The organism is Flavobacterium amnicola (genome assembly GCF_004122165.1).
Classification (GTDB): Bacteria; Bacteroidota; Bacteroidia; order Flavobacteriales; family Flavobacteriaceae; genus Flavobacterium; species Flavobacterium amnicola.
The window spans coordinates 57,672-115,342 of sequence record NZ_SBKO01000006.1 but is presented as its reverse complement, the minus strand read 5'-3'; the positions used below and the strand labels follow the sequence as shown (position 1 = coordinate 115,342).

Annotated in this window: 59 protein-coding genes (2 of these 59 cut by a window edge); 23 read left to right on the top strand and 36 right to left on the bottom strand. The window is 33.3% G+C overall.

Features of this window, described 5'->3' with window-relative positions:
* The 3 genes from EQG63_RS11915 to EQG63_RS11905 all read left to right on the top strand — a co-directional run.
* A protein-coding gene (locus EQG63_RS11915) for an RMD1 family protein (protein WP_206733271.1) crosses the window boundary here: on the top strand, positions 1-366 show its end. It extends 417 nt beyond the left edge of the window; the window shows 366 of its 783 coding nt (coding positions 418-783); its start codon lies off the left edge, out of view; its stop codon occupies positions 364-366.
* A gap of 39 nt (positions 367-405) precedes the next feature.
* A complete protein-coding gene (locus EQG63_RS11910) occupies positions 406-822 on the top strand; it encodes an OsmC family protein (RefSeq protein ID WP_129436597.1) in 417 nt (138 codons plus the stop codon).
* 97 nt (positions 823-919) lie between these two features.
* Positions 920-1,477, top strand: a complete 558-nt coding sequence (locus EQG63_RS11905; protein WP_129436596.1) for a DUF6642 family protein — start codon at positions 920-922, stop codon at positions 1,475-1,477.
* A 324-nt stretch (positions 1,478-1,801) separates the two neighbouring features.
* On the opposite strand, the gene EQG63_RS11900 is transcribed toward EQG63_RS11905, so the two are convergent.
* The 14 genes from EQG63_RS11900 to EQG63_RS11835 all read right to left on the bottom strand — a co-directional run bounded on the left by EQG63_RS11900 (position 1,802) and on the right by EQG63_RS11835 (position 16,695).
* Complete coding sequence (locus EQG63_RS11900) at positions 1,802-2,281, bottom strand: TIR domain-containing protein (protein WP_129436595.1); 480 nt, start codon at positions 2,279-2,281, stop codon at positions 1,802-1,804.
* 2 nt (positions 2,282-2,283) lie between these two features.
* On the bottom strand, positions 2,284-3,741 hold the full coding sequence (locus EQG63_RS11895) for an SIR2 family protein (protein WP_129436594.1): 1,458 nt from the start codon (positions 3,739-3,741) through the stop codon (positions 2,284-2,286).
* 10 nt (positions 3,742-3,751) lie between these two features.
* The gene (locus tag EQG63_RS11890; protein ID WP_206733270.1) at positions 3,752-4,300 is read right to left on the bottom strand and encodes a toll/interleukin-1 receptor domain-containing protein; all 549 of its coding nucleotides are present in this window, start codon (positions 4,298-4,300) and stop codon (positions 3,752-3,754) included.
* Positions 4,301-4,630: 330 nt separating this feature from the next.
* Positions 4,631-5,581: a hypothetical protein gene (locus EQG63_RS11885; protein WP_129436593.1), complete on the bottom strand. Its 951-nt coding sequence runs from the start codon at positions 5,579-5,581 to the stop codon at positions 4,631-4,633.
* 466 nt (positions 5,582-6,047) lie between these two features.
* Positions 6,048-6,968 (bottom strand): hypothetical protein, encoded by a 921-nt coding sequence (locus EQG63_RS11880; RefSeq protein WP_129436592.1) that lies wholly within the window; start codon positions 6,966-6,968, stop codon positions 6,048-6,050.
* Between the two features lie 11 nt (positions 6,969-6,979).
* Complete coding sequence (locus tag EQG63_RS11875; RefSeq protein WP_129436591.1) at positions 6,980-7,321, bottom strand: helix-turn-helix domain-containing protein; 342 nt, start codon at positions 7,319-7,321, stop codon at positions 6,980-6,982.
* Between the two features lie 63 nt (positions 7,322-7,384).
* Complete coding sequence (locus tag EQG63_RS11870) at positions 7,385-8,044, bottom strand: hypothetical protein (protein ID WP_129436590.1); 660 nt, start codon at positions 8,042-8,044, stop codon at positions 7,385-7,387.
* Positions 8,045-8,086: 42 nt separating this feature from the next.
* Positions 8,087-9,235 (bottom strand): site-specific integrase, encoded by a 1,149-nt coding sequence (locus tag EQG63_RS11865; RefSeq protein ID WP_164974510.1) that lies wholly within the window; start codon positions 9,233-9,235, stop codon positions 8,087-8,089.
* 5 nt (positions 9,236-9,240) lie between these two features.
* Entirely contained in the window at positions 9,241-9,801 is a 561-nt protein-coding gene (locus tag EQG63_RS11860) for a helix-turn-helix domain-containing protein (protein WP_129436589.1), read from the bottom strand.
* A 4-nt stretch (positions 9,802-9,805) separates the two neighbouring features.
* Positions 9,806-11,548: a hypothetical protein gene (locus tag EQG63_RS11855; protein ID WP_129436588.1), complete on the bottom strand. Its 1,743-nt coding sequence runs from the start codon at positions 11,546-11,548 to the stop codon at positions 9,806-9,808.
* The gene (locus EQG63_RS11850) at positions 11,548-13,434 is read right to left on the bottom strand and encodes a hypothetical protein (protein ID WP_129436587.1); all 1,887 of its coding nucleotides are present in this window, start codon (positions 13,432-13,434) and stop codon (positions 11,548-11,550) included. The genes EQG63_RS11855 and EQG63_RS11850 overlap by 1 nt, the downstream gene beginning before the upstream one ends.
* A gap of 239 nt (positions 13,435-13,673) precedes the next feature.
* Positions 13,674-15,107: a tRNA uridine-5-carboxymethylaminomethyl(34) synthesis GTPase MnmE gene (mnmE, locus tag EQG63_RS11845; RefSeq protein ID WP_129436586.1), complete on the bottom strand. Its 1,434-nt coding sequence runs from the start codon at positions 15,105-15,107 to the stop codon at positions 13,674-13,676.
* 110 nt (positions 15,108-15,217) lie between these two features.
* The gene (locus EQG63_RS11840) at positions 15,218-15,982 is read right to left on the bottom strand and encodes a TIGR02757 family protein (protein WP_129436585.1); all 765 of its coding nucleotides are present in this window, start codon (positions 15,980-15,982) and stop codon (positions 15,218-15,220) included.
* On the bottom strand, positions 15,979-16,695 hold the full coding sequence (locus EQG63_RS11835) for an ABC transporter ATP-binding protein (RefSeq protein WP_129436584.1): 717 nt from the start codon (positions 16,693-16,695) through the stop codon (positions 15,979-15,981). Before EQG63_RS11835 ends, EQG63_RS11840 begins: the two co-directional genes overlap by 4 nt.
* A 184-nt stretch (positions 16,696-16,879) precedes the next feature.
* Between EQG63_RS11835 and msrA the strand changes: the two genes are divergently transcribed.
* Both msrA and EQG63_RS11825 read left to right on the top strand, forming a co-directional pair.
* The gene (gene msrA / locus EQG63_RS11830) at positions 16,880-17,443 is read left to right on the top strand and encodes a peptide-methionine (S)-S-oxide reductase MsrA (protein ID WP_394343571.1); all 564 of its coding nucleotides are present in this window, start codon (positions 16,880-16,882) and stop codon (positions 17,441-17,443) included.
* 52 nt (positions 17,444-17,495) lie between these two features.
* Positions 17,496-17,813 (top strand): hypothetical protein, encoded by a 318-nt coding sequence (locus EQG63_RS11825; protein ID WP_129436582.1) that lies wholly within the window; start codon positions 17,496-17,498, stop codon positions 17,811-17,813.
* Between the two features lie 29 nt (positions 17,814-17,842).
* Here EQG63_RS11825 and EQG63_RS11820 read toward each other — a convergent pair whose 3' ends face one another.
* From EQG63_RS11820 to EQG63_RS11795, 6 genes are all read right to left on the bottom strand, one after another.
* Positions 17,843-18,148: a DUF6787 family protein gene (locus EQG63_RS11820; RefSeq protein ID WP_129436581.1), complete on the bottom strand. Its 306-nt coding sequence runs from the start codon at positions 18,146-18,148 to the stop codon at positions 17,843-17,845.
* Positions 18,149-18,174: 26 nt separating this feature from the next.
* Entirely contained in the window at positions 18,175-18,612 is a 438-nt protein-coding gene (locus EQG63_RS11815) for a DUF6146 family protein (RefSeq protein WP_129436580.1), read from the bottom strand.
* A gap of 44 nt (positions 18,613-18,656) precedes the next feature.
* The gene (locus EQG63_RS11810; protein WP_129436579.1) at positions 18,657-19,298 is read right to left on the bottom strand and encodes a DUF937 domain-containing protein; all 642 of its coding nucleotides are present in this window, start codon (positions 19,296-19,298) and stop codon (positions 18,657-18,659) included.
* Positions 19,299-19,348: 50 nt separating this feature from the next.
* A complete protein-coding gene (locus EQG63_RS11805) occupies positions 19,349-20,308 on the bottom strand; it encodes a D-2-hydroxyacid dehydrogenase (RefSeq protein WP_129436578.1) in 960 nt (319 codons plus the stop codon).
* Between the two features lie 50 nt (positions 20,309-20,358).
* Positions 20,359-21,429 carry a 3-phosphoserine/phosphohydroxythreonine transaminase gene (gene serC / locus EQG63_RS11800; RefSeq protein WP_129436624.1) on the bottom strand — a complete coding sequence of 357 codons (1,071 nt, stop codon included), beginning with the start codon at positions 21,427-21,429 and terminating at the stop codon, positions 20,359-20,361.
* A gap of 134 nt (positions 21,430-21,563) precedes the next feature.
* Positions 21,564-22,625: an acyl-CoA reductase gene (locus EQG63_RS11795; RefSeq protein WP_129436577.1), complete on the bottom strand. Its 1,062-nt coding sequence runs from the start codon at positions 22,623-22,625 to the stop codon at positions 21,564-21,566.
* A 137-nt stretch (positions 22,626-22,762) separates the two neighbouring features.
* Here EQG63_RS11795 and EQG63_RS11790 point away from each other — a divergent pair, with 137 nt between their 5' ends.
* The 5 genes from EQG63_RS11790 (at position 22,763) to EQG63_RS11770 (ending at position 27,005) form a co-directional block, all read left to right on the top strand.
* Positions 22,763-23,113, top strand: a complete 351-nt coding sequence (locus EQG63_RS11790) for a 4Fe-4S dicluster domain-containing protein (RefSeq protein WP_129436623.1) — start codon at positions 22,763-22,765, stop codon at positions 23,111-23,113.
* Positions 23,114-23,222: 109 nt separating this feature from the next.
* Positions 23,223-24,392, top strand: coding sequence for a hypothetical protein (locus EQG63_RS11785; RefSeq protein WP_164974509.1), 1,170 nt, complete (start codon positions 23,223-23,225; stop codon positions 24,390-24,392).
* 134 nt (positions 24,393-24,526) lie between these two features.
* The gene (gene ychF / locus EQG63_RS11780) at positions 24,527-25,621 is read left to right on the top strand and encodes a redox-regulated ATPase YchF (protein ID WP_129436576.1); all 1,095 of its coding nucleotides are present in this window, start codon (positions 24,527-24,529) and stop codon (positions 25,619-25,621) included.
* A gap of 92 nt (positions 25,622-25,713) precedes the next feature.
* On the top strand, positions 25,714-26,397 hold the full coding sequence (locus EQG63_RS11775; RefSeq protein WP_206733269.1) for a TIGR02117 family protein: 684 nt from the start codon (positions 25,714-25,716) through the stop codon (positions 26,395-26,397).
* A gap of 77 nt (positions 26,398-26,474) precedes the next feature.
* A complete protein-coding gene (locus EQG63_RS11770; RefSeq protein WP_129436575.1) occupies positions 26,475-27,005 on the top strand; it encodes an NADPH-dependent FMN reductase in 531 nt (176 codons plus the stop codon).
* A 51-nt stretch (positions 27,006-27,056) separates the two neighbouring features.
* Here EQG63_RS11770 and EQG63_RS11765 read toward each other — a convergent pair whose 3' ends face one another.
* Complete coding sequence (locus EQG63_RS11765) at positions 27,057-29,450, bottom strand: TonB-dependent receptor plug domain-containing protein (protein ID WP_129436574.1); 2,394 nt, start codon at positions 29,448-29,450, stop codon at positions 27,057-27,059.
* A gap of 188 nt (positions 29,451-29,638) precedes the next feature.
* Between EQG63_RS11765 and EQG63_RS11760 the strand changes: the two genes are divergently transcribed.
* Positions 29,639-31,501 (top strand): DNA topoisomerase IV subunit B, encoded by a 1,863-nt coding sequence (locus EQG63_RS11760; RefSeq protein ID WP_129436573.1) that lies wholly within the window; start codon positions 29,639-29,641, stop codon positions 31,499-31,501.
* 56 nt (positions 31,502-31,557) lie between these two features.
* On the top strand, positions 31,558-34,296 hold the full coding sequence (locus EQG63_RS11755; RefSeq protein ID WP_129436572.1) for a DNA gyrase/topoisomerase IV subunit A: 2,739 nt from the start codon (positions 31,558-31,560) through the stop codon (positions 34,294-34,296).
* A 35-nt stretch (positions 34,297-34,331) separates the two neighbouring features.
* On the opposite strand, the gene EQG63_RS11750 is transcribed toward EQG63_RS11755, so the two are convergent.
* From EQG63_RS11750 to EQG63_RS11715, 8 genes are all read right to left on the bottom strand, one after another.
* Positions 34,332-35,192, bottom strand: coding sequence for a TerC family protein (locus EQG63_RS11750; protein WP_129436571.1), 861 nt, complete (start codon positions 35,190-35,192; stop codon positions 34,332-34,334).
* Between the two features lie 29 nt (positions 35,193-35,221).
* Positions 35,222-35,590, bottom strand: a complete 369-nt coding sequence (locus EQG63_RS11745) for a DNA topoisomerase IV (protein ID WP_129436570.1) — start codon at positions 35,588-35,590, stop codon at positions 35,222-35,224.
* A complete protein-coding gene (locus EQG63_RS11740; RefSeq protein ID WP_164974508.1) occupies positions 35,583-37,622 on the bottom strand; it encodes an ATP-binding protein in 2,040 nt (679 codons plus the stop codon). Before EQG63_RS11740 ends, EQG63_RS11745 begins: the two co-directional genes overlap by 8 nt.
* Before the next feature lie 161 nt (positions 37,623-37,783).
* Positions 37,784-38,359 (bottom strand): DUF1572 family protein, encoded by a 576-nt coding sequence (locus EQG63_RS11735; RefSeq protein WP_129436568.1) that lies wholly within the window; start codon positions 38,357-38,359, stop codon positions 37,784-37,786.
* A complete protein-coding gene (locus EQG63_RS11730; RefSeq protein ID WP_129436567.1) occupies positions 38,349-38,573 on the bottom strand; it encodes a DUF6095 family protein in 225 nt (74 codons plus the stop codon). The genes EQG63_RS11735 and EQG63_RS11730 overlap by 11 nt, the downstream gene beginning before the upstream one ends.
* 27 nt (positions 38,574-38,600) lie before the next feature.
* Complete coding sequence (murQ, locus tag EQG63_RS11725) at positions 38,601-39,413, bottom strand: N-acetylmuramic acid 6-phosphate etherase (RefSeq protein WP_129436566.1); 813 nt, start codon at positions 39,411-39,413, stop codon at positions 38,601-38,603.
* 171 nt (positions 39,414-39,584) lie between these two features.
* A complete protein-coding gene (locus EQG63_RS11720; protein ID WP_129436565.1) occupies positions 39,585-40,277 on the bottom strand; it encodes a ZIP family metal transporter in 693 nt (230 codons plus the stop codon).
* 78 nt (positions 40,278-40,355) lie between these two features.
* Positions 40,356-41,099 (bottom strand): SAM-dependent methyltransferase, encoded by a 744-nt coding sequence (locus tag EQG63_RS11715; RefSeq protein WP_129436564.1) that lies wholly within the window; start codon positions 41,097-41,099, stop codon positions 40,356-40,358.
* Between the two features lie 100 nt (positions 41,100-41,199).
* On the opposite strand from EQG63_RS11715, the gene EQG63_RS11710 reads away from it, so the two are divergent.
* Genes EQG63_RS11710 through EQG63_RS11700 form a run of 3 tightly spaced genes read left to right on the top strand, consistent with a single transcriptional unit; the run spans position 41,200 to position 43,110 of the window.
* Positions 41,200-42,366 (top strand): THUMP domain-containing class I SAM-dependent RNA methyltransferase, encoded by a 1,167-nt coding sequence (locus EQG63_RS11710; protein ID WP_129436563.1) that lies wholly within the window; start codon positions 41,200-41,202, stop codon positions 42,364-42,366.
* A gap of 3 nt (positions 42,367-42,369) precedes the next feature.
* Complete coding sequence (locus EQG63_RS11705) at positions 42,370-42,873, top strand: GNAT family N-acetyltransferase (RefSeq protein WP_129436562.1); 504 nt, start codon at positions 42,370-42,372, stop codon at positions 42,871-42,873.
* Positions 42,874-42,876: 3 nt separating this feature from the next.
* On the top strand, positions 42,877-43,110 hold the full coding sequence (locus EQG63_RS11700) for a hypothetical protein (RefSeq protein ID WP_129436561.1): 234 nt from the start codon (positions 42,877-42,879) through the stop codon (positions 43,108-43,110).
* 43 nt (positions 43,111-43,153) lie between these two features.
* On the opposite strand, the gene EQG63_RS11695 is transcribed toward EQG63_RS11700, so the two are convergent.
* The 3 genes from EQG63_RS11695 to rlmD are packed head-to-tail and all read right to left on the bottom strand — an operon-like array spanning position 43,154 to position 45,792.
* Positions 43,154-43,846 (bottom strand): DUF6048 family protein, encoded by a 693-nt coding sequence (locus EQG63_RS11695; protein ID WP_394343570.1) that lies wholly within the window; start codon positions 43,844-43,846, stop codon positions 43,154-43,156.
* Entirely contained in the window at positions 43,827-44,333 is a 507-nt protein-coding gene (locus tag EQG63_RS11690) for a DUF6452 family protein (protein WP_129436559.1), read from the bottom strand. Before EQG63_RS11690 ends, EQG63_RS11695 begins: the two co-directional genes overlap by 20 nt.
* A gap of 46 nt (positions 44,334-44,379) precedes the next feature.
* The gene (gene rlmD, locus EQG63_RS11685) at positions 44,380-45,792 is read right to left on the bottom strand and encodes a 23S rRNA (uracil(1939)-C(5))-methyltransferase RlmD (RefSeq protein ID WP_129436558.1); all 1,413 of its coding nucleotides are present in this window, start codon (positions 45,790-45,792) and stop codon (positions 44,380-44,382) included.
* Positions 45,793-45,943: 151 nt separating this feature from the next.
* Here rlmD and EQG63_RS11680 point away from each other — a divergent pair, with 151 nt between their 5' ends.
* A complete protein-coding gene (locus EQG63_RS11680) occupies positions 45,944-46,666 on the top strand; it encodes a hypothetical protein (RefSeq protein WP_129436557.1) in 723 nt (240 codons plus the stop codon).
* 110 nt (positions 46,667-46,776) lie between these two features.
* Here EQG63_RS11680 and EQG63_RS11675 read toward each other — a convergent pair whose 3' ends face one another.
* Positions 46,777-49,566, bottom strand: coding sequence for a CUB domain-containing protein (locus EQG63_RS11675; RefSeq protein WP_129436556.1), 2,790 nt, complete (start codon positions 49,564-49,566; stop codon positions 46,777-46,779).
* A 132-nt stretch (positions 49,567-49,698) separates the two neighbouring features.
* Between EQG63_RS11675 and EQG63_RS11670 the strand changes: the two genes are divergently transcribed.
* From EQG63_RS11670 to rocD, 3 genes are all read left to right on the top strand, one after another.
* Positions 49,699-50,241 (top strand): DUF1697 domain-containing protein, encoded by a 543-nt coding sequence (locus EQG63_RS11670; protein WP_129436555.1) that lies wholly within the window; start codon positions 49,699-49,701, stop codon positions 50,239-50,241.
* A 49-nt stretch (positions 50,242-50,290) separates the two neighbouring features.
* Positions 50,291-50,977, top strand: coding sequence for a DUF1003 domain-containing protein (locus EQG63_RS11665; RefSeq protein WP_129436554.1), 687 nt, complete (start codon positions 50,291-50,293; stop codon positions 50,975-50,977).
* Between the two features lie 94 nt (positions 50,978-51,071).
* A complete protein-coding gene (gene rocD, locus EQG63_RS11660; RefSeq protein ID WP_129436553.1) occupies positions 51,072-52,316 on the top strand; it encodes an ornithine--oxo-acid transaminase in 1,245 nt (414 codons plus the stop codon).
* A gap of 54 nt (positions 52,317-52,370) precedes the next feature.
* On the opposite strand, the gene EQG63_RS11655 is transcribed toward rocD, so the two are convergent.
* Together EQG63_RS11655 and EQG63_RS11650 are read right to left on the bottom strand one after the other, a co-directional pair.
* Positions 52,371-52,727 carry a CCC motif membrane protein gene (locus EQG63_RS11655; protein ID WP_235827834.1) on the bottom strand — a complete coding sequence of 119 codons (357 nt, stop codon included), beginning with the start codon at positions 52,725-52,727 and terminating at the stop codon, positions 52,371-52,373.
* Between the two features lie 11 nt (positions 52,728-52,738).
* Positions 52,739-53,014 (bottom strand): DUF2752 domain-containing protein, encoded by a 276-nt coding sequence (locus tag EQG63_RS11650; protein ID WP_129436552.1) that lies wholly within the window; start codon positions 53,012-53,014, stop codon positions 52,739-52,741.
* 96 nt (positions 53,015-53,110) lie between these two features.
* On the opposite strand from EQG63_RS11650, the gene EQG63_RS11645 reads away from it, so the two are divergent.
* Positions 53,111-53,665 carry a Smr/MutS family protein gene (locus EQG63_RS11645; protein ID WP_129436551.1) on the top strand — a complete coding sequence of 185 codons (555 nt, stop codon included), beginning with the start codon at positions 53,111-53,113 and terminating at the stop codon, positions 53,663-53,665.
* Between the two features lie 3 nt (positions 53,666-53,668).
* Here the strand turns inward: EQG63_RS11645 and EQG63_RS11640 are convergent, their stop codons facing one another.
* Positions 53,669-54,592 carry a hypothetical protein gene (locus tag EQG63_RS11640; protein WP_235827833.1) on the bottom strand — a complete coding sequence of 308 codons (924 nt, stop codon included), beginning with the start codon at positions 54,590-54,592 and terminating at the stop codon, positions 53,669-53,671.
* Positions 54,593-54,672: 80 nt separating this feature from the next.
* Here EQG63_RS11640 and gluP point away from each other — a divergent pair, with 80 nt between their 5' ends.
* The 3 genes from gluP to EQG63_RS11625 form a co-directional block, all read left to right on the top strand.
* Positions 54,673-55,962 carry a glucose/galactose MFS transporter gene (gene gluP / locus EQG63_RS11635; RefSeq protein WP_129436550.1) on the top strand — a complete coding sequence of 430 codons (1,290 nt, stop codon included), beginning with the start codon at positions 54,673-54,675 and terminating at the stop codon, positions 55,960-55,962.
* A gap of 82 nt (positions 55,963-56,044) precedes the next feature.
* Entirely contained in the window at positions 56,045-57,295 is a 1,251-nt protein-coding gene (locus tag EQG63_RS11630; protein WP_129436549.1) for a TPR end-of-group domain-containing protein, read from the top strand.
* Positions 57,295-57,671: the 5' portion of an EamA family transporter gene (locus tag EQG63_RS11625; protein WP_129436548.1), read on the top strand. 514 nt of this gene lie beyond the right edge of the window; the window shows 377 of its 891 coding nt (coding positions 1-377); it begins with the start codon at positions 57,295-57,297; its stop codon lies off the right edge, out of view. The genes EQG63_RS11630 and EQG63_RS11625 overlap by 1 nt, the downstream gene beginning before the upstream one ends.

Genomic DNA, 57,671 nt, shown 5'->3' with positions numbered 1-57,671 from the left:
ACTTCTTCCAGGCAATATATAGTTGAGTTAGAAACCAAAGGAAGACTGAGTATCTCCAAGGTAAACTTACTCAAATATATCGGTAAAGTATTAAATGTAAAGAACAGTATAATCGATAACTTATACATACTCGACGACCCCAATCAGGTTTGGGATAACGAGGAATTGCATTTATTGAATAGAAGATTAAAACTGAATTTTGATATCAACCCCCGTTTTAAAGATTTGGATTACCGACTTGAAATTGTGAAAGACAACTTAACGCTTTTTACTGATGTATTGAATGTTAGGGAAAGCAATCGTTTGGAATGGATTATTATTATCTTGATAGTCATGGAAATCCTAATTGCTTTGTTTTTTCATTAATTTTAAATTAAAACATTTATCAACTAAAATACGAATACTATGAAATTTACTAGAAAAGCCAATGCCAATTGGAAAGGAACCGGTATGGAAGGAAAAGGGACCATCACTACACAAAGTACGACTTTAAATCAGGCACAATTGTCGTTTAAAACGCGTTTTGCAGAAGGAGTTGGAACGAATCCGGAAGAACTAATTGCTGCAGCACATTCGGGTTGTTTTACTATGCAATTGAGTTTTTTACTCAGTGAATTAGGATTTGTTCCTGACGATTTAAATACCGAAGCTCAAGTGACTTTTGAAGACGGAAACATCACTCAAATTCATTTGGATTTAAAGGCCAAAGTGGATGGAATTTCAGATTCAGTGTTTCAAGAAACTGCTGCCAAAGCCAAAGCCATTTGTCCGATTTCTAAATTACTAAAGGCTGATATTACGCTATCTGCTATTTTGTTGTAAGAAATATTTTAAAAAATAATGTCATTTCATGAATGTTAAGGAAATTCATACTATTATTACTTTTGTTTTTTCGTTAGATCGATTAATAGTAAAGTAAATGACTCACTCACACTATATCTACTGTTTGGAAGCTGTTCAGGATGTTTCGGCGCCTTCTAAAAGCATAATTTTGCCAGCCTTGCAACAGTTAGCACTTCACTATGGCGTAACTAATGTGTACAAAACCTGTGATAGCATCGAAGGTTTTGAAGAAAGTATAAGTACTCTTGTGTGTGAAGACAAGGATTTTGAGGACTATGCTTTTATCTATTTAATTTTTGAAGGCAGAGATAATGAGTTAAAAATTGATAATTACTTTTACAGCCTAGAAGAAATTGCAGAATTTTTTGAAGGGAAACTCAAAGGCAAAGTGATTCATTTTGCCAATACATTTAGGCTAGATTTGGAAGAAGAAACATTTCAATACTTTCTCGATGTTACAGGTGCTCGGGCGATTTCCGGTTATGCCAATCAGGTGCCTGTTTTGAGTACGGTCTTGGATAATTTGTATTTTTCTTTGAGTGAGGAATATGATGATTTGGTCGAACTAGTAGAGGTGTTGCATGAGAAACAATATGCGTTATGTAGTGCGCTAGGGTTTAGGATGTACTACTAACTTAACACCTTTATTTTCCAATACAAAAAATAACTTTTCTTTGTTTATAAGGTTTTTTTTTATCGAGGTACAATGTGGGTACAAATTATACAAAAGTATTGACTATAAGTTTTCACTTTTAGCAATTTATATTCTCTAAATGTTTGAAAAACTTTTCAGCACTTGTTAGGTAAATTTTTAACCTTATCACTTTTTTTTCCAAATTGAGCATCTACAAAAGTACCTTCGGTATTATTGATTAACCAACTTTGTCTGATAACATTAACTTTGAAGTTTTTGACATCTGCATATGAAAAACAAAAAAAATATTGAGCCATAAATAACTTATCTGTTTTTTATTGCATCTTCAATCCAATTTTCAAGATTAGTTGCAATATCATTATAAGCATCGTTAGAATCTGGATTATAACATTTAACAACGCTTGAAAGTTTTGTTCCATTTTTCATTTGAAATTTGTCAAAAGGATTAGTTCCTTGTTTACTTTTGCCTGTATTAGGACATTTTAAATTGTGTATGTAGATGCCTAAAATGGCTCTACCATCATTCCAAGCTTTCGAAATTTCATAATTAACCCATTTTCTATCAGAGGTTTCTGAACCTACTAAAACAACCACGCAACTTTTATAATTTAAATTTTCATCAATCCATTTTTTGATTGATGTTTCACCACCTTTTTTTACTGTTTCCCAATCATTTGCTGAAACAGGTTTATTATCCTCTAATGCCCCAATATTTCTAATTTGTTGCACTCTAAATACATCATTATCATAATGGAAACTGTAAAAAACTTGTCTTTTCGCCATATCTATGCTTTTTGTAAAATATTAATTGCTTTTATTATGTTGGTTATTATTTCATCAATTGAAATTCCATCTCTTCCTAATTCTTTTATGGCATCGTGTAAATCAGAGTTGCTTGGATAAAAGTCAGATATTTTTTTTATCACAGTATTCCAGAGTTCTTCTGATATATTTCCCGTAGCTCCAACTGGGATAGGTACGACATTATGTTTTATACAAATTTCAAATTCTTCTAACATACCATTTGAATTGACAATTGTTCCATCGACTAATTTCTTATTTCCAAAAACAAAAATTGCAATTCCTGCCTTTGAAATCATATCTTCTCTGTATTCAGTCCATATTTCAGGAATAGTTTTTTTTCCTGATTGTATTTGAGGAAAGGGTCTGAGAATAAGTAAATCATCTAAATTATGATAGTTAGAATTCAGTTTGTAATCTAAAGCACCATTAATGACAATACTCCCAATGCCTAAACCATATCCTGAAACAATTTTATATTCTTTTTCAGCTAATTTATAACTCAAGACATGAATGAAATTTTTTGCTTCATCTTCTGTATATGGAGCGTAATCATGAGCAGCACCAGATATAAAAATATTTTTACGTTTTATTCTCTTTTCAATTTCTAAAAGAATTTCAGTTATTTCAGAATATTCGTTAACCATTATTGCATTAATCCCATATCTTCTTAAGTCTGCAATTTTTAGTTTTTGTTTTATTTCATCATAAAGAAAGTCTTCATGATTTTGATCGGGTGTTTTGCCAGTATAATCAGATTCTTTGATTTCTTTAAAAAAGCAGTAATGATTAGGAGTATGTTCTTCAAGTAAAATTTTAATTCTACTTAAAATAAAATCCAAATTTGGGTCATCAAAACTAAACCCAATAAACAAAAATTTCCTTGATAGTAAATCCCCTCGTAATGCTGTTGAAAATAGCTCTCGTTTGGTATTATAATAATCATAATCATCTTTTGTTAAAACTGCTTCGTGTGGTGAATCTTTATCGCCATGCATTTTATAAACAACTGCATTTTTCTTTTTAATATATCTTGCGAAGTGTTCCTTAACAATTTTTATGTCTACAATCTTTCCGTTTTCACGTAAAGTGCTTTCAATAAGCTGATCATAATTAGTTGTCCAAAATGTATCAATATCAAGTCTTGATAAAACTTGGTGGTTAATATTTCCTTTTTTATCTGTTGTAAATTCGTTTATTATTTTATCATTTATTTTAGCTCTGTTGTAGGTGTTACAATAATATTGAGCTACAGTAATTAAATCACTCTCTCTATCTACATCAAGTCCAATTTCTTCTGCTAAGTCTCTTAATAGACCTTTCCAATTTACAAAACCAGATGCGGCAGAAAGACCTGCTCCAGCAAAAATTGCAGCATCACCATTATTAATTTCATTTATAAATTCATTTATGAATTTTTTTTGTTCTTTAGTAAACTCCATAATAAAACTTTTATCTTCTTAACCAAGTTGTTAGTCCTTCTTGAGTACCATCAGGATATTTAACATAGTAGGTGTCACTAAAGATTGCACTTTTTTCAATTCTTGGATAAATTTGGAGGTATTCATTTCCATTCCAAGTACCACTATTATCTGCTAATGGTAATATGGCAATTTTTTTTGGAGTTAATTTGAATGGGTCAGCAATACCAATTTCCCAATTACACCATTTTGAGGCAATTGCGTTATTTGTGGCTAAAAGAACAAATTTGTCATTCGCATTGATGATTTGATTTTTTATTTTAGTTGCTGTTGTTCCGTTTGTTCTCTCAGGCATAGTCGCATCAGCCCAATCAACATATATGCTAATTCCAATATTTTCAAAAAAAATTTTGGCTTGCTCTACGATAGCTTTATCAAGGTGTGAGTGAGAAATGAATATGCTTGTTATTGCAGATGATTTTGAAAAGGTTCTACTTTCGTTTATGACTCCACGAAGTCCTCTAACTCCAGATTTACTTCTGGCTAATGCTTCAAATTCAGTTTTTGTAAATATTGACATACTGTGTTTTATTCTAAATATAAAATTGTTTTGTAGGGGCAATGTATCTTAAAAAGTGTTTAAAAACAATACCATGTTTTAGTGATTTTTATATAACTAATTTTAATGATTCTCATATCACTAATTTTAATGATATGAAAAAAAATTATGATTGTGAGCAAATAAAAAGGCTCATAAATGAGCCTTAATTTAAAATGGTTGGTTTAAAGAAACTTTTCGTTGAAAAGGTTATAGTAGTAAATTAAAACTTAAAGTGCTTTTAAAGCTTTCATATGTCGTCTTGTAGATCAACTTAAATGTGTTTTCAGAACAGTTATAAATAAGAAGGTTTTAATTTTTATAATTTATGACTCTCATACAGATTAATGCTAAAATATCATTTCTCGTAGTTATTTCTTTTATCCACATTCTTCTATTATCATAAAAATATTTTTTTGCCTCTGTACTGCGTTCTTTTCCATTCGAATAATCTATCCTTTTTTCTGAAATCATCAAATTATTATCATATTCATAGATTATTTTATATGACAATCCTGTCTGATCTGATTTACCAATTTGTTCTATAATTTTTCCGTTTAAATTATATTTGAAAGTAGTAGTAAACCCTTTTCCGTAATTGTTGGTTGTATATTTTGAAATAATTCTTCCTTGTTCATCATATTTACAAGTTGTCGTAGCTTTTACACCATATTGAATACTGAAAATTTCATTTCCTTTATCGTCATATTTAAAAGAATGTTCTCGGAGAACCCCACCGCTACCATTAAATTCTTTTTCATTAAGTGTTTGTCCTTTTCTATTAAGTTTATAGACAATAATTCTGTCAATATTTACACCATCATAATCATAAATATATTGTTTCACCTCGTTTTTTTCTTTATCATAGTTAAAAGTTTCTTTATGTTCAATCACTTCATTTTCTATTAAACCAACAATTTCCCCAATTTCATTATAAGTGAACTTATATGATATGGAAAAAAGTCCATTAGAAGCATACTCTTCGACTTTTCCAAAGTCGTTATAAGTAACTGTTTGTGTTTCTTCCAATAATTGCAATTTTGAATCTTCGTCTAAATCTTCAAATATAGGAGAGCCTTTATATTCCCTAAATTCTATATTTGAAATATTCTTGTACAATTCAAGATTATCATTTTTAAAGATTCCGCAATTACCACAGTAATTTACCTGACTGTAGGCAAAATGAATTTGAAATAAAACAACTATTATTAGTGCTTTTTTGTCGTTTTTGATTAATCCTAAAAAATTAAGTTGATTTTTCATTTTCATTTATTTGTTTTATACTCGTTCCAAAGTAAAAATTAGACAAATAAAAAAGCGTGGAACTATAATCTATCTGCTTTGGCGGTACTGGTATACCTGTATACAAAATAGAAAAAGCCCACGCCAGAACGTGAGCATTAATTCTATATTCTTGTATACTTCTTAAAATTACCAGTTTTCCTAAGCAAGAATAAAGACTAACGCTTTATTATATTTTAAAAATTAATTTTTTATCTCATTTAATAAATAACTTAATAAAGCAAATATAAGCCGTTTTCTTGGAAATTAAATGTTGTCTGTAAGTTTGGCTTTGAATGTTCTTTAAAAGAAATATTTGGCTTTAATAGTAAGGGATTTTTTTAAAAAAAGTTTATTTGCTATTATTTTCTTTACGTACGGGTTGCATAATGCGCGTACAGGTTAAATAATATGTGCAAATTCCATACTTATATACGATGAAAATTGCTCAAGCCTCTCGCGATTGATTGGGTGCCGCTTGTTTTAAGTATTCTAATTTTTCAGAAATTAATTTTGTCATTTTATTTTTAAGGTTGTTTTCAACCTTATTTATTAAAGTATAATACCTTTTTTTGTTATTGTTGAAGCTGTTTCTATGATTTTTTTTATTGATTTTATACCATTTGTGGGGATTATTATATTCTTTAATTTTCTCCTGTTCTAATCTTGTTAATTCACTTAGATCTATATCATAATCTAAAATCAAAACCTCTTTAAATTCGTTAATTAATAGATTAGATAAATGAGAGTAGATATTGATATTTAAGAGGTCTTCTGCAGTTCTGATGCCAAGAGTCTTGATAAACTTTGCTTCTTTACTTTTTATTTCGAAGCGAAATGTATTAATGTCACAATATTCAGGAAACTGTTTTCCTTTTGCATATGCTTTGATAATCTTGTATTTATTTGAAATTCCTTTTTTTGTAGGTTTAGAACTGATTTTAGAAAAAGGTAAATTTGATTTAAATTCATTTTTCCCGTGATATGTAATGCTATTTATTAAATCCTCAATATCAATTGGTGAAATAATATTTATTCCGAATTCTAAATTTACGACCTTAAGCTCTCTAAGGTCAATCCCGATTTTTTTTTGAAACTCTTTAATAATATTAATACATTCAATTATTTTAATATCATTAGCATTATGCAAATTATTGTTAAAATAATAATGTGGTCTGAATATAATGTCTAATCTGTTTTTATAGAAATTAAAAATAATTCCATTATACTGCCGAACTTTTTTTGTTGTAATTACCTCTTTGTCAAATGGATTTAATTTGTCGTTGTCAGATTCCCAGTCTAATAACTTATGCGAAAAGAGGTAATTTATCAAAGCTTGATTATTGGTTTGAAATTTGAGAAAATCCATAAATCAAGTGATTACTTTCGTGCTCTATTCAAATAAACATCAGCATCTAATTCAATTTCTGAATTTGTTTTGTTTCGTCCTTTTTTCAGATAGTCCATTAATTCAAAACTGGAGAAATAAAGACGCTTTGAACGCTTCATAAAAGGTAGTTCCCCTTTACTAACTTTACTATAAACTGTTGGAACTGATAAATTTAAAAATGAGGCTGCTTCTTGTATTGTAAGAAGTTGTTCAGATAGTTCAGTTATTTGCTCTTCTTTTTTTAAAAGCAATAATCTCTCAATATTTTCTACCTTTTTTGATAATTCGCTTATCGCATTTGGTAGGTTGTCAAAGGTTAAATTGTTTTCCATTACAAAATATTTACATGTTTATTTTGCAATAGTATTGGGGCGTTTTTGGGCGAATAGTCCCTTTTAGAGTCTCTTTAATTCATTCTTTATATTTTCTTCGTGAAAATGGCTTGTGTATTGTAAACTGTCTTCTGTACTTCGAGGGTTAAGAACATTGATATTTCCTTTAATCCTTCTTGCACTTACATCAAAAATTTTAGCTAAAACATTAATTCCTTTAGTTTTAGTCTCACAAAATTTTTTAAAGAAATATTCTAAAAATTTTAATTCATGGAGTAGTGCAATTGTGTATGGCATTAAGTCCTTTCCCGAATGATTATTTATTAATTGATAAATCTTATCTCCATCATACCCTTTTTCGGCTAAAAATGATAACAAGTTGTACTCATTAAGATTGCTGATGATTTTGATGGTTCTTTCTTCAAGATTATGGCTGTTAGATACGCTATTGAGTGCTTTAATTCTTTCTTTGTTCCAGATGTAATTTTTAATTCTGTTTATCCTATACTTATCTTTCAGATACTCTCTATTTTGCTGTTCGGTTAAAAACGTTTTTTGCATTGAGGTTTGAGCATTTTTTATTTCACTATTGATGTATTCTCGGAATTGCTCTATGGTAAGTATTTCCTTTTGTTGTTTGGCTTGATAAATGATTTGACTTTCAATGCCATCTTTAATTATATCAGTCAGAGGACAATTTTTGCATAGCTCTGAGATGTCCATCTTAAATGAGGTTGTGGTACAAGTGTTATATCTTTCCATAAATTATAAATCAAGGTCTATTTTGTGTGCTGCTTCAAGTTTTGCATTGTCAATGAGATTTGTATAAACTTGTGTTGCTTTTAATCCACGGTGACCGAGCATGCCAGAAACCGTGTAGATATTTGTGTTTTTGGATAGTTGTAGAGTAGCATAGGTATGTCTAAAACAATGGAAAGTAATGTGCTTTGATATTCCAGCACTTTTAATCCAATTTGGCAGAGTTCTGTCAATATCCCATTTTTTTAAGCCATCAAAAATTTTGACATCGTCATTTTTTCGTTCACCTAATAAATGAAATGTTGATTCTATGATTGGAATTGTCTCTTGGTTTTTTGTCTTTTTTTGTTTGAAACGAATAATATAATGATTGTTTTTTATCTTTTCTATTTCTGACCATTGTAGTTTTTCAATGTCTGAATATCTTAATCCTGTGAGTATTGAAAATAAACTCGCTCTTTTTACTAAATCATTGTTACAGTCTGTTTTTGCAAGTTTTTTTGCCTCTTCAAGGGTTAAGAAATCTCGTCTTGTTTCTTGTTCTTTTATGCTGCCGACAGCAGAATTTATATCAGTTCTTAATTTTCCCTCTTTATAGGCATTCTTTAAAGTTGCTTTAATTTTATTGAAATAAGAAAGTGCAGTATTCGTTGAAATTTGATCAATGCTTTTTCGCTTACTTTTTGCTTTAAGTAAATAATGTTTATAATCGTTAATTAAAGAAATTGTGACCTCAGAAAATTTTAAATTTTCTCGTTGTAAAAAATCTGTAAAATGTTCAATTGCAATGTTCCAAATGTCATAATTTTTACCTGTCCTTTTTTCAGCTTCTTTTTTGAAATAACCTACAAAGCTTTGTTCTCCGATTTCGTTAATTTTTAATAACTGTTTTTCAAATTCTGAATAAATGTTTTCCTTGCTTAATTCATTTTGACGTTTATTTTTTATGCTTTCAGCAATTGATATAATTTCATCATTTTGCTGTTTTTCAATTGGATTACGAGTTTTAGTTAAAATATACATTTTTAAAAATTCTCGTCTTGTTTCATTGCCAGTTTGAGGATTAATAATAGGAGGGTAGAAGTCTAAATATAAAGACTGTCTGCCATTTGAGATGGCTTTTTTTCGTAATGTTACCTTTATTTTTTTTATCATTTTACTTAAAATATGATGTCAATATCTCTTTTCGCTATGTAGGTGTATTTCCCTTTTGAAAACTTGTTAATGTTTTTGCGTTTAATCAAGTTATACAAAGCACCATTTGAAATGTTAAATTTTTCTACTATTTCAGATATTGTATAACAATCTATTATTTCAGGATTTTTTATTGGCTCTAAGAGATTTGTTTTTGATTGTTGAGGTTTTGGTTGTTCAAACAATAAATCAATGTCAGACCGCTTTACAATTGTTTTTCTTTCAGTAAACTTATGTGCATTTAATTTATTTTCATTAATCATTCTGTAAAGCGTGCGAGTTGAGAATCCTAATAGTAATGAAACTTCTTTTACAGTTAAAAATTCTTTTTCTTTTAAATCAACGATTGTCTTGTTTTTAATTTTAAATGTTTCTGCATTACTCTCTTCAATCTTTAGAACTTTTAATCGTTGCTTATATGCTCTACTTGCACATTTATGTGAGCAGTGCTTTGTTGTAGTTTTTTTTGCTATAAACTCATTATTGCAGTATTGGCAAATACGTAGTACCTCAATATTAGAACTCATAATGTTAATCTGTTTTAATCATTACTCTCCACTTATCTGGAAAATAAGGAGTCATATAATAATAATGTGCTAAACTTTTGAGAAATGGATAACCTGCATTGTCAGTTCTATAAGAATAACTAAACTCTTCTTTTCTTTTTTTTATTTTTTCCTTGAATTTGTTAAAGTCCAAGACTGTATCTGAAATTAAATCCTCTTTTAAGCTCAAATCAGATTGATATCCATCATAAATTGATTTTGAAAATAATTGTTCTTCTAAGTCATTTTCTAAATCAGAAATTAATTCTTTTGAAGTTGAATTAATTCCATGATGTGGTACAAAAACACCTAAATCAATATTCTTTTTTAGAATAAATTCACTTATTTCATAGTAAGCGTTTTCTAAATCTAAAATTGCTATATATTCTAATAAAACTGATAAAAGGGGAGATGTTGAATCAGAATAATAAACTGGTTTTGTGCCATTTATAGTAAATCTTATAACATTCTCAATGCTGTTGTTTGCATCAGGTAAAATATCATAATTTTCTTTTCGTAACTTTAAATACCCAAGAATGTTTAATAGATACTGTTTTGCACTTTCAGTTTTGTCAAAATCAATTAATATATTTAAAATATTGATAATAGTTATTGAGTGGATGTCGATTAGAGGTCTTGCAGAAACACTATTAGCATTAATAAATTTTAGCAACCATTCAATATAAAGTTTTGAGTCAAATTCTGGATTGTATTTTTCAGTATTTATTACAAAACAGAAATAATACAAATATTCAAATGTCCTTGTGGTGTAACCAATTTGTTCATATCTACCAGCCTTTTCTGAATGTAAGCCATCTTTAATTTCTGCAATTAACATGGTGCGACTAAAATAATTCCCCAATACTTCATAAAAATAGAAGAAGAATATTTCATTGAAATATTTTGTAACATTATTATCATTTTCTAATTTATTTTTTAAAATCCAATGCCAAAATTTAATTACTAAATGAGTTGTATACCGTTTTGCTATTTCTAAGTTATTGTATTCCTTTGACTCTGTATAGATTATAAATGCTATTAATTTTAAAGATTCAAAAATTAGTCTCCATGCTCGAGGCATTTCATTTTTATAATGTTTCCATTCTTCTTTGCTAAGTAAGATATTAAGTAAATCAATATAGTCTTTAGAGACTCCATCCGAGACATTGAGATTAACCAAAACTCGATTAAAAAGTTTTGTAGATGTTTGATCAGTTAATAAGTATGCTCCAAATAGGTGTTCTGAGAATAATTTGGTTAATTCAGAAATACCCCATCTTTCAAATTTTAAGTTATCATTTTTTGGAAATAGTTTTGTAATGAAATTATCAAAAGTTTCTTTTACATTAGCTTTAATCTCACCATTGTGTACCAAAACTATTTTTAATGGTAAGTTCTCAAACCCTTCATAAGTAGAACTAAATTCTCTGTCTTTAGCTTCAATAATTGATTCCCTAATGCCGTCATCTTTTTTATAGGTTTGAGTGGTTATGTGTCTATCTGCACCACCCTTTATTTCGAAATAGAATCGTCTTTTAACTCCATCTTCAAAGTCAGTACCCACTGCAACAATATCTTTGCCATATTGTGGGAAGCCCTTATATTCTTTCGGTTTACTAAGTATTATGAATCCTTTCGATTCAAGTAGAATCGGAAAAATTGAATCTAATTCTTCATTTTCTGTTAATGATTCTAAGTAATCCCTAATAACAATTGGTTTTATATCCATTAGAATAAGCTTTTAGGATTGTTTAAGTTGTGTTCAAATTGGTCAGGATTTTTATAAGCTCTGCCGTCTAATACTGTTGAATGTTCAATTTTTGCCAATTGTCTAATGTCATCATCTCCATCAGTTTTCCATGAATTGCCCCGGACTATTATATGTGATTTTCCAAAAAACTCTAAAAAAGTGCCCTTACCTTCTTTTATTTTATTCATCATAATTGCATGATTTTCGTGTTCTAATCTATAATACAAATCCATGTGTTGTCTTTCGTTTTCCCATGGATTAAGGTCGTTTATTGAACTTTTTAGTTCTTTTATTTTTTGATAATGTTCTAAAGTTTGTTTAATGGGTTTAATAAAATCAATATCTTTTTGTGTTACGCCAATGTTTTTTTCTATTAGATTAAAAAGATATTCGTGATATGCATCATAAATCAAGGTTGATAATTTATTTTGTAAATACTGAACTACTTTAGAAGATTTTGACTTTCTAAGAGGTAAAATTATACTGATGAGATTGTCGATTGAATGTGGAAAATCTGTTAAAGCTTCCAAAGCTCTTAATTGTTGTTCTGATTTCTTAATTTTCAATAAGTTAACATGACATGTAAAGCGAGAATTTAGTATAAGCTTAATTGCTCCAGTTCTTAAAAGTTTATTTTGATTAGTTAGGCATTCTAAAATGTGATTTTCAGTTGACTCTTTGAAATCATTCCAAAAATGTATGAAATCATCTTCAAATAGTTCAATATTTGTTCTTATTCCTAAATTTTTATAAGCATATGAGAATAAATCAAAAAAATATTTAGGATCCTTATAAGTGTGAAAATATCGCTTAATGTAGTTGGGATTTTTTCCAGTATCTAATGCAAAAAGTAAAAAGTTATAACGTTCAATTTCATAGTTTTTGATAGAGTGAGAAAAGGTGTGGATAATTCTCCAACGCAGATTATCATTGTCAATAGTAAATAACTCATTAAATTTTTTAAAGCAATATTTAGTGATTTCCTCGGTTATCAATTCATTTTCTAATAGGTTTTCATAAAAACATTCTAATTCAAAAATTGATTGCTCATTTGTTTTGTCAATTTTTTCAATAATACTAATTGCATCATTTATTTCTTGGATAGTTTTAAGTTGCGCTCTACCGAAAAAGAAAATAGATAACATTTCATTATCTATAAAAAGATTTTTAGCTTTTTCATATGCAGTATTGTCGCCATTGTTATGTAGGCCAACCAATAAATTAGCTGTTAAAACACCAATTTGATTCAGACCGTTTGCTTTGCCAAATTCAAAAAGTTCATGTGCCAAAGCTGGATTAGTAAATCCTAAATTTCTGCAAAAATTATTAATTAGAGGCTCATAATTTTTTTTAGGATACTTTTTCTTAATGATATCAAATATTGTCTCGATGTTAATTTTTAGATAAGGGAGTGCCTTAAAGAACAAATCTTCAAACGAATACAACTCCTTAACTCTTTTAGATTCTTTATTTTTTAAGTTATCAAGGAAAACTACTAAATCTACATTATGCTCATTATGGAGGTTGGCTAATAAATGAACTTTAAGAGAGTTTTTTAATTGAATTAAACCAGCCCATGTAATATTGGTTTCAGGTCTTTTGACATCTTCTTCAAAATCATCGATAAATTTTAAAGTACTAATAATATCATTAGGTAATTCTCTTTTTAGGCGTTCTTGTGCAATTTCAGTTAAAATAGAATTTACAATAGGATTTGTGAAATTTATGTTATAAGTATCCAGGCTGTCATTCCAAATTATAGTTTTTGAATTTATTAGTTCTTGACTTGGAGATAAATTACTCCCTAATTCAATATTCTTACTGTTTATACATTGCTTTAGTATTTTTAATAATTCTTTTTTCATACTATTTAAGAGTAATTAATGTATTTAGATATACTTAAGTGTAATTAAGCGCCATTATTTAACCAAAAAAATATTTTGAGGTACAAAATATTCATCGAGGTACAAGCAAGGTACAAAAATATACAAAATAAATAAATAATATTGCAAACTTTATTTGTGTTTAATTAAAAATAAAACCCTAATAAATAGGGCTTTAATGTGTGTTTTTATATGTTTTGTACTTTGGTGTTTTGAATGTGCTATTTACCGATACAGAAATTCGCAAAAATATTGCCTAATAGCTCATCATTACTTACTTGACCAGTAATTTCTCCAAAATAATACAAGGCTTGTTTGATATCGATAGCCATTAAGTCGGACGGCAAGTTGGTTTGCATACCATATTTTACTTTTTGGATTTCTTCCAAGGCTTTTAATAGCGAATCGTAATGTCTAGTATTTGTAACAATGGTTTCGTTATTGCGTAAAGCTCCAGTATTCACAAACGAAAGTAATTGGTTTTTTAAATCATCAATACCTTCCTTGTTTTTTGCTGAAATAAAATTAGTAAACAGTTTACTGTTAACAGTTGACAGTTCTGCTTGAAATATGTCTATTCGATTATTTATTATTGTTAAAGCATCTGTTGAGATTAAATCTTTTTTGTTAACTACAATAATTAATGCTTTTTGAGGATATTGGTTTTGTATTTTTCCAATTTCGTTGATAAAAGTATCCAGTTGAGTGTTAGAGGTTAACTGTAAACCGTTAACTAAATACAAAACCACCTGCGCTTGCTCAATTTTTTCAAAGGTCTTCTGAATACCAATGCTTTCCACCAGATCTTTCGTTTCGCGAATTCCGGCAGTATCTATAAATCGGAAGCCAATACCATCAATCACCAATTCGTCTTCAATAGTATCTCGAGTCGTTCCAGCAATATCAGAAACAATGGCGCGTTCTTCATTCAGTAATGCATTCAATAATGTCGATTTTCCAACGTTGGGTTCGCCCACAATCGCTACTGGAATTCCATTTTTGATAACATTACCCACCGCAAATGAATCGATTAATCGTTTTAAGACGAATTCAATTCGGTTCAATAAATCGTTAAACTGACTTCTATCGGCAAATTCAACATCTTCTTCTGCAAAATCCAATTCCAATTCTATCAGCGAAGCAAAGTTTAAAAGCTCTTCACGTAGCTTGGCAATTTCATTGCTAAAACCACCTCGCATTTGATTCATGGCAATTTGGTGTGCCGCTTCGTTATCCGATGAAATTAAATCGGCTACAGCTTCCGCTTGCGATAAATCCATTTTTCCATTCAAGAAGGAACGTAGGGTAAACTCTCCAGCTTGTGCCATTCGACAACCTTTTCGAAGCAATAATTGAATGATTTGTTGTTGGATAAAAGTCGAACCGTGGCATGAAATTTCGATGGTGTTTTCTCCAGTATAGGAATTACTTCCTTTAAAAATGGAAAGTAATACTTGGTCTAAAATCTTATTTCCATCTACAATATGTCCCAAATGTAGCGTGTGCGATTTCTGCTTGGTAATGTCTTTCTGATGGATCGATTGAAATACTTCCGATGCAATGGAAATGGCTTCTTGTCCTGAAATTCTAATTACGGCAATGGCTCCTGCTCCTGAAGGAGTAGCTAACGCAACAATGGTATCGTGATGGTTCATTTATTTAGTGACAGAGTTACTGAGTCGCAAAGTTACAAAGTTTTTTAATCTTAGAACTGAATATCAAAAAGTCTAACGGTCTAAGAATCTAATTTTCTAAGTAGTCTAAACTAAAATTTCTCAAAAACCCCTAATCCAAACAATGCAAAATCATATTTTACAGGATCATTCGGGTCTAGTTTTCTCAAATTAAAGTCTAATTCCGCTAGTGCTTTGGCATCATTTTGTTTTCGACTGAGTAGTTCGAGTTTGCGTGCTACATTGCCCGAATGCACGTCAAGCGGACAAGATAGCGCGGAAGGCGGAATGCTTTTCCAAATCCCCAAATCAACTCCTTTGTTGTCCTGTCTGCAAAACCAACGAAGCATCATGTGCAGTCGCTTAGCAGCAGAACCATTCATAGGATCGGAAATGTGTTTCTGGGTTCTATTTTGGTGTGGAATTTCAAAAAAAACATGCTTAAATTCAGAAATGGCTTTTTGGGTTGAATTGTTTTCCACGGCGTTGGAAAAAACGGTTTCCATACCATTATGATGGCTGTAAATGTTTTGCAATCCTTTGATGAAAGTGGTAAAATCCTGACTGTTGAAGGTACGGTGTATAAACGAATCAAATCGTTCTAAATCGGTTTCCGTATGCGACATCACAAAATCATAGGGAGTATTACCCATGAGTTGCATCATCTTCTGGGCATTATTGATAATCATCTTACGATTACCCCAGGCTATGGTAGCTGCCAAAAAACCTGCTATTTCAATATCTTCTTTAATAGAAAATTGATGTGGAATTTGAATAGGATCGCTCTCAATAAAATTTGGCGTGTTATATAATTCGACTTTCTCGTCTAGAAATTCTTTTAACTCTGAAAAAATCATTCTACAGGTTCAGCAATCACCATTATATTATTAATGTCCTTGATGTTTCCATCTACAATTGTAATTTTTCTATCGGCCATGTTGGCTAATTCTTCGTTATGGGTTACGATTACAAAGGTTTGATTGAGCTCGTCTCGAAGTTGAAAAAACAACTGGTGTAGGTTTTCTGCTGATAGTGTATCTAAATTTCCTGAAGGTTCATCGGCAAAAATTACTTTAGGTTTGTTAATCATGGCTCTTGCCACGGCTACACGCTGCTGCTCTCCACCAGAAAGTTCCCCTGGCTTGTGATGTAATCGGTGGTCTAAACCAAGATAGGTCAGTAATCGAATGGCTTCGGTTTCTACTTCTTTTTTTGGTCTGTTGGCTATAAAACCTGGAATGCAGACGTTTTCTAATGCTGTAAATTCAGGTAAAAGTTGATGAAATTGAAAAATGAAACCTAAATTCAAGTTTCTGAATCTTGACAATTCCTTATCATTCATTTTTAATACATCTTGTCCATTTATTTCAAGAGATGAGGTTAAATCGACTCCTTTTCTATTCTTAAAACTGGGTTTGTCTAAGGTTCCTAAAATTTGCAGTAGCGTTGTTTTTCCAGCGCCAGAAGCGCCCACAATTGAAACAATTTCGCCTTCTTTTATTTCTAAATTGACACGTTTTAAAACTTTTAGCTGACCAAAATATTTATGAATATTTACTGCATTTATCATTTGAGAAGTATTTACACAAATAAACAAAGAATTTCATTCAACATCAAATAAAGTTTTGTTAAGAACCAATTTGTTTCAGGGCTATTTATTTAAATTTGAGAAAAAAGAAATGAAAAAAGGAATCGTATTATTGCTGTCATTGTTGTCGATAAGTTGCGAATCGAAATCAAAAAATATGGAAAAAATGGAGCCGACTGCTATGAATGTTACCAAAGGAAAAGAAACTGCCATTTTTGCGGGAGGTTGTTTTTGGTGTACCGAAGCAGTATTTTTAGAATTAAGAGGTGTAGAAAACGTTTTGCCTGGTTATATTGGAGGAAAAACCCAAAATCCTACCTATGAGGAAGTGTGTTCAGGATATTCAGGTCACGCCGAAGCGATTAAGATTGTTTTTGACCCTTCAAAGATTAGTTATGGGGAACTTTTAGAAGTGTTTTTTGCGACTCACGACCCTACTACAATTAATAGACAAGGCGCCGATGTAGGTTCGCAATACCGAAGTGAAATTTTTACGACCAACGATACTCAAAAAGAAATTGCAACCGCTTATATCGAATTGTTGAACAAAGAAAATACGTTTGGAAAAAAGATAGTGACAAAAATATCACCCGCCCCCACTTTTTATGTAGCGGAAGATTATCATAAAAACTATTACAATCAAAATAAAGACAAGTCGTATTGTTCGTATGTGATTACACCCAAAATCGATAAAGTTCGTAAAATATTTAAGGATAAATTAAAGCACTAGATTTTGGCATTAGTTTTGTATAGTAGTTATCAATAATTTTAATGTAACAAAAATGACAAAAGACATTCAAGTTGAAGTACAACCGCAGACTAAAAAACAAGCGACGACTTCAAAGTTGATTTTAGGGTTATTGTTTGATTTTATTGGGATACTATCGTACATTATCCCAGGAATTGCTGAAACTGTTGATGTAATTTGGGCGCCAATTTCTGGAGTGTTATTAGTTGCAATGTACAAAGGAACAATTGGTAAAGTGGCCGGGGTAATTGGAACCTTAGAAGAATTAATACCGTTTACAGACTTTATTCCAACTTTTACTTTAACATGGCTGTATGAATATTTTCAAGACAAGAAAAATAACGCAGTATAATTCTTAAATCCCGAGTATTCGGGATTTTTTTATGATTTAAATATAAATCCTAAACCTATAGATTTTAGCATTCGCTTTCCAAAATTGAAAAAAAACTGCGATTGTCCAAACAAATATCCAAATGCCATCAGCATAAAAGGATATAATGGAAGCACTAAAACTAAGAGGATGGTATAATAAAAAAACCAATGAAGGTTTTCTTTCGAAAGTCCCAATAAACCCATTAAATACGCTGATATTTTAGCAGAAAGCGAACCGTTTATTGCAAATACAATAAAAATAACGGCAAGCTGAAAATTGGAAGTAATTCCCCAGCGTTCTTTTAGTTTATTCATTCTAGGACATTTTTTTACAAATATAACTAACGAGGTGGAACTCTACCAAATAATTGTTGGTTATACGTGTTCTGAAAGTAAATCATATAATTGTAAATCAAATAATTTACTTCGTATCCATAGCGAATACCAGCTTCATAATTAATTTGCATTTCATATAAGTTACGATCGTATCGTTGTGGTTGTAATACTCTATTGTTCCATTCTTGCACATATCGAATGTTTCTGGTTTCAAGATAATTCAAAGAGTAAAAATTTCGCGGAAAAGCTCTACTATTCAGCCAAGAAGCAAACCCAGCATCAATAATAGTGACGTCATATTCGATGTCTTTATTCGCAATTTTTATGGTATCGCCTTTTACAACTTTGGAATTGGCTATTTTATTTGCTGAGTCGTCAAATGATTTGGTTGTACAAGATGTAATACCTGCCAATAGGAATATAAACAAAAATAGCGTTCTCATTTTGAATGGTATTAAAAAACCCCGCGATAGCGGGATTTGTATTTTTATTTTCCAAAAAGTTTTCCAAGTAATCCGCCTAAACCTCCTTTTTTAGTGGCTGCACTAACAGCATCACCCAAACCAAGTTGCCCGTCTCCATCCTGATCTAAAACAGACGTTAAAATAGAACCACCCATCGTAGGCGTTTCTTGCTGTTGTGTTTGACCACCACCAAGTAATCCTCCTAATAGGCCACCTAAGTCAGTTCCGTTTTGAACGTTGTTTGATTTGGCTTGATTGGCTAAATAGGCCATCAAAATTGGGGCTGCCAATTTTAAAATCATCCCGATTTTATCGGAACTTACTCCTGTGTTTTGACTTAATCCTGCTTCAATATTGGCTTGGTTTCCACCCAGAACGTGGCCTAAAATTTTACCACCATCTTCCGTATCAATGCCACCACCACTTAATAATCCACCAAGATTGTCTAACAATCCACCGTCGTGTTTTCCACCAAGTAGCGCTCCTAGTAATCCACCCGCTCCTTGTTCCGATTGTGTATTATTTTGCATTGCGTTGATTAATGTGGGTAATGCCGAAGCTAATACTGAAGAAGTTTCGCCTTCTGAAGTGCCAGCTTGGTTGCCAATTCCGCTAATGATTTGTTTTCCTAAATCACTGTTTATTAAATCTAAGATACCTGCCATTTTTTAGTTTTTTTTATTGATTAATCGAATTTTAAATGTACGAAATTATTCTAAATTTCATGCTTTAATAAGGTGATAATCTGTTCTGCAAGTTCTGTGCCAATTCTGTCTTGAGCTTCCACAGTAGCCGCTCCAATATGGGGCGTCATACTAATATTAGAATGCATAAGCAATTGAACCGCAGGTGTAGGCTCGTCCATAAATACATCCAAACCAGCAAAGGCTACTTTTTTAGAATCTAAGGCTTCCACTAAATCCACTTCATTAATAATTCCTCCACGCGAGCAGTTGATAATTCCAACCCCATCTTTCATACTGTCAAATTCAGCTTTTGCTATCAAATAACCTTTCTGCGAAGGAACATGAAGTGTTATAAAATCGGAATGTTTCATTAATTCGGCAATAGGTTCGGTGGCAATTTCTAAATCTATGAATTGATCGTTATAAAATTCGACACGAATCAAGGCTTTTCCCACAAAACTATCGGAAGCAATAACTTTCATTCCCAATCCCAACGCCATTTTAGCTACGGCTTGTCCAATACGTCCAAAACCAATAATACCGATGGTTTTCCCACGAAGTTCGATTCCGTTAGCATACGCTTTCTTTAAACCATCAAAATTGGTGTCGCCTTCCAACGGCATGTTTCTATTAGAATCGTATAAAAAACGGACTCCCGAAAACAAGTGGGCAAATACCAATTCTGCCACCGAATTTGAGGAGGAAGCAGGTGTGTTTATGACTTGAATATCTTTAGAAATGGCATAGTCAACATCGATATTGTCCATTCCAACGCCACCGCGTCCAATGATTTTAAGTGTCGGGCAGGCATCAATAATGTCTTTTCGGACTTTAGTGGCACTTCTGACTAATAATACGGCTACTTTATGAGTATTAATATAATTGGCTACTTGTTCTTGAGCTACTTTGGTAGTAATTACTTCAAATCCGGCATTTTCTAAAAGCGCAATTCCACTTTTTGAAATCCCGTCGTTTGCTAAAATTTTCATTGTTATGTCATTACGAGGAACGAAGTAATCTCATCCTCTTTATTTATAGTTTATATTTTATTTTCTAAGTCTTTCATTACGTCTACTAAAACCTGAACGCTCTCAAGCGGTAAAGCGTTATACATCGAGGCGCGGTATCCGCCAACCGATCGATGACCGGTTAATCCAGAAATTCCTGCTGCTTTCCATAGTTTGTCGAAGGTTTCAGTATGCGATTCGTTATTTAAAACGAAAGTAGCATTCATATTGCTTCTGTCTTCTTTAGCAGCTGTCCCACTAAATAATGGATTGCGATCAATTTCGGTGTACAGTAAATTGGCTTTGGCCTCGTTTATTTTTTCGATAGCAGGGATACCTCCTAATTTTTTTAACCACTGTAAGGTTAATAGTGAAGCATATATTGGAAAAACGGGAGGAGTATTGTACATACTTTCTTTGTCAATGTGTTGTTGGTAATCTAACATTGATGGGATATAACGATTGGTTTTTCCTAAGATTTCTTCTTTTACTACTACAAGTGTAGTACCAGCAGGTCCCATGTTTTTTTGAGCGCCGGCGTAAATCAAATCGAATTTTGAAAAGTCTAAACTTCTTGAAAAAATATCCGAACTCATATCACAGACAACTGGGATATTAGTTTGTGGAAATGATTTCATTTGGGTGCCGAAAATGGTATTATTACTCGTGCAATGAAAATAATTCGCATCGGCAGGAATGGTGTAGTTTTTCGGAATGTGATTGTAGTTTTCTGGTTTTGAAGAAGCGACAATGATGGTTTCACCAAAATGTTTGGCTTCTTTAATAGCGCCACTCGCCCAAGTACCTGTGTCGAGATAAGCGGCTTTTCCGTTTGCTGCCATTAAGTTGTAGGGAACCATTAGGAATTCTAAACTGGCGCCACCATGTAGAAATAACGCTTGATAACCTTTTCCTTCTAATCCTAACAGTTCTAAAACTAAAGCACGTGCTTCTTCCATTACGGCAACGAATTCTTTGCTTCGGTGTGAAATTTCGAGTAGGGATAAATCTATTCCGTCGAAATTTAAAATAGCTTGTGCAGATTTCTCGAATACTTCTTGTGGAAGTATACAAGGACCGGCACTGTAATTGTGTTTTTTCATTGTATAGTTGTGTGTGTGTTTTATTCTTCCTGAATTAACTTGTGCTTCCAAGTTAAAATGAGGTTGATGAATGTGCTCCGATTTTTCTTTTTGCTGATGAATTAGCTGTGAAATTTTTGAAGTATTCATGGTGTTTATTTTAAATCAATTAGAAATTGAAGGGTATCGACATTGTCGGCATAATCCCAAAGTTTTGGTTTCTGCGTTTGTCCGAATGGGATGCTGTTTGGAATTAGATTATTAGAAACAACACACTGAATCATCTCAGCGTCGTCATTTAATCGGTTTTCAATTGCTTTTATATCTTCATACGGTTCATAAAATACGGAAGAAATAGGAGAGGCGTAGCTCGAATCTTCTTTTAATGTTAGAAATTCATTGTCTAACAATTTGAACAAACTCATTAGAAAAACGGCTTTGTTGTAATCATAATTATTAGCGTATTTTTCATAATGAATGATATCACCATATTTGTAAATCGCTTCAAAGAAATTTTTAAAATCATATCCTTTCGGTACAAACAATTTAGAAACATTGCGACAACCCAGTCCAAAATATCTAAAAATATCTTCCCCTAAGTTTTCCAAATCTTCTTTGGTTTCTTTTCCGTTTAAAACCGCTACCGAATTTCGGCTTTTGCGAATAATACTCGGTTTGTCTTTGAAGTAAAATTCAAAATAACGAGCGGTATTGTTACTTCCGGTTGCGATTACCGCATCGAAATTTTCCAATTTACCTTCGGTAAAAGTGATGAAATTTTCCAATTCTGGTTCAATCGCCATCAGATATTCCGCTAGAAAGGGGAGTAATTTTTGATCATTTGATGAGGTTTTTACCACGGCATGATGTCCGGAAATCAAAACAGAAAGAAAATCATGAAAACCTACCAACGGAATATTTCCCGCTAAAATTAATCCGATTCTTTTCGGTTCATTGGTCGTAAACGAATAGGCGGACAACCAGTTTTTTAAGTTGTCATCCGTTAATGCTTCTGCCCAAGATTGTATTGAAAAATAAACTTGTTCGGGTGTAAACCAACCATTGTGTGATTGTGATAATTCAATCAGTGAAACAAAGCGGTCAAAAAAAGTATCATTGTGTTTTACGCTAGGGTTTTTTAGGTTTTCGGATAAAGAAAACTGATTTAAAAACTTCCCAAGTTCAATAAAAGCATTAATTTTACTTAATTGTGACATTTGTGATTTGCTTATATGTGGTTTACAATGTAATTTTGCACAAAGATAGAAATAAGTGTAATAGGCAAAAGGTAAAAGTAAACGGAATTTTAAGTAACTTTTAAACTTTTATGCTTTTAAACTCCAAACTTAGAAGAATGGCAATTATAATAACAGACGAATGTATCAACTGCGGGGCTTGTGAACCGGAGTGTCCAAATACAGCAATATATGAAGGAGCCGATGACTGGCGCTGGAAAGATGGAACAAAATTATCAGGAAAATTAATTTTACCTGATGGAACTGAAGTAGATGCCGATGCGGCACAGACTCCTATTTCGGATGATCTTTATTATATTGTTCCAGGAAAATGTACCGAATGTAAAGGTTTTCATGAAGAACCACAATGTGCGGCTGTATGTCCAGTAGATTGTTGTGTGCCTGATGATAATCACGTAGAAAGTGAAGAAACACTTTTAAATAGACAGTCGTTTTTACATAATGAATAAGTGATTAAAATATATTTTGAAAAGGCTTCTAGCAGTGTAGAAGCCTTTTTTATGTCAAATAGTAAAGCTTTTTGCTAAAGTTTTTTTAAATTTGAGGAAAAAGTAGGACATGATTAAAAAAATTTCATTGTTTTTTTTATTAATTACCAATTTTCTATTTGCTCAAAATATAGAATTTAATGTGATTGTTAAAGATGTTTTGACTGGTTTGCCAATTGAAGAAGTTACCATAAAAGCATTAAATACCAATCAAGGGTTTTTAACGAATAAAGCCGGTGAAGCGGTTATTCATTTGACTCAAGAATCGCCACTTAAATTTGAACATTTTGCCTATAAATCCTACATTGTTAAGTTTTCTGAATTGGACAAAAAAGTAAACGAAGTCTATTTGGAAAGTAACGTGAAACAATTAGCAGAAGTAATTGTAACCAAAGACCATCCACAAGAAATACTGCAAAAATTAGTCGATAATTCACTTCAAAAAATCACTATTCCTATCAATCTTAAAGTGTATTTACGTGAGTTTTATAAGAAGAATGATCAAATTGTTTTTTTTAACGATGGGTTAATCAATTTTCAAGTTTTTGGAAATTCCAAAAATATTAAAAACGATATTCTAGTTGAACAAAATAGAAGTGTTGGGATTTTAGATGAAGACATCACAGAAGAACTTTTGGGTTACGATTTGAATAATATCATCGAAAATTATTACCAGTTTAAGTATTTGGGTGAAATTCTGACTTCCAAGGCGAAGAAAAATTATGATTTTCAGGTGGTTACCTATCCCAATAATGAAAATTATTACATGATAAAAGTAAGTCCGTTGTTGGAAGCCAATGGGATTTTATCCGATTTTGCGATTGTTTATGATAATACCAAAATGATTATCATGGAAATCAATTCAATGGTCGCAGCAAATCGATTGGAAGAATTAAGGCAATCCTTTTTGAGTAGCAATAAAATTTTTAAATTAGAATTCAGAAATACGTTTCAATTGGATAATGATGTCTATTATTTAGCCAACACGAAAGAAGTGATTGGTTTTGAGAAAAAACACAAAAAGAAAAGTCGTCGAATTGAAGTTAAAAACCATATGGTAATCACCAATTTTGATAAAAAAATATTCGATTACACCGATAAGAATGTGTTTAAAGGAAAATCGTTAATCAATAAAAAAACACAATTTTTCAATAATTATTGGGATATGGAATCTGGGTTTTTATCCACCAAAGAAGAAAAAGAAATCATAGACCAGCTTTCTTCTATCGAAAATCCATAATTTAATTCCATCGAATTCTTACATTTTATTACTTCCTGTTTTATCGTTTGAAACTTAATAAGTTTTGAAGTATATTTGCACACTTTTAAAATAAACTTGAGCAAGCTTCTCGCTAGCTCACAATGACAATAAAAATGAAAGCAGGAATTGTAGGATTACCAAACGTAGGAAAATCGACATTATTTAATTGTTTATCAAACGCAAAAGCGCAAAGTGCCAACTTTCCTTTTTGTACTATCGAACCTAATATTGGTGTGGTAAATGTACCGGATCCTAGAATTAACCGTTTGGAAGAATTGGTAAAACCAGAGCGTGTTCAAATGGCTACTGTAGATATTGTGGATATTGCAGGATTGGTTAAAGGAGCGAGTAAAGGCGAAGGTTTAGGAAATCAATTCCTTGGAAATATTAGAGAATGTAATGCTATTATTCACGTGTTGCGTTGTTTTGATAACGATAATATTGTACACGTGGATGGTAATGTAAATCCAATTCGTGATAAAGAAACGATCGATATTGAATTGCAATTAAAAGATTTAGAAACGGTTGACAAACGTCTTGAAAAAGTGAATCGTGCTGCTAAAACAGGAAATAAAGAAGCGCAAATTGAAAAAGCATTGTTAGACCGCATTCGCGAAGCTTTAATGCAAGCAAAATCTGCTCGTACAGTTGTGCCTCAAAATAATGATGAAGAAGAATTAATGGAAGATTTTCAATTAATTACGACTAAGCCTGTATTGTATGTTTGTAATGTAGACGAAGCTTCGGCTGTTAATGGAAACAAATATGTAGATCAAGTTCGTGAAATGGTAAAAGACGAGCAAGCAGAAGTAATTATTCTTTCGGTTGGTGCTGAGGCTGATATTACCGAATTGGAAAGCTATGAAGAGCGTCAAGTGTTTTTGGAAGACATGGGATTAACTGAACCAGGATCGGCGGTGTTAATTCGTGCGGCATATAAATTATTAAAATTACAGACGTATTTCACCGCTGGTGTGAAAGAAGTGCGTGCTTGGACTATTAATATTGGAGATACAGCGCCAAAAGCAGCAGGTGTAATTCATACTGATTTCGAAAAAGGATTTATTCGTGCAGAAGTAATTGCTTTTGATGATTATTCAACTTTAGGATCGGAAGCTAAAGCCAAAGAAGCTGGAAAATTAAGAGTAGAAGGAAAAGAATACATCGTAAAAGATGGAGATGTAATGCATTTTAGATTTAATGTGTAATTAATCTTTTGAAACATATAAAGTTGAGCGAAATCCTTGGGTTTCGCTTTTTTTTGGCTCGTTTTTTGATTTTGTTTTTATAAATTATTCTTATGGAAATCAAAAAAATGTTACGCTTCTTTTTAAAATTAATTTTAGGATTTGTAAGCTTCTTGTTGGTGTACATTTTAGGTGCCTTTTTATTGCCTAAAATTCCGGTTAACGCCGATGTAAAACAAGAGGGTAAAACCATTCCTATTTATATACTTTCCAACGGAGTACATACAGACATTGTACTTCCTGTGAAAAATCATCTCTTTGATTGGACGAAAAATATAAAGTATGAAAATACCATTGCCAAAGATTCTACAGCACAATTAATTGCCTTTGGTTGGGGAGACAAAGGGTTTTATTTGGAAACACCAACTTGGGCTGACTTGAAATTCTCTACTGCCTTAAAAGCCGCTACAGGACTTAGTGCATCAGCTATTCATGCTACATTTTATAAAAGCTTGAAAGAAAATGATCGTTGTAAAAAGATATTTGTTTCTGAATCGGAATACCAAAAGTTAGTGAGTTTTATCAATAATTCCTTTCAATTGGATTCAGATAATTTTATGAAAATAGAAACCAATGCTGTGTATGGAAAACATGATGCTTTCTATGAGGCTAAAGGGAAGTATAGTGTATTTCACACTTGTAATACTTGGACTAATAATTCCTTAAAAGCTGCAAATCAGAGAGCAGCTTTCTGGACTCCAACCGATACGGGTATCTTTTATCATTATAAAAAATAAATCAGAAGAGGGTTGTTTTTAATGAAATAAATTGTTTCACTTTTTTTATTACTTTTAAAAAAACTAAAATTATACCTATGAAAATCATCGCCTTTGCCGGAAGTAATAGTAAAAACTCTATCAATAAGAAATTAGCGACTCATGTTGCTCATTTATTTGAAAACGCTACTGTAGAAGTATTGGATTTAAACGATTTTGCCTTGCCAGTTTTTGGGGTCGATTTGGAAGCGGAAATGGGACCACCGCAATTAGCGAAGGATTTTCTAGACAAACTTGCCTCGGCCGACATTATTGTGATGTCATTGGCAGAAAACAACGGAAGTTATTCGACCGCTTTTAAAAATATTTTCGATTGGTCTTCCCGTCAATATAAAGATGTTTTTCAGCAAAAACCAATGTTGTTAATGGCCACTTCACCAGGAGGTAGAGGTGGAGCGAGTGTATTGGAATTAGCGAATGGAAATTTACCTCGATTCGGAGCCAATATTAAAGCTATTTTTTCCTTGCCAAGCTTTAATGAAAACTTTGATGTTGCTCAAGGAAAAATTTCCAATCCCGAGTTAGCACATCAGATTCAAGAATTGGTACGAAATTTTAGCTGGTCTTAATCCATAAAAAAAAACCGCTCAAAAGAGCGGTTTTTTTATAAATAGGTTTTTTTAGAATTTTACACCTAAGCGTGCAAATCCAAACATACCATTTGATCCCATTTGAACCGAATCAAAATTTCCTCCCGTTTCTGTTTCAGTATCTTGAATGTCAGGATACACATTTAGGAAGTTGTTGGCTCCAATAGTCAAGTTAAAGTTCTTTGTAAATTGATAGTTGAAAGCGATGTCTGATACAATTTTAGCACCATAATGATCGACAGTGTCTAACCAGTCAATTAATTCTACTTCTCCGAATCTTGTGAAACGTAAATTAGTATTGAATTTTTTATTGTAGTTGTAGTTTATAGAAGCTCCAAATTTACTCTCTGGTGCAGAAGCCAATAAGAAATACATTTCTCGTTTTCCAAACAGCGTTTCTGAGTCTAAGTTGCCTGCATTAACTTTTCCAATTGTCATTTTGTTGATGTTTCCGATAAATGATAAACCAACAGCATGATTGTTTATTTTTTTATCATAGGCCAATACAAAATCAGTACCTACAGTTTGTGTATTTAATGCATTTATAAAAAATTGTACTTTATCTACATTCATACCAGAAATACCGCTTCCATCAAATTGTCCTGATAATACAATTCTGTCTTGAATATCTACAAAATAACCATCTATAGTGGCTGTAAATCCGCCTTTTTTCAAGGTATATCCTAAACTTGCATTAAAAGCTGTTTCTTCTTTTAATTTATTAATACCAAAAGCTTTAGCAATCTCACTATCGTTGGCCGCTAATAATGTTTCAGTACCCACACCGCCCACAAAATCAGTAAATTTCAAATTGTAAAAACTTTGAACTAACGAAGGAGCTCTAAAGCCAGTACTCATTGAGTAACGTATTGACGAAGCAGGAGATACTTTAATTCTTTGAGCAATTTTTGCATTAAAAGTACTTCCAAAATCATTGTAATTTTCGTAACGTGCCGCAAATGCTAAATTGATATTGTCATCATAATCTAATTCGGTATCTACATAAGCAGCGAAATTAGAACGGTTTTTATTTACAACATTGTCTGGGCTATAGCCTGGGAAACCTTGTGAACCTCCAGGTCTTGGGTCTCCTGAAATTGGATCAAAAACATAATCTGCAGGATTAGTTGCTTCAGTTACTACATTTCCATTCACGTCATACAATGCATAAGAACCAACTTCTCCAGCAAAAATTTTGAAATTTTCAACTCTGTATTCCGCTCCAAAAGCAACGTTTAATCCTTTTTTAATATTTTCAAAATTTCTAGTAAAATGTGCTCCAGTAGTATTTTGATAGATACTGTGTCCTCCAGCATCAAAAGCTCTTGGTGAAGCTATTTGCAAGGAAGCGTTAAGTGTATTGTGAATATCGTACTCAAAACGGTTGGCTCCAAACGTATTGTTTAAGTCCAATTCCCATTTGCCGAACTTAGTTTTAAAACCAGCTGAACCTGAATAATCCATAATTTGAGTTCCAATGATTGGATTAAAACCACCAGGGTAAATTTCAGGAATATTTCTCGGACTATCAGGAGTTCTTGTAAATGCATAGGCATCAGAATCTCTTAAACTAGCACCTCCAAAAACGTAAATTTTCGAGTCAGTACCTGTTCCAAATTCACTGTTTACAAATAAACTTCCGTTTTTAGCTTCCGCATCCCCGAATTGTTCTCTGTAAATATCATATTTGTTTGGGTTGGCTGGACGATTGGTATGGTCTTTTTGCGCAATATCAAGCGTTGCATTGATAAAACTTTTATCACCAACTTTAAAACCATAATTTCCGTTTACTTGTATAGTGTTTCCATCAATTCCGCTAGATTTGATATCATCCTTATAGGCTGAATCGGCAGAATAAGCACCATAAGAAACCGTCCCGTTGAATTCTCCTACATTGTCTTTCAAAACAATATTGATAACTCCAGCAATCGCATCCGAACCGTATTGTGCAGAAGCACCGTCACGTAAAATCTCAATACGTTTAATAGCGGCAGCAGGAATTGCATTCATGTCGGTGCCTGTATTTCCGCGACCTCTAGAGCCAAAAAGATTAACCAAAGAAGATTGGTGGCGTCTTTTTCCGTTAATTAATACCAAAGTTTGGTCAGGCCCCAATCCTCTTAAAGTTGCTGGATCAATGTGGTCAGCCCCATCAGAACCAGATTGTTTACTCGCATTAAATGACGGTGCTAAATATTGTAATAATGAAGTGATTTCAATTTGACCTGTTTTTGTTACAACATCTTGAACGTTAATGATATCAACGGCAACTGGAGAATCAACCACAGTCCTTTTTGTATTTCTAGAACCTACAGCTTGTACTGTTACTTCTTCTAATTCCTTACTTTGCTCTGTTTCAGTATCCTGTGCATAACCATAGGATAGGGAAAATAACATAATAGGTAAAATAAATTGTTTTTTCATAGTCTGTTAATTAGTTTGTTTGAGCTAAAATAATAAAAAAAAGTTACTTCTTTTTGCTTTCTGAGCTTATTTTTATAAGGGAATAAGTGTTAATAAATATGTTTAATACAATCTTGATAACTTTATATCGCAACTATTTTATTTCCTCATGATTTGCTTTATATTAGCACAAAATCGATTTTTTCAAAATGCAAGAGCAAGATCAATACACCGAAGACAATATCCGTTCACTTGATTGGAAAGAGCATATCCGTATGCGTCCCGGTATGTATATCGGAAAATTAGGGGATGGTTCATCGCCTGATGATGGAATTTATATTTTATTGAAAGAGGTTCTCGATAACTGTATCGACGAATTTGTAATGGGAGCTGGTAAAACCATTGAAGTGACCATGAAAGATAAAATGGTGACGGTTCGTGATTATGGTCGTGGAATTCCATTAGGAAAAGTTGTAGATGTAGTTTCCAAAATGAATACAGGAGGAAAGTACGATTCGAAAGCGTTTAAAAAATCGGTTGGATTAAATGGAGTAGGTACAAAAGCAGTGAATGCACTTTCGGCCTATTTTCGTGTAGAATCGGTTCGTGATAACCAACAAAAAGCAGCCGAATTTTCTGCCGGAAATTTGACTCTAGAAGAAGAGGTTCAAGAAACAACTAAACGCAAAGGAACTAAAGTATCCTTTGTGGCTGATGAAACCATTTTCAAACATTATAAATACCGTAACGAGTATATCATAAAAATGCTCAAAAATTATTGTTACCTAAATACTGGGTTGACAATAATTTACAATGGTGAAAAATTTTATTCCGATAATGGATTAAAAGATTTATTAGAAGAAACCATTTCGGAAGAAGACATGCAATATCCTATTATTCACTTAATTGGTGATGATATAGAAATTGCTATGACACACAGTAAAACACAATATTCCGAAGAATATTATTCCTTTGTAAATGGTCAAAACACCACACAAGGAGGGACACACTTGGGTGCCTTTCGTGAAGCCATTGTAAAAACGATTAAGGAGTTTTACAACAAACCTTTTGAAGCCTCTGATATTCGTAAATCGATTGTTTCAGCCATTTCTGTTAAAGTTGAAGAACCAGTTTTCGAATCGCAAACTAAAACCAAATTGGGTTCGACCGATATGGGTCCAAATTCGCCTTCGGTTCGAACGTTTGTCAATGATTTTATCAAAACCAAATTAGATAACTTTTTACATAAAAATCCTGAAGTGGCCGATTTGCTGCTTCGCAAAATTTTACAAGCAGAACGTGAACGTAAAGAACTATCTGGAATTCGAAAATTAGCGAAAGACCGAGCCAAAAAAGCCAGTCTGCACAATAAGAAACTACGTGATTGTCGTGTGCATTTAACCGATGCTAAAAATCCAAGAAGTTTAGAAAGTACCCTTTTTATCACAGAGGGAGATTCGGCATCTGGGTCAATTACCAAATCCCGTGACGTGAATACACAAGCGGTTTTTAGTTTACGTGGTAAGCCTTTGAACTCATACGGCATGTCGAAGAAAATTGTGTACGAGAACGAAGAATTCAATTTGCTACAAGCCGCGTTGAATATTGAAGAAAGCATGGAAGACTTGCGTTACAACAATATTGTAATTGCTACCGATGCCGATGTCGACGGTATGCACATTCGCTTGTTGTTAATTACGTTTTTCTTGCAGTTTTTTCCCGAGTTAATCAAAGAAGGACATTTGTATATTCTACAAACACCATTGTTCCGTGTGCGAAATAAGAAAGAAACCATTTATTGCTATAGTGATGACGAACGAAAGTTTGCTATTGACAAATTAAAGCCAAAACCAGAAATTACCCGATTCAAAGGATTGGGAGAAATTTCACCGGATGAATTTAAGCATTTCATTGGGCAAGACATTCGATTGGATCCTGTGATGCTTGACAAAGCGACTTCTATCGAAAAATTATTGGAATTCTATATGGGTAAAAATACGCCTGACAGACAAGAATTTATCATCAATAATTTGAAAGTAGAATTGGATACTGAGGCTGAATTGACGAATTGATTCAAAATAAAGAAAACAAATATTGAATACTGTTAACTGAAACTGTTAACTGAATTATGAGCGAAGAAAACGAAAATATCAACGAAGAAGAATTAAACCCTCAAGAGGAAGAGGCTGGGAATGATGAAACTGGTGATGAAACTGGTGAAGATATTCCATCGGTAGAAGCCAAACATTTTGAAGGGGAACATTTTTACGAGCAGGACGAAAATCCAGAGGATACCATTACCAAAGTTACCGGAATGTATAAAGATTGGTTTTTGGATTATGCGTCTTATGTTATCTTAGAACGTGCAGTTCCTGCTATTGAAGACGGTTTTAAACCAGTACAACGTCGTATCATGCACTCCATGAAAGAGTTGGATGATGGTCGTTATAATAAAGTAGCAAATGTGGTAGGTCACACCATGCAGTATCACCCACACGGAGATGCCAGTATTGGTGATGCTATGGTGCAAATTGGTCAGAAAGATTTATTGATTGATTGCCAAGGAAACTGGGGAAATATCCTAACAGGTGACGGTGCTGCTGCTTCTCGTTATATTGAGGCGCGTATCTCAAAATTCGGATTGGAAGTTTTATATTCTCCAAAAATTACCGAATGGGGATTATCTTACGATGGTCGTCGCCCTGAACCAATCAATCTTCCCGTAAAATTTCCGTTATTATTAGCGCAAGGAGGGGAAGGGATTGCCGTAGGTTTATCGACCAAAATTTTACCTCATAATTTTAATGAATTAATCGATTCTTCGATAAAAATATTAAAAGGGAAACCTTTTACCTTATTCCCTGATTTTCCCACTTCGGGTATTGCTGATGTTTCCAATTATAATGATGGATTGCGTGGCGGACGTGTGCGTGTGCGTGCTAAAATTTCGCAATTGGACAAACAAACGTTGGTGATTACTCAAATTCCGTTTTCGACCAATACCTCAACATTGATTGATAGTATTTTGAAGGCGAATGAAAAAGGGAAAATAAAAATCAAAAAAATTGAAGACAATACGGCTGCTGAGGTGGAGATTTTAATTCACCTTCCGCCTGGCGTATCACCCGATAAAACGATTGATGCATTATATGCGTTTACGGCTTGTGAAACATCCATTGCACCATTAGGTTGTGTGATTGAAGATAACAAACCATTGTTTATTGGTGTTTCCGATATGCTCAAAATTTCGACCAATAGAACTGTCGATTTATTGCGTCAAGAGCTAGAAATTCAATTACAAGAATTAGAAACGAAATGGCATTTCTCTACATTAGAAAAAATCTTCATTCGTGAGGAAATGTATATCGATTTCAAATTGTATTCGGATAAAGAATCGCTTTTTGCATACATGTACAAAGCTTTCGAACCATTCCGTAAATCGTTTGTTCGAGATATTGTTGATGAAGATTTGCAAAAATTAACGCAAATTCCAATGATTCGTATTACGCGTTTCGATTCGGATAAAGCCGATGATGCTATTGCAAAATTGGAAGAGGAAATGGAACAAGTAAAACATCATTTGGCAAACTTAATTGAATTTGCGATTGACTATTTTACGCGTTTGAAAGAAAAATACGGAAAAGGTCGTGAACGTCTAACCGAATTGCGTTCTTTCGATACTATTGAAGCAACGAAAGTAGTGTTGCGTAATACAAAATTATATGTCAATCGTGAAGAAGGTTTCATTGGAACCGGATTGAAGAAAGATGAGTATGTGGCCGATTGTTCGGATATAGATGATGTGATTGTTTTCCTTCGCGATGGAAAAATGGTCATCACCAAAGTCGACGAAAAGAAATTCATTGGAAAAGACATCATACACATTGCGGTTTTCGACAAAAACGACAAACGCACCATTTACAACATGATGTATCGTGATGGTAAAAATGGTTCGACATTTATCAAGCGATTTAATGTTTCGGGAGTGACCCGTGACAAAGAATACGATTTGACACAAGAAAAACCAGGTTCACAAGTGCTTTATTTTTCTGCCAATCCAAATGGAGAAGCCGAAACGGTTACCATTTTATTGCGTCAAGTGGGTAGCGTGAAGAAATTGAAATGGGATCAGGATTTTGCCGAGATTATGATTAAAGGTCGTGCTTCCAAAGGAAATACGGTGTCTAAATATCCGATTAAGAAAATCGAATTAAAAGAAAAAGGAATTTCAACCTTGCGTCCGCGTAAGGTATGGTTTGATGATACGGTGCAACGATTAAATGTCGATGGAAGAGGCGAGTTGTTAGGGGAATTCCGTCCGAATGACCGTTTGTTAATCATCAATCAGTCTGGAAAATTAAAAACCATTATTCCGGAATTGACCACGCATTTTGACGAAGATATGATTGTGTTGGAAAAATGGCATCCTAAAAAGCCGATTTCCTGTATTTATTTTGATGGCGAAAAAGAACGTTATTTTGTCAAACGTTTCTTGATTGAAAATGAAAACAAAGAAGAAATTTTTATTACCGAACACGAAAAGTCACAGCTGGAAATTGTTTCTACCGATTGGCGTCCGGTTGCCGAAATTGTTTTTGCTAAGAATAAAGGCGTTCAAAAGGAAAATCAAACGATTGACCTAGAACAATTCATTACCATAAAAGGAATTAAAGCGATAGGAAATCAATTGACTACAGATAAACTGAAACAAGTCAATTTATTGGAATCGCTTCCGTTTGAAGAACCGATAGAAGTCATTCCTGAAGAAATTGAAGTCAACGAATCGACCGATGAAGAAGGAACCGATTTAAAAGATTATAATATCAGTTTGGATGATGATGGTCAAATCACGTTAAGTTTAGAATAAAAAAAATCCCGCCAAAGCGGGATTTTTTATGGAATCTAATTCGTAATATCCGTATCTTCTAGACTTTTATCAATAATTTTATTGTTGTGAAGTTTGACAGGATTTTTCGATTTTTTCATTCTCAAATTCAAGAACTCAACAAACAAGGAGAAGAATATTGAGAAGTACAAATAGCCTTTCGGAATACTGTTGACTTCCGTTCCTCCAAAGAAAGCCATGTGTGCTAAATGGCCACCTTCTGCCAATAACATTACACCAATTAAGATAAGGAATGATAACCCTAAAATTTGAATGGTTGGATGTTCATTTACAAACTTACTTACTGGACCTGCGAAAATCATCATAATAATGATAGAAATGATAATTGATAAAATCATAATTACTAAAGCTCCTTCGTAGCCAAATCCACCTTCAGCAGGTGATTTCATACTAATTAAACCGACAGCAGTTAAAATACTATCGAAGGAGAATACTAAATTTAAGGCAGCGATTTGAATGACAGCAGACGACAAAGTATTACTTGCTTTTCCAGCTTCTGAATCTTCTGAACCTTCTAACTTGTGGTGAATTTCGGTAACGGATTTGTATAAAAGGAATAAACCTCCACCAAAAATAATCAAACTTTGTCCGGTTATACCCGCTTTAAAGAAGCCCCAATCGATATGAAATAATACATTTTGAAGACTTAATACCCAAGTAATTCCGAATAATAAAATAATACGAAAAACCATGGCTAAAATAAGTCCAATTCTTCTTGCTTTTGGTTGCTCACTTTGGGGTAATTTACCAGAAACTATTGATAAGAAAACGATGTTATCGATTCCTAAAATGATTTCTAAAAAGGTTAATGTTAATAAGGCAATCCACGCATCGGGATTAAAAAGTAATTCGGTCATAATTTGTTTTGTTTATCTTTTATACGTTGTTAATTGATTTTTGTTACAGTTCCTTTTTGTTTTTTTGAGTCGCCTACAAAAGAATATTCGAACTGGTATTTGTTCTTGTTGGTTGTCAATATTTTAATGGAAATGGCTTTTTTTTCTTGCCTATTTTTAGGATGTAATTTTTGCAAGATATATTCACAATCATTAATCCAACGAACACTAGCCGTATCTGTTTTTCCGTTGAATGTTTCTATTTGTAAAGAGTCGTTTCGTTCGAAAACCGAAGTCATTTTCTTTCCGTCGATTTCTTGTGTAAATTCAAAATTTCCAGTTTTAAAGTCGTTGCAATTTCTTTCAACTTGATAACAGGAAACCATTATAAAGCAAAGTAGGAGTACTATTTTATTCATTAGTAGACGAGTTCATATTTAAGTAGTTATTAATCATTGTGTTTAATTTTGTTCTGTTAAGTGGTTTCGAAATGTAATCTGTAAAACCTGCTTTTTCAATTTTTATTTTATCTTCTTCCGAGGAATAGGCGGTTTGCGCTATAATTGGAATTTTAGGATAAATCGGGCGTATTTGTAAAATGGCTTCGAATCCTGATAAAATAGGCATTTTTATATCCATCAAAATTAAATTTATTTCTGGATTATTTTTACAAATTGTTACGGCTTCTAGCCCATCTTTGGCTCTAATGATAGTATAATTGAAATCGGCAATTATTTTTTGGAATAATAAGAAATTAATATTGTCATCTTCTGCAATTAAAATAGTATGTTTAGCATCATTTAAGGCCTTTATTTCTTTGGCTTTTCTTGTTTTTTTAGGAACATTTAATTCATAGAGTAATGGTATAGTAAAATAAAATCGGGAGCCTTCGCCAATTTTTGATTCAAGAGTAATAGTGCCCTCAAGTAATTCTATATAAGCTTTTGAAATGGACAAACCCAATCCGAGACCGCCTACTTTTATAGATAAATCACTTTCAATTCGTCTAAAACGTTCAAAAATTTTATCTAAATTTTCTTCATTAATTCCGATTCCAGTATCGTTTACATAAAATTGAATAGTTTGCAAGGCTTCGTTTACATTATAGCCAAGTGTTACTGTTCCTTTCTCAGTAAATTTGATGGCATTGGTCACTAAATTGGTGATGATTTGTTTTAATTTAGTTTCATCGGTGATGATATCATGAAGTGGTTTTTGCTCACTTGGAATAAGTTGAAGTTCAATTTTCTTGTCCGGATCGATTGTGACTTTAATGCTTTCAAATACTTCTTTTACAGAAGCCTCTAGATCAATAGCAGTATAATTGGGAGCTATTAAATTCGATTCGATTTTTGACATTTCAATCAAATCATCGATGATGTTGATAAGATTTTGTCCACTTTTATTGATGACGTTTAGATACTCTTTTTTTTCTTCTGTGTTTGTTTTCGTATTCAATAATAATTCTGAAAAACCATTAATTGCATTAATTGGCGTTCTAATTTCGTGGGATAAATTCGCCAAAAAGGCCGATTTTAATTTATCACTTTTTTCCGCATCCAACTTTGCATTGATAAGCCTGGATTTCTGATTATTGTTGTCTTCAAACAAGTCACCAATATGTCCAAATTCGCCACTAATTTTTTGTAATTCACGTATTTTGCTATTATTTCCTGACTCCAATATGTTGGTAATTAATTGTAAAGGTGTATAGAACCACTTTCTAGAAAAGTAAAAGAATACGAGAAGATTTATGATAAATGCCACAATAATAATTTGTAGAATAATTTTGGAAGTGGTAAAATCTTTGTGGTATTTTTTATTAAAATAAAAGTTTCCTATAAAATTTCCTTTCCAATCAGTTAATTCTTTTGAAAACGAAACGTTTTTTGAATCGGATTGAACTTTACCAAAAGTAATACTACAATTTTGAGCACTACTTATGTGCTGCATTTTTTTAAAATAAACATCATCTAGGCATAATGCCATAAAAAAGTAACCAGCCGGTTTTTGTATTTTTTTTGGATCATTTGAAGGGTGTATGGTTGCACCGTAGACTTTGTAAACTCGATTTCCATTTTTTATGAAAAAGGTCAAATATTTTTTTTGGTAGAGTAATGAAAAGAAATCCTTTGGTATGATATCCGGATTATAATTGTTACTTGTATTGGCATCGATTAAATTACCCTTTAAGTCATAAACGGAAACCAGGTCTAATTTGTAGACATCAATTGCTGTTCCAACATAAAAATCAAACCATTTTTTGTCTTTTTCATGTGTGTATTTTACAAAATCATCCCAAAAAGACATGTCGTTGACTTGATTTTCATAGGATTGCCAATTCGATTTTAGTAATGACTCAATTTCTTTTTGAAAGTCGGAAGTAGTGATTTGAAAATCTTTCTTTTCTTGCCAGATGGTATAGATGTACAACGTGAAAAAAAGAATCAAAAAGAAACAACTAGAAATAGAGATTAATAGTATTGATTTTTTGTAAGTTGACAAATTCATACTTCTAGTCTTTCACTCGTAGGTGTTGATAGAAGTTAAATATACAACTTTTAAGAATATGATTATTAAAAAAAACAAGTTGAATCAATAAGAAATATTTCCTATTGTAATTTTCTCAATTCATCATCTGTAAAGTGTTTCAAGCTTTTGTCTTTTGAGAATTTATCGGCGTTGTAGTCGTTGGATTTATTTTTAGGGATAGAAAGGCTAGTCCACTCTGATTTTTTGAGCATTTTGGCATAAAATACAATTTGCCCAATATGATAGGGATAATGTGCCAATTGTCGATTGATGGCATCCATTGCCGTTTGTCCTTCGTTACGAATGTAAATAATTTGTGAAAGCTGTTCGGGTTGTAATTCGTTAATAGCGGTAAAAAAACAATTCCATCCTTTTTCCCAGAGTTGCAGTAATTCGGGTTTTGAAGTGATTTCATTTTTAAATTCCCCATCGCGATTACGCCATTCCTTTTCTCCATCAGAAATTAAAAAATCTGTCCAACGTGAAAGCATATTTCCTGCCATATGTTTTATAATAACCGCAATGCTATTAGTGTCTTCGTTAGCACTGAAAAACAATTGTTCTTCTTCCAGTTGTTCCATGGCTTTTTCAGCAACGGTTTTGTAATAGAGCATTTGCTTTTTTACACTTTCCAGGTAAATGAGATTAGTTTCCATCAAATAAGCTTTTCATAATAGTTTGAATACCTTTAAAGATAAGAAAAATTGCTAATAAACACATGATAATTCCCAACCCTAAAATAGGAATATAAAAAGGATGCTCCTGATTTTTAAACGAACTAAAAATTACAGAAGGTCCAATAAACATAAGTGGTAAAGCGAATAAAAGGTATTTGATTCCTTTAGATAATATTTCTTTATTGGTTGACATTTGATCTTATGATTTTTTACTTATAACTTATCCCTTAAAACTCTCCACCGCTTTTCGAACACTACCGTTTTCTTTTAGTAATTTTTCGGCTTCTTCATAACTTACTGGAATTTCACCCATAATCATACGAACGCCACGGTCAATTAGTTTAACATTGCTCAATTGCATGTCGACCATTTTGTTGCCTTTTACGCGTCCCAATTGAATCATCGCTGCGGTTGAAATCATGTTTAGTACCAATTTTTGTGCGGTACCTGCTTTCATGCGACTGCTTCCGGTGACGAATTCCGGACCTACCACTACTTCTATAGGAAGTTGAGCGGTTTGCGCTAGCGGACTTCCTTGATTACAAGTAATACATCCTGTGGTAATGTTGTTCTCGTTACATTTTTCTAAGCCACCAATAACATAAGGCGTAGTCCCAGAAGCTGCAATTCCAATGACCACATCGTTTTCATTGATATTCCATTCTTGTAAGTCTTTCCAGGCTTGATTTTTATCGTCTTCGGCAAACTCTACCGCTTTGCGAATGGCAACGTCTCCACCAGCAATAATTCCGATAACCAAATCGAAAGGTACACCAAAAGTGGGCGGACATTCGGAAGCATCTACAATGCCCAATCGGCCCGAAGTTCCTGCTCCAATATAAAACAGGCGACCGCCTTTTTTCATCTGTGTGACTACTTTGGTAACAACGGTTTCAATTTGTGGCAAGGCTTTTTCTATCGCTAAAGGAACCGTTTTGTCTTCATTGTTGATGTTGGTCAACAAATCGTGAACCGACATTTGTTCTAAATGCTCGTATTTGGAAGATTGCTCAGTAGTTTTGGTGAAAGTCATTTGTTTAAAGTTGTAAAGTGACAAAGGTTCAAATTTACAAAGTTTTTGGTTTGCGTGAAGGATAGTAGTGAAAATCCTGTTATTGTGTAAAAGAAAAATCCAGTGATTGCTTCGTACCTCGCGATGACAGATTGTAGCGAATAGCCTGACCCGAAGGGACACGCCCAAAATTTACATAAAATACGCCAACACAATACCTAATACAATAGCACTCAATTTAGCCAAATTGAACTTATGACCTTCGCTGCTTTCAAAAATGATAGTGGAGGAAATATGAAATAAAATTCCGATGACAAAAGCCGTGATTTCTTTTTGGTATTCAATTAAACCCGATACATCTTGTGCGATAAAAGTGCCCAGCGGTGTCATTACCGCAAAAACCAACATAAAAACAAAAGTGGATAACTTATTTAAATGCGATTGCATTAAAAATGTGGTTAAAATAATGGCAATAGGGAAGTGGTGTACCGAAATTCCCCAAGCCAAATGATGGTGCTGACTTACCGGCATTCCTTCTAATAAGGCGTGCAAACACAAACTCAAAAACAAAGCCCAGGGAATGTGATTCATTTTATCGTGACCATGTACATGTCCGTGCTCGGCACCTTGTGAGAAATATTCCAACACAATCTGGAATACAATTCCAATCATGATGAAAATTCCTATATTGTTATGGGTGTGGTATTCGTAACTTGAAGAAATGGTTGTATAAATTTCTGGTAATAAATGCGAAACCGTAAGCGCCAACAAAAAAGCACCACTAAAAGCCAAAAGTAATTTTAAGTTTTTCTTGTTTTTGGGTTCCAGTATATTAGCAATTCCGTAGCCCAATACAACCGATAAAAAAGGAATTATATATATCATTTGTGTTGATTTATTGATTTGTTAATTTGTTAATTTGATTTTTTTCGAATAAACGAATAACCAAATAAACGAATCAAACTACTTGAAAATCATTATCAATCGTTCCGAATCGTTTTTGAAGAATTTTCGCAATTTGTAATCGCCAAAAGTATCCAACAAATAAATATCGGCTTTTTCCATCATCGTTTCAAAATCTTGAAGGGTTAAAGCACGCACTTTTTCGGTAAAATGAAATTTTTGATTATGGTCTTCAAAATCAATTTCTTTGTAAATATGTCCGTCTTTTACATAACGTTTGATATGGAAATCGATATCGTCAACCGTTTTCACTTCTTCTGCGACTAAATTATCGATGACATAATTTGCATTCATAAAATCAATAACTGCAAATCCATATTCCGTCAGACTTTCTTTAATTGCTACAAGCGTTTTGAAATTGTCTTCTTCGTTTTCAAAATAGCCAAAACTGGTAAAGAGGTTAAAAACGGCATCATACTTTTCTTCCGTTTGCAGGCGCATGTCGTGTACCTTAAAATGAAGGGTGTCGGTGCTTGATTTTGAAGCTTCAGCAATGCTGTTTTCAGATAAATCGACACCTGTTACTTCATATCCTAGTTGGTTCAAATAAATCGCATGACGGCCTTTGCCACAAGCCAAATCAAGGATTTTAGCTTCTTCGGGTAAATTTAAATACTGCGTTAAGTTATCCATGAATTGTTCGGCTTCGGTTTCATCACGATTTTTATATAAAATATGATAATACTTTGAATCGAACCACGTTTCGAACCAGTTTTCGGTAGTATGCGGAAGGTTTTCTGACATTTATGTACGGTTAAAGTGCAAATTTAATGTATTTTTGCCGATGCAATTCAATCGAATGTATTTTTTGTATGGATATTGCCATTGAATCTTGATATCAAAAATGGAAAACTTTAAAATGATTGCCAAAACGCTGTTTGGCTTCGAAGAAATATTAGCAAAAGAACTACAACAATTAGGCGCTCAGGAGGTTCAATTGGGCACCCGAATGGTAAGTTTTGTGGGTGATAAAGGATTTATGTACAAAGCTAATTTGGCCTTACGTACTGCCTTAAAAATTCTAAAACCTATTTATCATTTTAGAGCGACTAACGAAACGAATTTATACAAAGGTATTCAAGGAATCGATTGGTCAAAATACATGAACTCGAATCAGACGTTTGTCATCGATACCACGGTACATTCCGAAAATTTTAAGCACACCCAATTTGTGGCACAAAAGTGTAAAGATGCGATTGTGGATCAATTTAAAGATAAATACGGTCAACGTCCGAGTGTGGATAAAGACTATCCAGATGTAAGAATCAATATTCATATCGATCGCGATCAATGTTCGGTTTCGTTAGATTCTTCTGGAGCTTCTTTGCATCAAAGAGGTTATAAAACGGCTACGAATATTGCGCCAATTAACGAAGTGTTAGCAGCAGGAATGTTGTTGTTGTCGGGTTGGGATGGTAGCTCTGATTTTTTAGATCCGATGTGTGGTTCAGGAACCATTTTGGCAGAAGCCGCTATGATTGCGTGTAACATTCCAGCGAATATTAATCGTAAGGAATTTGCTTTTGAAAAATGGAGCGATTGGGACAACGATTTGTTTGATCAAATTGTGAATTCGTTGATGAAAAAAACCAAAGAATTTCATTATACTATTACAGGCTATGACAAAGCACCAAGTGCAGTCATGAAAGCCAAAGACAACATTAGAAACGCCAACCTTGACGATTATATAAAAATTTCAGAACGCAACTTTTTTGAAACGGAAAAGGAAAATAAAGGTCCGTTGCATATGGTGTTTAATCCGCCGTATGGAGAGCGTTTGGATATTCATTTAGAGCGTTTTTACAGAGAAATTGGTGACACTTTAAAGCAAAGTTATCCCAATACCAATGCTTGGTTTATCACGGCAAATTTAGACGCGTTGAAGTTTGTAGGATTAAAACCATCTCGAAAAATAAAATTATTCAATGGAAAGTTAGAAACTCGATTTGCGAAATATGAAATGTATGAAGGAAGCAAGCGAGAGAAGTTTCAAAATAAAGAGAATAATTAGGATATGATTTCTTCAGAAAGATTAAGCCTGATTCCACTAACAGCAAGTCAGCTTCAAAAGTACGTTTTAAATGACGGTTCATTAGAAGTAGAATTGCAATTGGAACCAACCAATAGAATTATTTCTGATGATTTGAAAGAGGCATTGTCTACTACGATTATACCTAACGTAGCCAACGAAAATGCAAATTATTTATTTTCAACACTTTGGTCGGTTGTTTCAAATGCTGAAAGTAAAATTGTAGGTGATTTATGTTTTTTTGGTGCTCCAAAAGAAAACGGAGAAATCGAAATTGGTTATGGAACTTATGAGGATTTTAGAGGAAACGGTTATATGAAAGACGCTGTAGCTTTACTAATTAATTGGGCAAAAAGCCAGTCGAAAATACTTACTATTATTGCATCTACCGATAAAAGTAATATTGCTTCCTATTCAATTCTTGAAAAAAATGACTTTATCAAAGTATCCGAAAATGATACGTTATATAATTGGAAATTAACACTATAAAACATGAGTAAAAAAGTAAAAGCATTCCTTTATAATTTATTAGGTTTTGCAGCAATATTCATTCCGGTTCGAATTTTGCTTTCGACCTACACTAATTTAGAAGGTTTATTAATTCCGCTAACTGCATTTGTAGTAGGAACATTAGCGGCACCAAAATTTCAAACGGTGCAAACCAATGAAGGCGAAAAACTATTTATGAAATGGTTGTTTTCTAAAGGTGTGAAAGAAATAAAATAACATCATATAAAAAATCCCAATTAGAACTAATTGGGATTTTTTATTATTTCTTCTTCTTATATAGCGGAATAAAATAGGTAATGGTATAATTCCAACCGGCACCAAATTTTCCATCGTAGGTGCGATTAAAACCAGGAATATAAAGATTGTCAAATTCACTTGGTTTTTTCTGAGAAATCAAATAATTCATTCTCACACTCAGACCTGCATAGACATTATTGAATAATTTGGCTTTCATTCCAGCGACTACTTCGGCCCATTGTGCTGATAATCCGTCAAATTTTTTACCCGATACCACCGAATTTCCAGTGCTGAAGTAACCCGAAGTATCATATATTTTATAGGTGTTTAACTCCTGACTAAACGAGCTTACGCCGTAACGAAGTCCGACATGAATCATGTTTTCCATGTCCAACCAATTTTCGTAAAAATTAGTATCAAAACCTGCTTTAAAATAAGTTCCTTTGGTGGTGAAATTCAAACGGTCGTCATCGGTAGTTTTGTTTTCATTACCCAATTCGCCAGCGATATACATTTTTTTGGTCAAACGATAATCGGCCACCAATTCTAGTCCTTTGTAATTTTTATCATACAGTGTTCTTGCAAGTTTGGAGATATCGGCACCAATTCGAAGTCCGTATCGTTGTGTTTTTTTAGTCGTATCTTTTGGTTGTTCTTGAGCATAATTGACCAAAGAAACCAATACTAAAAGAATACTAAAAGAATATTTTAACATGTGTTTCATTTTCGTTTTCGATGGTAAATTTCTGAATCTTAATTTCTTTAATCCAATTGTTAGAGTCTGTTGTCAGCGGCATTCCGTTCGGATTTGTATTCAAATTATAAAGCGTTTTAAAACCACAAGCTCTTGAGATATAGATGTCTTTTCTAGTGTAATTGATGGTGATTTTGTCTTCATTCTGCAAGGTAATGTCCGCATTTTTAGAGTTTAAAACCAAATTGTATTTCACTAGATCAGCATCAGTTTTCAAGGGCAGTTCTATTTTGCTAACAGCATTATATTCTAATGATGAAGTCATACCTTCAGCGGTAACTTTTAAATCGGTTACATTTTTTGTATTCGTCGGATTGTCATTGTCATAAAATTCGATGATGAGTTTTGGAGTGGTTGGGGTACCGTCTTCACAAATATCATCTTTTTCGCAATTCCAAATCGAAAGAGCGAAGAGCAATGTGAATAATCCGAATAGTATTTTTTTCATATTTTTTATATCAAAATTTGTTGCCTGAGGTTCTCGAAGGAAACATTTATTTCTTCTCTAAAAGTACCACATTTTCTACGTGATGCGTTTGTGGGAACATATCCACTGGTCGCACACGAGTGACTTTATACATTTCATCTAGTAAAGCCAAATCACGGGCTTGTGTTGCCGAATTACAACTCACATATACCACTTTTTCGGGAGCAATACTTAGAATTTGTTTCACCACATCAGCATGCATTCCGTCACGCGGTGGGTCGGTAATAATTACATCTGGATGACCGTGTGTTTTGATGAATTCGTCATTGAATATATTTTTCATGTCACCAACAAAAAACTCGCAATTGGTTATATTATTGCGTGTTGCATTTACTTTTGCTTCAGAAATGGCTTCTGGAACCGCTTCCACACCAATTACTTTTTTGGCTTTTTTGGAAACAAACTGAGCAATTGTTCCTGTTCCGGTATACAAATCATACACCAACTCATTTCCAGTTAATCCAGCAAAATCTCTAGTAATGGCATATAATTCGTAGGCTTGTTCCGAATTGGTTTGGTAAAAGGATTTCGCATTGATGCTAAACTGCAAACCTTCCATTTCTTCCAAGATGTAATCACGGCCTTTGAATAAAATGATATCTTGGTCATATAACGTATCATTTGCCTTTTGGTTGATTACGTATAACAATGACGTAATTTCAGGGAAACGCTCTGCCAAGAAATTCATCATCAATTCTATTTCTTTTTTATTATTGTCGAAGAACTGAATCAAAACCATTAATTCACCTGTTGAAGCGGTACGAATCATCAAGGTACGCAACAATCCGCTGTGTTCTCTCGGATTGAAAAAAGCTAATCCGTTTTCGTTTGCAAACGCTCTAATTTCGTTACGAATGGCGTTGGAAGGATCTTGTTGTAAATGACACTTTTCGATATCAAGAATTTTGTCCCACATTTTTGGAATGTGAAAACCAACGGCATTTTTATTGTCGAATTCTTTTTCTGAATTAATTTCTTCTAGTGTCATCCATCGCGAAGAAGAGAATCCGAATTCCATTTTATTACGGTAGAAAAATTGCTTCTCTGAACCTAAAATAGGCTCAAATTCAGGTAATTCAACTTTTCCAATTCGTTTTAAATTATTGTAAACTTCTTGGTTTTTATAAAACAATTGCTGGCTGTATTTCATGTTTTGCCATTTGCAACCGCCACATACGCCAAAATGCTCGCAAACCGGCTCTGTACGGTGTTCTGAAAAACTATGAAATTTTACAGCTTTTCCCTCAAAATAGGATTTTCTTTTTTTGAAAGTTTGTACATCTACCACGTCGCCCGGAACGACATTTGGTATAAAAATAACTTGACCTTCTGGAGCTTTTGCTACACTTACGCCTTTTGCACCTGCATCAAGGACTTTTACGTTTTCGAATACGATTTTGTCTGTTTTTTTTCTTCCCATGGGGCAAAGATAGTAAATGATGTTAGAAGTACGAAGTTAGAAATGTGAAGTAAACCGGAATTGTATTGACTCGTTAATTAATTCTCAATTAACAAAACTTTTATAATTCTTCCTTTTTAGTTCTTTTATTTTAGAGTAAAATTAAATTCTTATGAAGCGTTTTAATAGCACTTTTTTATATTTTGTGTTTTTTTATAGCTCGGTTTTTTCACAGGAAAAGGAAATCAGTGGAGTGGTTAAATTTAATGGAACGAGAATAGCTGATGTTGAAGTAGTAAGTGTGAATGCAAAGCAAATTGTTAAATCTAATGCAGAAGGAGAGTTTTTGATTTTGGCAAAAATGAAAGAAACACTTATTTTTTATTCCAAGCGATTTTTGGTTAAAAAGGTGATTGTGAACGATGAGATTTTTAATCAAGGTAAGATAATTGTAACATTAGAAGAAAAACCAATTGAATTGAATGAAATAGAAGTTAAAAGAACTCCAGAAAATAAAATTGATGTGAGTTATGAGGCTTTGAAAGCTTCAAAAATTGAAAAAGATGTCTTACGACCAAATGTAGTTGGGGTTTATACTGGGGAAATTGTGAATGGGATGGATTTTATCGAGATTGGGAAAAAAATTTTCAAATTGTTCCGTAAAAAGGAAAATGATGGAGAGAATAAAGTGGAGAAAACAAATTTTAGACAATATGTGAAAAATAACTTTTCAGATGATTTTTTCAGTAAAGATTTACATTTAAAAACAGAAGAAATCCCTCTTTTTATTGACTTTTGTGCTTTGGATGTATATTCATCGGAAGTAATTTATAAAAATGGCATTTTAGATGTCATAGAGTTTTTGTTGACCAAAAGAAAAGAGTTTAAAAATTAATGTGTGCAAAAGGCCTGTTTCTACTGTAAATTTGGAAGATGGAAATAAAAAAACTGCAATAAATTAATTGCAGTTTTTTTAATTTAATTGGTTTGAATGTTTAATTCAGCTTAATGAATTATTTTGACTGTTTTACTTCTTCCTGATTCGGTTTTGACTAGAACGAGTAAAATGTTTTTTTGGGAAACCAATGTAGTTTTGAAGTTCTTCGTGTTTACATTATCATTTCCATACCATTTTCGACCTAAAATATCAAAAACACGAACCGATGCAATGATTTCAGAATCAGAATCAATATGAATAAAATTGTCCTTAGAATACACATTTATATTGGCTAAATTTTCAAAGTCAGTGGTTGTTAAAGTGCTACTTGTGGCTTGAATAGCATAATTGTACAATGTTTCATTACAATCATCATTGTCGATAGTAACTGTAGCATTTTTTATTCCAGAGATGCCAGCGTTAAACAAAATGCTAAAGGATAGGTCTTCTCCAGCTGTAACTATAGCGGGTAAAGTAATTCCTGAAAGCGTAAAACGGGAGGCATCAGTACCTGAAATACTGATATTTTTGATGGATAAGGCAGTCGGACCTGTATTTTGAATTTTATAGGTTTTCGAAGTATTCACACTTACGGTGCCAAAATCGGTGTTATTGGTAGTGCTTGGTGTCATACTGTTGTACAGAATGTTAGTACTGTTTCCTGTCACATTGATTTCTTTGGCATCACAACAAGTCCAATTGGCACTCCAACCCGCTTTTGTCGTCGAATTATCAGAAGTAAATCGGAAGGTTAGACTTCCTCCTGATGCATTTATAACCGGAGGCAATGTTGTCCCAGAATAGGTTCCTAATAAAGTGGAAGCAGTTGTTGGACCATCATAAATTCTAAGAAAATCAAAACCGGCTTCGGTAATGAAACTATCGAAAGTTACTTTTATCGAGGTCGCTCCTGTAGGGGCAATGGTAAAGGTGTAGTTTTCGTTGTTGCGATAGCCTCCAATTTCTTCACCCGTATCGGTAAATCGACCCGTACAAGTAGTAGTGGTTATGTTGGAAGCGCTACTTGTTTTAATAAATTCTTTACCAATCCACGCTGAACTATTTAATTCGTTGCAAATCGCACGCACTTGCCACAAATAGCGTCCATCGGAAGCCAATCCAGTAGCATCGAATTGCGAAATAGTAGTCGTGAAAGTATCCCATGTGGCATTTAAGGCATGTTTGTAACGTATTTCGTAAGAAGTAGCTGTCGCAACATCTGCCCAATCGAAACGTACTGTATTATGAGTCAGATTGCTTTCCGCTAGCGCAGAAGGTTCTTCACAAAGTGGTGCAGTGGTATTACACGACCAATTGGCGGTCCAACCCGAAGCTACGGTGGCACAATCGGTTCTAAATTCCAATAATAATTTTCCGCTCGTTCCTACAATAGTGGGAGGAAGTGTTGTACCGTTTAACGTTGCAATTAACGGGTCATTGTAACTTTCGCCATCATACACATATAAATAATCGTAATTGGTTTCTAAGTTTAAACTGCTAAAATTCAAGGAAACAGTACCTGCTCCCGTTGGTTTTATCAAATAGAAGATGCGTTCGTCACTACCATAATTGGCAGCCGAACCCCCGCTATCATAAAAAGTACCAGAACAAGTAGTATAGGTATTTACAGTAGCAGCTGCATACGGATTTAACAAATCGTAGTACTTATTCCAATCCCAAAACGGTCCCGGATCTACGTGTGTTTGAGCCGGAAAATGTTGGTGGCCTTTGATTTTAAAACAACCATCACTAATTGGATTTGTGCCAGAATCTCCGTTTTTATCGTAGGTTCTTTTAAGGTTAATGCCACGTCGGGTTGCCATGTCTTCAGTGAGTTTTGCCGAAACGACATACATGTTATTGGTATACCAGGAAGCATCTTCTATATAGCCTTCATGTTCGATGCCAATGGCATATGGATTAGAATTACTCACATGCCAGGCTTTATCAATTTCGCAAACCGATTGTGTAATTTGACCATCGGAAGCACGAATGTTATAATGTGCTGAAACATTGGCTGACGGATTTTGAAACCACGAAATCGCACCGGCATACGTACCTTGCATCGTGTGAATCGTGGCGTGGGTGATGGCAGTACCACTTCGAGAACTGTAATTTCCAGGATCGGCCGGAGCAGCTAATACAGTATAGGGAAATCCTGCCGATACATCACTACAAGGTGGTGCCATTAATTTATTTTGCTGATATGTTTTTCCGTCTTCGGTTTCAATTTTATCGTTTGTGATTTTTATGGATTTCGATTGTAAAATGCTTAAATTTTTACCAAAAGCTTTTCCAAAATTGATATTATAATTTGGAATTTTATGAATCGCTTGAAACTGTGGTTGGTTCATGTTCATCAGCACCGAATAAAAAAAGGAATCCAAGAAATAAGAGTTTTTATCGGGTAGCTCACTCAGCTGATTTAAAATCACGCGTTGGTTTTCAATCGATTTATCGTCAACTCGTTGTAGTAAATTGTGATAGGCTTTTGCATACGCTAAAATGTTGGCTCGAGGTACATCTTTTATCTCTTTTTCAGAAAAACCAGATAAAGTACTAACCAATTTTAAATTGTTTCTAAAGTAATTTTTGCCATCTTCAATTAAACCCATGACGCCAAAAACATTTGGTAAACCAATACAACTTTGATGGTCAGGATTTGGTGCAATATGTTTTAAATGGGTATTGGTGTAAGCGACTGATTCTAAGATACCTCGTGGAATTTCGGGATACATTCGATAGGCTTCTTCAAAATAAGGATTGAAATCAGCATTGGTTTTGATTTCCCAATTTTGAGCGTTTGTTGTTTTGGCGGACAGAAATAGTAGTGCGAATAGCAGTAATGTTTTTTTCATAATAAAAGGCTTATAACTTGTTTTAGTTCAGCAATATATCAATTTAAAATAAAAAAACAAAAAGTGTTTATAAGTTCTCTTTGAATGGAGTTAAAATAAAAAATAGCTGTAGTTTTGCGTAAAATTTTGAAGATGGTTACACATTTGGTTTTACTGCGAGGCATTAACGTTTCAGGGCACAATATGATAAAAATGGAAGCGTTAAAGCAACTATTAGAAAATATGGGGTTCCAAAATGTACAAACCTATATTCAATCGGGAAATGTTTTTGTAGATGCCGAAGAAGAGCATGGTGCGACCGTTGGATTTAAAATCAAACAAGAAATTTTTAAAGAAATGGGATTGGAAGTGCCTACTGTGGTGATTTCGAAATCCGATTTGGAAGCTTGTTTTGCCAATAATCCATTTTTAAAAGAAAAAGAATTGGATACGAAGAAATTATATGTCGCTTTTATATCCAAAGAATTGAATTCAAGCCATTTGAATGACTTAAAAATGAGTCAGTTCAAACCCGATGAAGTGCATATTGATAGTAGTCGAATTTACATTAAATATGCTGTTGGGGCTGGAAAAACACGTTTTGATCAAAAGTACATTGAGAAAAAACTAAATGTAACGGCAACCATACGAAATTGGAATACCGTTACTGCTTTATTAAATATGTACAATATATAACGACAAGGAATGTATTATTAAGTATATTAGTGAAGTTAATTTTTTCAATATGTTTAAAAGTGCCATTTCAGGGATTGAATTTCAAGAAAGTGAAAAAGTCTTGGGAAAAACCATTCGGATTCCTGTGTTAAATTTGATTAGAGAAGACTATCCGAACTTCAAACTTCAGGATTTTATCGCCGACAGCGAACTCAATATCTATCGCGAAAAATATATTTCGAAGTATTTGGCTACTGAAGTAGGGCAACTTTCTGATTTACATAAAAAAATCATTCACTCTATTAATGATGATAAGTCATTTGTAAACAAAGTAGAAGATGAGGTGGATGTTCGAAACTACGGACAAATTATCGCTGATAAAGTGGCGGCTTTTGGTGGAAGTTGGACTTTTATTATTGCCTTCTTTGCTTTCATTTTAATTTGGATTAGTTTAAATGTTTTCATCTTGGTGAACAATGGGTTTGATCCGTATCCCTTTATTTTATTGAACCTGTTGTTGTCATGTTTAGCGGCATTACAAGCGCCTGTTATTATGATGAGTCAAAATCGTCAGGAAGAAAAAGATCGAGAAAGAGCTAAAAAAGATTACATGATTAATCTGAAAGCAGAAGTTGAAATTCGAATGCTCGATGAAAAGATAGATCATCTCATTATGAATCAGCAACAAGAATTAATTGAAATTCAAAAAGTACAGATTGAGATGATGAATGACATTTTACAGCGGATTAAAAAATAATTCTCAAAATTAGTACTATTTTTGTGCTGAAAAAGGTTGATTTCTCACCTTGAAGTAGGAATTGCGATTTTACCAATCAATAAAAATTATTAGTATGGCAGTTTTAGAAAAATTAAGTTCAGCAGAAGCCATTGCATTAGAAGACAAGCACGGAGCTCACAATTACCATCCACTACCAGTAGTGTTGAATAGAGGTGAAGGCGTTTATGTTTGGGATGTAGAAGGAAAAAAATATTACGATTTTTTGTCGGCGTATTCGGCAGTGAATCAAGGACATTGTCATCCAAAAATTGTAGGAGCAATGATCGAGCAAGCGCAAACTTTAACGCTTACTTCTCGTGCTTTTTACAATGATAAATTAGGAGTGTATGAACAGTTTATAACCAACTATTTTGGTTTTGATAAAGTATTACCAATGAATACAGGTGCCGAAGCTGTTGAAACGGCTTTGAAACTATGTAGAAAATGGGCGTACGAGAAAAAAGGAATCAACGAAAACGAAGCACAAATAATCGTTTGCGAAAATAACTTCCATGGAAGAACAACTACTATCATTTCGTTTTCTAACGATGAAAATGCACGTAAAAACTTCGGACCATATACAGCCGGATTTATCAAAATTGCGTACGATGATTTAGACACTTTAGAAAAAGCGATTACTTCTTCTCCAAATATTGCTGGATTCTTAGTAGAGCCTATTCAAGGGGAAGCTGGAGTGTATGTACCTTCAGAAGGGTATTTAGCCAAAGCCAAAGCATTATGTGAAAAACACAATGTATTGTTTATTGCTGATGAAGTTCAAACGGGTATTGCGCGTACTGGAAAATTATTGGCGGTTCACCATGAGAATGTACAACCGGATATTTTGATTTTAGGGAAAGCGATTTCGGGTGGAGCATATCCTGTTTCGGCAGTATTGGCGAATGACGCTATTATGAATGTAATTAAACCAGGACAACACGGTTCTACTTTTGGAGGAAACCCTGTGGCTGCTGCTGTTGCAATTGCCGCTTTAAACGTGGTAACCGATGAGAAATTAGCCGAAAATGCAGAGCGTTTGGGGCAAATCTTCCGTGCCGAATTGGATAAATTTATTCAGACTTCTTCGGTAGCAACGTTAGTTCGTGGAAAAGGATTGTTAAACGCAGTAGTGATTAATGATACCGAAGAAAGTGATACCGCTTGGAATATTTGTATGCGTTTGGCCGAAAACGGATTATTAGCCAAACCAACTCACGGAAATATTATTCGTTTTGCACCACCATTAGTGATGAACGAAGAGCAATTGTTGGAATGTGTTGCTATAATTATTTCGACTTTAAAAGAATTTGAAAAATAAAAAATAAAAACCCGTTCTGATTCAGAACGGGTTTTTTATTGATATAGAAAATTATTATCTAAATAATTCTCTCATTTTTGCTTCTACCACTTCAGGATTTTGCATGTTTTCCCATCCGATGACACCAATCATCCAAATCATAAAAATCAAGTAGATAACTCCTAAAACAATTCCAATAATACTCAAGACTTTTCCTATTTGGATATTGTTGTAATCTTTGTAGATACTCGGGTTTTCCTGATACAAAGCTGTGTCTTTTTTGGCCAAAAATAATCCAACACCGCCTAGAATAATACTTATAATTCCATAGCAACAGCAGGTGATTATCGAAGCAATTCCTAAAATAATGACTAAAGTACCGTTAGGTAATTTTTGTGTGGGCATGTTTGAATTTGAGCGGATTTCTTCCATAAATTAGCGATTTAGTTTAGATGTTTATAAAAATAAGAACCAACCATTATAATGGCATTGACGATAGCAAAAAAAATAAGGAAGTTCTTGTAGTTTCTGGATTTATCAATAAAATGAAGTCCTACAAAACCAAAAAACAAAAGGGTAGTATAAATGGCAGGAAACATTTGAAATGCACCCACAAAATCACCTTTTGCGAGCAAAAGTAAAGCGCGTTGCGTACCACAGCCAAAACAATCGACTCCGAAAAGTGTTTTGTTCATACACGGAATCATGTAGTCTTCCATTTCGTTTTTTAAGTTTGAACCCAATATTACAAAAAAGATAGAATATAAAAGGGGAGTGAACTAAAGTTTTTTATTTTTGCTAAAATGTTCAAATGTATGTTTGCCAAAGGAGATAAAGTTTCGGTTCTGGATGATAATTTAGATGGAATTGTGTTGAAAGTTAATCAGCAGCAAATTACCATTGAAACCAACGACGGATTCGAATTGACTTTCCATGAAAAAGAACTGATTTTAATTGAATCTTCGGGCGATTTGATGCATAATTTTTCCAATACAAATTTCTCTTCGGTGAAAAAAGAAAAGGAGATTCCCAAAGCCAGAAGTTTCGTCAAAGAAAAGAAGTCGAAAAAAGAAGAATTTGTCTTGGAAATTGATTTGCACATCGAAAAATTGGTGCCCAACAAACGCGGCATGTCCAACTATGATATTCTGACTTTACAAACCGAAACCGTGAAACGTCAAATTGATTTTGCGCTTCGCAATAGAATTCCTAGAATTGTTTTTATTCACGGGGTTGGAGAAGGTGTTCTTAAAGCCGAACTCGATTTCTTATTAGGACGTTACGATAACCTTACGTTTCAAGATGCCAACTATCAAAAATATGGAGTAGGCGCTACCGAAGTGTATTTTATTCAGAAGAAAACGCTATAAAATCTAATTCGTAATCCATTCCCCGAAAGTATAATCAGCACCAGGAGCTGGGCTATAAGTTTGCACCCCTTTTGTGAAAGTCGTATTGTATAGCTTGATCACGTGTTTGTAAGTCGTTGGGGACTCTTGTGTGGTTTCCACTTTGATAATTCCACTAGTCGCAGCGACACCGTTTTCAGCTATCCACTCTTCCGTTAATGATGGACTTGTAGGCGGTATGGCCGTGCAAAAGAAATTGTTGTTCAAGCTTCCACTATAGACTCTGTAGGTAACTTTATTTGTCGCGCTAATTAAGGCAGTTTTCGTGCCAATAGTATGATCAAACAACGCAGTATCTACATCCAATAAAAGCGCATTGTTATTCTTGTATTTAAAAATTAAATTGTTGCCCGAACAGGTTTGAGTAGCTTCAAGTTCGTAATCAAAAGCCAAATCAATCACTTCCGTTCTGTAATTTCCAAATTCATAATTAGCATACACCACTTGTTTGGTTGGTGCGATAAATGTGATGTTTTTGAACGTTATTTTATGGTTATAAGCAATTACTTCCGTCGGGTTTGTAGTATCAAATATCTTGGTTGAAATCACTTCTAAGCTTCCACCTGTTACAAACCATTCTTCAACCACAGGAAGTGTTGGAGTACCACATATATTTTCGCTAGATGTAGTAGTACCATATTTTTTATAGACAATTGAAGTCGAACCGGAAACAGGAATCGTTTGTGTTCCTTCTACATTAGGGAATGTGGCTTCTGGAGTAGCTAAAATTAAGGCTTCATTATCACTTATTTTGTACAAAACAGATGAAGAAGAACATTTTTGTACCGTTGCAGTCGCAAAGTTGAATGTTTCTTCAATGATATTTCCATCATCGCAACCTGTTAGAACTAAAAAACTTACCAAAAGTGAAAGGAAGTACTTCATCATTATTAATTTTAGACAAAAATACTATTTTTAAATTTTAATACAAGTTATTATTATATTTGGACTAAACTAACTGAAAAAACATGAATCAAAATCAAACCACAAAGCCATTAATCATTATTGTTGCTTTGTTTTTTATCTTCGGATTTGTAACCTGGGCCAACGGAACGTTAATTCCATTTTTTAAATTATCCTTTGGTTTATCTAACACACAAGCCTTTTTTGTAACCTTCGCCTCTTATATTGCGTATTTCTTTTTAGCCTTACCTTCCTCATGGATTTTAAAACAATTGGGTTTTAAAAACGGAATTATCGTTGGATTATTTATACTAGGATTGGGTTCGTTAGTGTTTATTCCTGCGGCGCAATCCAAATCGTTTCCCTTGTTTTTAGCAGGTATCTTTATTCAAGGAGCTGCTTTGGCTTTGTTGCAAACGGCTGCGAATCCGTATTTAAGTATCATCGGACCAATAGAAAGTGCTGCCAAACGTATTAGTATTGCCGGAATTTTCAACAAGTTTGCCGGAATGATTGTACCTGTAATTATGGGTTCCTTATTCTTGAAAAATGCTGCCGAAATCGAACAAAAAATAGCCACTGCAACCGGAATTGAAAAAGAAACGATTTTGAACGATGTCTTATCGAGAGTTAATACGCCTTATATTGTGTTGGCGATTATATTTTCGGTTTTTGCCATAATTATAAAATATACAGACTTACCCGAAGTAGAAGTGGAAGAAGATGTTGTAGATGAAAATAGTGGTGAAGCCATTAAGCATACTTCTATTTTTCAGTTCCCACATTTGTTTTTAGGTGCCTTTTGTATTTTCGTTTATGTAGCAGCCGAAGTAATGGCAGGTGATATTATTAGTGTCTATGGAAAAGCCTTAGGTATCGCTCCAGATACCGCGAAGTATTTAACATCGGTGACTTTATTCAGTATGTTAATTGGCTATGTAATTGGAATTTTTACCATTCCGAAATACATGTCACAGCAAAAAGCCTTGCGCATTTGTGCTATTTTAGGGATTGTGTTTTGCACCTTGGCCTTTTTAACCGTGAGTTCTCAATATTCGGTTTTATTTATTGCCTTATTAGGATTGTCTAATTCCTTAATGTGGCCAGCCATTTTTCCACTTGGAATCAATCATTTAGGAAAATTTACCAAAACAGGTTCGGCTATTATGATTATGGGTATTGCCGGTGGTGCTATTTGGCCGTTACTGTATGGTTATTTGAGCGATTTGCCGGAACAAGGTGGATTAGGAATTCCTTTCCATACGGCGTTTTATATTGCTATCTTGCCTTGTTATTTATTCATTTTATATTTTGCGATTAAAGGACATAAAGTCGGAATTCAACATAAGTTTTAAGCAATTAAGTTTCTTAAATAAGCGTTAATTTAAACAATCGGAGGGAAGGAAATAAGTACTTTTACTCCGATTATTTTTTTATATGAGGAATTATTTCGCCATTCTATTACTATGTTTTTTTAGCGTGTCATTCGGACAATCGCTAAAAGAAAGATACAATCTAAGTACCAAAGCTTACCAAGACAAAGATTTTGTTGCTTTTTTAAAACTAACCAAAGAATTGGACAGTCTTAGACCTTCGCATCCAACCTATATGTATAATTTGGCTTGCGCTTTTGCTTTAAATGGAAAAACGGACGAATCAATTGCGACACTAAAAAAATATGTGTTGATGAACATTTCGGTAGCTTTTGAAAAAGAAACGGATTTGGAAAGCATTAAAAACACGACTCAGTACACTTCATTACTAACATTGCAATCCGAATTAAATAATCCTGTAATATCTTCTGTAAAAACGACTATTTTGTCTGAAAGAGATTTGCATCCGGAAGGTTTGTTGTATTTAAAAAAATCAAGACAATGGTTGGCCACCAGTATTCGAAATCGAAAAATTGTAAGTTTTGATATCGCTTCAGGGAAATGCTCCGATTGGTTTACCGACGACAATCTGTACTCAGTATTATCTATAAAAGCGGATGCTGATGAAAAAATACTTTGGGTGACTGCTTCGGCTATGCCTGAAATGAAAAGCTATACTTCAAGTATGGAAGGAAAATCGGAAGTGTTGAAAATTGACATCAAAACCAAAAAAGTGATGCAACGATTTGCTTTGGAAGGCAATCATGTTTTGGGTGATTTGGTTGTCGATAAAAACGGAAATGTATTTATTTCCGATAGTGGAGAAGCTATTATTTTTAAAATTTCCAATGATACACTGGAAGTATGGCTCGATTTAAAAAAGGAAGCCTTCAATTTACAAGGATTGACGTTTAACGACAAACAAACCGAAGTATTTATTGCCGATTATCTCAAAGGAATCTTAAGAATAAATGTGAGTAATCCTTCCGATAGAATTTGGTTGAAATTTCCAGAAGGGACCACTATAAAAGGTATCGATGGTTTGGTGTGGCATAAAAAATCGTTAGTAGCCATTCATAACGGGGTGAAACCGATTCGATTGATCCAGTATTTTTTAAATGAAGCTAATGAGATAATCAATCATAAAGTATTAGACAATAATCGCCCTGAATTTAACGAACCGGCTTTAGGAACTTTGGTTGGGAATAAGTTTTACTTTTTTTCCAATGCCCCTTGGAAAGCCTATGATAAAAACGGTGTTTTAGACGAATCCATAATTGATTTTCCAACCTTATATTACAATCCATTACCCTAATGCAACTCAATAAATACTTTTTTTCTGCTTTATTATCGTTTTTTATTTGGGGATTTTTTAGTCTGGCACTAAAACCATTACACGATTATCCTTCGTTAGACATTCTGTTTTACAGAGTGTTTTATGCTACGACCTTGTTGCTGGTTATCAATTTGTTTTTCCGAAAAGAGAAATTAAAGAAAGATCTTGCGGTTTTTCATTCTTTCGAGAAATCAGAAAAACAAAAAACGTTGGTATTGACTATTTTAGGTGGATTTTTACTAACCTTCAATTGGTTCTTATTCATGTATTGTGTGAACCATGTGAGTTTGCAATCGGCATCCTTTGCCTATTTGATTTGCCCTATCATCACTACTATTTTAGCTTATTTTATTTT

Bases quoted from the DNA above. Each gene is read 5' to 3' on its own strand.
- EQG63_RS11910 (WP_129436597.1), top strand. From the start codon at position 406: ATGAAATTTACTAGAAAAGCCAATGCCAATTGGAAAGGAACCGGTATG.
- EQG63_RS11905 (WP_129436596.1), top strand. From the start codon at position 920: ATGACTCACTCACACTATATCTACTGTTTGGAAGCTGTTCAGGATGTT.
- EQG63_RS11900 (WP_129436595.1), bottom strand. From the start codon at position 2,281: ATGGCGAAAAGACAAGTTTTTTACAGTTTCCATTATGATAATGATGTA.
- EQG63_RS11895 (WP_129436594.1), bottom strand. From the start codon at position 3,741: ATGGAGTTTACTAAAGAACAAAAAAAATTCATAAATGAATTTATAAAT.
- EQG63_RS11890 (WP_206733270.1), bottom strand. From the start codon at position 4,300: ATGTCAATATTTACAAAAACTGAATTTGAAGCATTAGCCAGAAGTAAA.
- EQG63_RS11885 (WP_129436593.1), bottom strand. From the start codon at position 5,581: ATGAAAAATCAACTTAATTTTTTAGGATTAATCAAAAACGACAAAAAA.
- EQG63_RS11880 (WP_129436592.1), bottom strand. From the start codon at position 6,968: ATGGATTTTCTCAAATTTCAAACCAATAATCAAGCTTTGATAAATTAC.
- EQG63_RS11875 (WP_129436591.1), bottom strand. From the start codon at position 7,321: ATGGAAAACAATTTAACCTTTGACAACCTACCAAATGCGATAAGCGAA.
- EQG63_RS11870 (WP_129436590.1), bottom strand. From the start codon at position 8,044: ATGGACATCTCAGAGCTATGCAAAAATTGTCCTCTGACTGATATAATT.
- EQG63_RS11865 (WP_164974510.1), bottom strand. From the start codon at position 9,235: ATGATAAAAAAAATAAAGGTAACATTACGAAAAAAAGCCATCTCAAAT.
- EQG63_RS11860 (WP_129436589.1), bottom strand. From the start codon at position 9,801: ATGAGTTCTAATATTGAGGTACTACGTATTTGCCAATACTGCAATAAT.
- EQG63_RS11855 (WP_129436588.1), bottom strand. From the start codon at position 11,548: ATGGATATAAAACCAATTGTTATTAGGGATTACTTAGAATCATTAACA.
- EQG63_RS11850 (WP_129436587.1), bottom strand. From the start codon at position 13,434: ATGAAAAAAGAATTATTAAAAATACTAAAGCAATGTATAAACAGTAAG.
- mnmE (WP_129436586.1), bottom strand. From the start codon at position 15,107: ATGAACCATCACGATACCATTGTTGCGTTAGCTACTCCTTCAGGAGCA.
- EQG63_RS11840 (WP_129436585.1), bottom strand. From the start codon at position 15,982: ATGATTTTTTCAGAGTTAAAAGAATTTCTAGACGAGAAAGTCGAATTA.
- EQG63_RS11835 (WP_129436584.1), bottom strand. From the start codon at position 16,695: ATGATAAATGCAGTAAATATTCATAAATATTTTGGTCAGCTAAAAGTT.
- msrA (WP_394343571.1), top strand. From the start codon at position 16,880: ATGGAGCCGACTGCTATGAATGTTACCAAAGGAAAAGAAACTGCCATT.
- EQG63_RS11825 (WP_129436582.1), top strand. From the start codon at position 17,496: ATGACAAAAGACATTCAAGTTGAAGTACAACCGCAGACTAAAAAACAA.
- EQG63_RS11820 (WP_129436581.1), bottom strand. From the start codon at position 18,148: ATGAATAAACTAAAAGAACGCTGGGGAATTACTTCCAATTTTCAGCTT.
- EQG63_RS11815 (WP_129436580.1), bottom strand. From the start codon at position 18,612: ATGAGAACGCTATTTTTGTTTATATTCCTATTGGCAGGTATTACATCT.
- EQG63_RS11810 (WP_129436579.1), bottom strand. From the start codon at position 19,298: ATGGCAGGTATCTTAGATTTAATAAACAGTGATTTAGGAAAACAAATC.
- EQG63_RS11805 (WP_129436578.1), bottom strand. From the start codon at position 20,308: ATGAAAATTTTAGCAAACGACGGGATTTCAAAAAGTGGAATTGCGCTT.
- serC (WP_129436624.1), bottom strand. From the start codon at position 21,429: ATGAAAAAACACAATTACAGTGCCGGTCCTTGTATACTTCCACAAGAA.
- EQG63_RS11795 (WP_129436577.1), bottom strand. From the start codon at position 22,625: ATGTCACAATTAAGTAAAATTAATGCTTTTATTGAACTTGGGAAGTTT.
- EQG63_RS11790 (WP_129436623.1), top strand. From the start codon at position 22,763: ATGGCAATTATAATAACAGACGAATGTATCAACTGCGGGGCTTGTGAA.
- EQG63_RS11785 (WP_164974509.1), top strand. From the start codon at position 23,223: ATGATTAAAAAAATTTCATTGTTTTTTTTATTAATTACCAATTTTCTA.
- ychF (WP_129436576.1), top strand. From the start codon at position 24,527: ATGAAAGCAGGAATTGTAGGATTACCAAACGTAGGAAAATCGACATTA.
- EQG63_RS11775 (WP_206733269.1), top strand. From the start codon at position 25,714: ATGGAAATCAAAAAAATGTTACGCTTCTTTTTAAAATTAATTTTAGGA.
- EQG63_RS11770 (WP_129436575.1), top strand. From the start codon at position 26,475: ATGAAAATCATCGCCTTTGCCGGAAGTAATAGTAAAAACTCTATCAAT.
- EQG63_RS11765 (WP_129436574.1), bottom strand. From the start codon at position 29,450: ATGAAAAAACAATTTATTTTACCTATTATGTTATTTTCCCTATCCTAT.
- EQG63_RS11760 (WP_129436573.1), top strand. From the start codon at position 29,639: ATGCAAGAGCAAGATCAATACACCGAAGACAATATCCGTTCACTTGAT.
- EQG63_RS11755 (WP_129436572.1), top strand. From the start codon at position 31,558: ATGAGCGAAGAAAACGAAAATATCAACGAAGAAGAATTAAACCCTCAA.
- EQG63_RS11750 (WP_129436571.1), bottom strand. From the start codon at position 35,192: ATGACCGAATTACTTTTTAATCCCGATGCGTGGATTGCCTTATTAACA.
- EQG63_RS11745 (WP_129436570.1), bottom strand. From the start codon at position 35,590: ATGAATAAAATAGTACTCCTACTTTGCTTTATAATGGTTTCCTGTTAT.
- EQG63_RS11735 (WP_129436568.1), bottom strand. From the start codon at position 38,359: ATGGAAACTAATCTCATTTACCTGGAAAGTGTAAAAAAGCAAATGCTC.
- EQG63_RS11730 (WP_129436567.1), bottom strand. From the start codon at position 38,573: ATGTCAACCAATAAAGAAATATTATCTAAAGGAATCAAATACCTTTTA.
- murQ (WP_129436566.1), bottom strand. From the start codon at position 39,413: ATGACTTTCACCAAAACTACTGAGCAATCTTCCAAATACGAGCATTTA.
- EQG63_RS11720 (WP_129436565.1), bottom strand. From the start codon at position 40,277: ATGATATATATAATTCCTTTTTTATCGGTTGTATTGGGCTACGGAATT.
- EQG63_RS11715 (WP_129436564.1), bottom strand. From the start codon at position 41,099: ATGTCAGAAAACCTTCCGCATACTACCGAAAACTGGTTCGAAACGTGG.
- EQG63_RS11710 (WP_129436563.1), top strand. From the start codon at position 41,200: ATGGAAAACTTTAAAATGATTGCCAAAACGCTGTTTGGCTTCGAAGAA.
- EQG63_RS11705 (WP_129436562.1), top strand. From the start codon at position 42,370: ATGATTTCTTCAGAAAGATTAAGCCTGATTCCACTAACAGCAAGTCAG.
- EQG63_RS11700 (WP_129436561.1), top strand. From the start codon at position 42,877: ATGAGTAAAAAAGTAAAAGCATTCCTTTATAATTTATTAGGTTTTGCA.
- EQG63_RS11695 (WP_394343570.1), bottom strand. From the start codon at position 43,846: ATGTTAAAATATTCTTTTAGTATTCTTTTAGTATTGGTTTCTTTGGTC.
- EQG63_RS11690 (WP_129436559.1), bottom strand. From the start codon at position 44,333: ATGAAAAAAATACTATTCGGATTATTCACATTGCTCTTCGCTCTTTCG.
- rlmD (WP_129436558.1), bottom strand. From the start codon at position 45,792: ATGGGAAGAAAAAAAACAGACAAAATCGTATTCGAAAACGTAAAAGTC.
- EQG63_RS11680 (WP_129436557.1), top strand. From the start codon at position 45,944: ATGAAGCGTTTTAATAGCACTTTTTTATATTTTGTGTTTTTTTATAGC.
- EQG63_RS11675 (WP_129436556.1), bottom strand. From the start codon at position 49,566: ATGAAAAAAACATTACTGCTATTCGCACTACTATTTCTGTCCGCCAAA.
- EQG63_RS11670 (WP_129436555.1), top strand. From the start codon at position 49,699: ATGGTTACACATTTGGTTTTACTGCGAGGCATTAACGTTTCAGGGCAC.
- EQG63_RS11665 (WP_129436554.1), top strand. From the start codon at position 50,291: ATGTTTAAAAGTGCCATTTCAGGGATTGAATTTCAAGAAAGTGAAAAA.
- rocD (WP_129436553.1), top strand. From the start codon at position 51,072: ATGGCAGTTTTAGAAAAATTAAGTTCAGCAGAAGCCATTGCATTAGAA.
- EQG63_RS11655 (WP_235827834.1), bottom strand. From the start codon at position 52,727: ATGGAAGAAATCCGCTCAAATTCAAACATGCCCACACAAAAATTACCT.
- EQG63_RS11650 (WP_129436552.1), bottom strand. From the start codon at position 53,014: ATGGAAGACTACATGATTCCGTGTATGAACAAAACACTTTTCGGAGTC.
- EQG63_RS11645 (WP_129436551.1), top strand. From the start codon at position 53,111: ATGTTTGCCAAAGGAGATAAAGTTTCGGTTCTGGATGATAATTTAGAT.
- EQG63_RS11640 (WP_235827833.1), bottom strand. From the start codon at position 54,592: ATGATGAAGTACTTCCTTTCACTTTTGGTAAGTTTTTTAGTTCTAACA.
- gluP (WP_129436550.1), top strand. From the start codon at position 54,673: ATGAATCAAAATCAAACCACAAAGCCATTAATCATTATTGTTGCTTTG.
- EQG63_RS11630 (WP_129436549.1), top strand. From the start codon at position 56,045: ATGAGGAATTATTTCGCCATTCTATTACTATGTTTTTTTAGCGTGTCA.